The 44,324-nt window shown below is 72.8% G+C and carries 47 protein-coding genes; 25 read left to right on the forward strand and 22 right to left on the reverse strand.

All coding sequences use genetic code 11. From position 1 onward, the window contains the following. The 3 genes from TR49_RS13785 to TR49_RS46675 form a co-directional block, all read left to right on the forward strand. Window positions 1-657, forward strand: a 657-nt coding sequence (locus tag TR49_RS13785) for an AMP-binding enzyme (protein WP_042381402.1), incomplete at its 5' end; no start/stop codon positions are given. 232 nt (window positions 658-889) lie between these two features. Next, window positions 890-1,564, forward strand: a complete 675-nt coding sequence (locus TR49_RS13790) for a hypothetical protein (RefSeq protein ID WP_052434278.1) — start codon at window positions 890-892, stop codon at window positions 1,562-1,564. Window positions 1,565-1,703: 139 nt separating this feature from the next. After that, a complete protein-coding gene (locus TR49_RS46675) occupies window positions 1,704-2,243 on the forward strand; it encodes a DUF2087 domain-containing protein (RefSeq protein WP_063770087.1) in 540 nt (179 codons plus the stop codon). On the opposite strand, the gene TR49_RS13800 is transcribed toward TR49_RS46675, so the two are convergent. After that, complete coding sequence (locus TR49_RS13800) at window positions 2,244-3,248, reverse strand: ketopantoate reductase family protein (RefSeq protein WP_042381403.1); 1,005 nt, start codon at window positions 3,246-3,248, stop codon at window positions 2,244-2,246. A gap of 188 nt (window positions 3,249-3,436) precedes the next feature. Next, the gene (locus TR49_RS13805; RefSeq protein ID WP_042381405.1) at window positions 3,437-3,988 is read right to left on the reverse strand and encodes an NADPH-dependent FMN reductase; all 552 of its coding nucleotides are present in this window, start codon (window positions 3,986-3,988) and stop codon (window positions 3,437-3,439) included. A 172-nt stretch (window positions 3,989-4,160) separates the two neighbouring features. On the opposite strand from TR49_RS13805, the gene TR49_RS13810 reads away from it, so the two are divergent. Next, the gene (locus TR49_RS13810) at window positions 4,161-4,814 is read left to right on the forward strand and encodes a TetR/AcrR family transcriptional regulator (protein ID WP_042381407.1); all 654 of its coding nucleotides are present in this window, start codon (window positions 4,161-4,163) and stop codon (window positions 4,812-4,814) included. Window positions 4,815-4,968: 154 nt separating this feature from the next. Further along, a complete protein-coding gene (locus TR49_RS13815) occupies window positions 4,969-5,904 on the forward strand; it encodes an N-acetylmuramoyl-L-alanine amidase (RefSeq protein ID WP_063770088.1) in 936 nt (311 codons plus the stop codon). Here the strand turns inward: TR49_RS13815 and TR49_RS13820 are convergent. Both TR49_RS13820 and TR49_RS13825 read right to left on the reverse strand, forming a co-directional pair. Further along, window positions 5,887-6,483 (reverse strand): DUF2231 domain-containing protein, encoded by a 597-nt coding sequence (locus TR49_RS13820; RefSeq protein ID WP_052434279.1) that lies wholly within the window; start codon window positions 6,481-6,483, stop codon window positions 5,887-5,889. The genes TR49_RS13815 and TR49_RS13820 overlap by 18 nt on opposite strands. Before the next feature lie 9 nt (window positions 6,484-6,492). Next, complete coding sequence (locus tag TR49_RS13825) at window positions 6,493-7,755, reverse strand: YihY/virulence factor BrkB family protein (RefSeq protein WP_052434280.1); 1,263 nt, start codon at window positions 7,753-7,755, stop codon at window positions 6,493-6,495. Between the two features lie 125 nt (window positions 7,756-7,880). Between TR49_RS13825 and TR49_RS13830 the strand changes: the two genes are divergently transcribed. After that, window positions 7,881-8,141, forward strand: coding sequence for a hypothetical protein (locus TR49_RS13830; protein WP_084724882.1), 261 nt, complete (start codon window positions 7,881-7,883; stop codon window positions 8,139-8,141). A gap of 50 nt (window positions 8,142-8,191) precedes the next feature. On the opposite strand, the gene TR49_RS13835 is transcribed toward TR49_RS13830, so the two are convergent. Further along, on the reverse strand, window positions 8,192-9,700 hold the full coding sequence (locus TR49_RS13835; RefSeq protein ID WP_236653354.1) for a glycoside hydrolase family 47 protein: 1,509 nt from the start codon (window positions 9,698-9,700) through the stop codon (window positions 8,192-8,194). A 230-nt stretch (window positions 9,701-9,930) separates the two neighbouring features. On the opposite strand from TR49_RS13835, the gene TR49_RS13840 reads away from it, so the two are divergent. Both TR49_RS13840 and TR49_RS43815 read left to right on the forward strand, forming a co-directional pair. Then, window positions 9,931-10,281, forward strand: a complete 351-nt coding sequence (locus tag TR49_RS13840) for a hypothetical protein (protein ID WP_042381411.1) — start codon at window positions 9,931-9,933, stop codon at window positions 10,279-10,281. 95 nt (window positions 10,282-10,376) lie between these two features. After that, window positions 10,377-10,529, forward strand: a complete 153-nt coding sequence (locus TR49_RS43815; RefSeq protein WP_160311598.1) for a hypothetical protein — start codon at window positions 10,377-10,379, stop codon at window positions 10,527-10,529. Between the two features lie 398 nt (window positions 10,530-10,927). On the opposite strand, the gene TR49_RS13845 is transcribed toward TR49_RS43815, so the two are convergent. The 7 genes from TR49_RS13845 to TR49_RS13875 form a co-directional block, all read right to left on the reverse strand. Continuing rightward, a complete protein-coding gene (locus TR49_RS13845; protein WP_042381415.1) occupies window positions 10,928-12,502 on the reverse strand; it encodes an acyl-CoA synthetase in 1,575 nt (524 codons plus the stop codon). Next, the gene (locus tag TR49_RS13850; RefSeq protein WP_042381418.1) at window positions 12,499-13,641 is read right to left on the reverse strand and encodes an NAD(P)H-dependent flavin oxidoreductase; all 1,143 of its coding nucleotides are present in this window, start codon (window positions 13,639-13,641) and stop codon (window positions 12,499-12,501) included. Before TR49_RS13850 ends, TR49_RS13845 begins: the two co-directional genes overlap by 4 nt. 122 nt (window positions 13,642-13,763) lie before the next feature. Beyond that, on the reverse strand, window positions 13,764-14,324 hold the full coding sequence (locus TR49_RS13855) for a hypothetical protein (protein WP_042381421.1): 561 nt from the start codon (window positions 14,322-14,324) through the stop codon (window positions 13,764-13,766). 27 nt (window positions 14,325-14,351) lie between these two features. Continuing rightward, entirely contained in the window at window positions 14,352-15,317 is a 966-nt protein-coding gene (locus tag TR49_RS13860) for a serine/threonine-protein kinase (protein ID WP_052434281.1), read from the reverse strand. Window positions 15,318-15,398: 81 nt separating this feature from the next. Then, the gene (locus tag TR49_RS13865; RefSeq protein ID WP_042381422.1) at window positions 15,399-17,462 is read right to left on the reverse strand and encodes a glycosyl hydrolase family 8; all 2,064 of its coding nucleotides are present in this window, start codon (window positions 17,460-17,462) and stop codon (window positions 15,399-15,401) included. A gap of 128 nt (window positions 17,463-17,590) precedes the next feature. Beyond that, a complete protein-coding gene (locus TR49_RS13870) occupies window positions 17,591-18,421 on the reverse strand; it encodes an aldo/keto reductase (RefSeq protein ID WP_042381423.1) in 831 nt (276 codons plus the stop codon). A gap of 68 nt (window positions 18,422-18,489) precedes the next feature. Then, window positions 18,490-19,704 carry an MFS transporter gene (locus TR49_RS13875; RefSeq protein WP_042381424.1) on the reverse strand — a complete coding sequence of 405 codons (1,215 nt, stop codon included), beginning with the start codon at window positions 19,702-19,704 and terminating at the stop codon, window positions 18,490-18,492. 154 nt (window positions 19,705-19,858) lie between these two features. Here TR49_RS13875 and TR49_RS13880 point away from each other — a divergent pair, with 154 nt between their 5' ends. The 4 genes from TR49_RS13880 (at window position 19,859) to TR49_RS13895 (ending at window position 24,280) form a co-directional block, all read left to right on the forward strand. Then, entirely contained in the window at window positions 19,859-20,332 is a 474-nt protein-coding gene (locus TR49_RS13880; RefSeq protein WP_042381426.1) for a MarR family winged helix-turn-helix transcriptional regulator, read from the forward strand. Between the two features lie 298 nt (window positions 20,333-20,630). Further along, entirely contained in the window at window positions 20,631-22,418 is a 1,788-nt protein-coding gene (locus TR49_RS13885; protein WP_042381427.1) for an ABC transporter substrate-binding protein, read from the forward strand. Window positions 22,419-22,428: 10 nt separating this feature from the next. After that, window positions 22,429-23,382, forward strand: coding sequence for an ABC transporter permease (locus TR49_RS13890; RefSeq protein ID WP_042381428.1), 954 nt, complete (start codon window positions 22,429-22,431; stop codon window positions 23,380-23,382). Next, entirely contained in the window at window positions 23,369-24,280 is a 912-nt protein-coding gene (locus TR49_RS13895) for an ABC transporter permease (RefSeq protein WP_042381429.1), read from the forward strand. The genes TR49_RS13890 and TR49_RS13895 overlap by 14 nt, the downstream gene beginning before the upstream one ends. A 66-nt stretch (window positions 24,281-24,346) precedes the next feature. On the opposite strand, the gene TR49_RS13900 is transcribed toward TR49_RS13895, so the two are convergent. Next, on the reverse strand, window positions 24,347-25,525 hold the full coding sequence (locus TR49_RS13900; protein ID WP_042381430.1) for an acyl-CoA dehydrogenase family protein: 1,179 nt from the start codon (window positions 25,523-25,525) through the stop codon (window positions 24,347-24,349). Window positions 25,526-25,732: 207 nt separating this feature from the next. Here TR49_RS13900 and TR49_RS13905 point away from each other — a divergent pair, with 207 nt between their 5' ends. Further along, window positions 25,733-26,755, forward strand: a complete 1,023-nt coding sequence (locus TR49_RS13905; protein ID WP_042381431.1) for a 2-dehydropantoate 2-reductase — start codon at window positions 25,733-25,735, stop codon at window positions 26,753-26,755. A 71-nt stretch (window positions 26,756-26,826) separates the two neighbouring features. Here TR49_RS13905 and TR49_RS13910 read toward each other — a convergent pair whose 3' ends face one another. Then, on the reverse strand, window positions 26,827-27,309 hold the full coding sequence (locus tag TR49_RS13910) for a GNAT family N-acetyltransferase (RefSeq protein ID WP_042381433.1): 483 nt from the start codon (window positions 27,307-27,309) through the stop codon (window positions 26,827-26,829). A gap of 203 nt (window positions 27,310-27,512) precedes the next feature. On the opposite strand from TR49_RS13910, the gene TR49_RS13915 reads away from it, so the two are divergent. Beyond that, complete coding sequence (locus TR49_RS13915; RefSeq protein WP_369405311.1) at window positions 27,513-28,037, forward strand: PTS sugar transporter subunit IIA domain-containing protein; 525 nt, start codon at window positions 27,513-27,515, stop codon at window positions 28,035-28,037. Between the two features lie 22 nt (window positions 28,038-28,059). Here the strand turns inward: TR49_RS13915 and TR49_RS13920 are convergent, their stop codons facing one another. Next, entirely contained in the window at window positions 28,060-28,512 is a 453-nt protein-coding gene (locus TR49_RS13920) for a MarR family winged helix-turn-helix transcriptional regulator (RefSeq protein WP_042381437.1), read from the reverse strand. Between the two features lie 113 nt (window positions 28,513-28,625). Here TR49_RS13920 and TR49_RS13925 point away from each other — a divergent pair, with 113 nt between their 5' ends. Beyond that, entirely contained in the window at window positions 28,626-29,549 is a 924-nt protein-coding gene (locus TR49_RS13925; RefSeq protein WP_042381696.1) for a quinone oxidoreductase family protein, read from the forward strand. 90 nt (window positions 29,550-29,639) lie between these two features. On the opposite strand, the gene TR49_RS13930 is transcribed toward TR49_RS13925, so the two are convergent. Both TR49_RS13930 and TR49_RS13935 read right to left on the reverse strand, forming a co-directional pair. After that, window positions 29,640-30,044 (reverse strand): nuclear transport factor 2 family protein, encoded by a 405-nt coding sequence (locus TR49_RS13930; protein ID WP_042381439.1) that lies wholly within the window; start codon window positions 30,042-30,044, stop codon window positions 29,640-29,642. A gap of 52 nt (window positions 30,045-30,096) precedes the next feature. Continuing rightward, window positions 30,097-30,594, reverse strand: a complete 498-nt coding sequence (locus tag TR49_RS13935; RefSeq protein ID WP_042381697.1) for an NUDIX hydrolase — start codon at window positions 30,592-30,594, stop codon at window positions 30,097-30,099. A 182-nt stretch (window positions 30,595-30,776) separates the two neighbouring features. Here TR49_RS13935 and TR49_RS13940 point away from each other — a divergent pair, with 182 nt between their 5' ends. Then, window positions 30,777-31,736 (forward strand): O-antigen ligase family protein, encoded by a 960-nt coding sequence (locus tag TR49_RS13940; RefSeq protein WP_042381441.1) that lies wholly within the window; start codon window positions 30,777-30,779, stop codon window positions 31,734-31,736. A 38-nt stretch (window positions 31,737-31,774) separates the two neighbouring features. Here the strand turns inward: TR49_RS13940 and TR49_RS13945 are convergent, their stop codons facing one another. Then, a complete protein-coding gene (locus TR49_RS13945) occupies window positions 31,775-32,470 on the reverse strand; it encodes a TetR/AcrR family transcriptional regulator (RefSeq protein ID WP_042381443.1) in 696 nt (231 codons plus the stop codon). Window positions 32,471-32,649: 179 nt separating this feature from the next. Here TR49_RS13945 and TR49_RS13950 point away from each other — a divergent pair, with 179 nt between their 5' ends. Next, a complete protein-coding gene (locus TR49_RS13950) occupies window positions 32,650-33,141 on the forward strand; it encodes a nitroreductase family deazaflavin-dependent oxidoreductase (protein ID WP_084724884.1) in 492 nt (163 codons plus the stop codon). A gap of 13 nt (window positions 33,142-33,154) precedes the next feature. On the opposite strand, the gene TR49_RS13955 is transcribed toward TR49_RS13950, so the two are convergent. Beyond that, entirely contained in the window at window positions 33,155-33,727 is a 573-nt protein-coding gene (locus TR49_RS13955) for a nucleosidase (RefSeq protein ID WP_236653355.1), read from the reverse strand. Window positions 33,728-33,793: 66 nt separating this feature from the next. Between TR49_RS13955 and TR49_RS13960 the strand changes: the two genes are divergently transcribed. Beyond that, on the forward strand, window positions 33,794-34,465 hold the full coding sequence (locus TR49_RS13960; RefSeq protein ID WP_042381446.1) for an O-methyltransferase: 672 nt from the start codon (window positions 33,794-33,796) through the stop codon (window positions 34,463-34,465). Between the two features lie 373 nt (window positions 34,466-34,838). Here the strand turns inward: TR49_RS13960 and TR49_RS13965 are convergent, their stop codons facing one another. Further along, entirely contained in the window at window positions 34,839-35,723 is an 885-nt protein-coding gene (locus tag TR49_RS13965) for a spermidine synthase (RefSeq protein ID WP_042381702.1), read from the reverse strand. Window positions 35,724-35,959: 236 nt separating this feature from the next. Here TR49_RS13965 and TR49_RS13970 point away from each other — a divergent pair, with 236 nt between their 5' ends. Both TR49_RS13970 and TR49_RS13975 read left to right on the forward strand, forming a co-directional pair. Then, window positions 35,960-36,868 carry a polysaccharide deacetylase family protein gene (locus tag TR49_RS13970; RefSeq protein WP_052434282.1) on the forward strand — a complete coding sequence of 303 codons (909 nt, stop codon included), beginning with the start codon at window positions 35,960-35,962 and terminating at the stop codon, window positions 36,866-36,868. Between the two features lie 170 nt (window positions 36,869-37,038). Continuing rightward, the gene (locus TR49_RS13975; RefSeq protein WP_042381450.1) at window positions 37,039-37,971 is read left to right on the forward strand and encodes a DUF6891 domain-containing protein; all 933 of its coding nucleotides are present in this window, start codon (window positions 37,039-37,041) and stop codon (window positions 37,969-37,971) included. A gap of 37 nt (window positions 37,972-38,008) precedes the next feature. On the opposite strand, the gene TR49_RS13980 is transcribed toward TR49_RS13975, so the two are convergent. Continuing rightward, a complete protein-coding gene (locus tag TR49_RS13980; RefSeq protein WP_042381451.1) occupies window positions 38,009-39,463 on the reverse strand; it encodes a sensor histidine kinase in 1,455 nt (484 codons plus the stop codon). Next, a complete protein-coding gene (locus TR49_RS13985; protein WP_042381452.1) occupies window positions 39,460-40,182 on the reverse strand; it encodes a response regulator transcription factor in 723 nt (240 codons plus the stop codon). Before TR49_RS13985 ends, TR49_RS13980 begins: the two co-directional genes overlap by 4 nt. 83 nt (window positions 40,183-40,265) lie before the next feature. Between TR49_RS13985 and TR49_RS45515 the strand changes: the two genes are divergently transcribed. From TR49_RS45515 to TR49_RS39945, 5 genes are all read left to right on the forward strand, one after another. Further along, window positions 40,266-40,850, forward strand: coding sequence for a hypothetical protein (locus tag TR49_RS45515; RefSeq protein ID WP_236653356.1), 585 nt, complete (start codon window positions 40,266-40,268; stop codon window positions 40,848-40,850). 157 nt (window positions 40,851-41,007) lie between these two features. Next, window positions 41,008-41,856 (forward strand): CAP domain-containing protein, encoded by an 849-nt coding sequence (locus TR49_RS44815; protein ID WP_176572837.1) that lies wholly within the window; start codon window positions 41,008-41,010, stop codon window positions 41,854-41,856. 67 nt (window positions 41,857-41,923) lie between these two features. Continuing rightward, window positions 41,924-42,523: a TlpA family protein disulfide reductase gene (locus TR49_RS14000; RefSeq protein ID WP_042381454.1), complete on the forward strand. Its 600-nt coding sequence runs from the start codon at window positions 41,924-41,926 to the stop codon at window positions 42,521-42,523. After that, window positions 42,520-43,266 carry a cytochrome c biogenesis CcdA family protein gene (locus tag TR49_RS14005; protein ID WP_042381456.1) on the forward strand — a complete coding sequence of 249 codons (747 nt, stop codon included), beginning with the start codon at window positions 42,520-42,522 and terminating at the stop codon, window positions 43,264-43,266. Before TR49_RS14000 ends, TR49_RS14005 begins: the two co-directional genes overlap by 4 nt. Before the next feature lie 292 nt (window positions 43,267-43,558). Next, window positions 43,559-44,287, forward strand: coding sequence for a thioredoxin family protein (locus TR49_RS39945; protein WP_152627251.1), 729 nt, complete (start codon window positions 43,559-43,561; stop codon window positions 44,285-44,287). The last annotated feature ends 37 nt before the right edge of the window (window positions 44,288-44,324 follow it).

A 44,324-nucleotide genomic window follows, 5' to 3' on the forward strand; every position in this document is an offset into this window, starting at 1 on the left:
TTCCTGGAGCGCTTCCCGGCCCTCTATCTCAGCGACGCGGTCGGCTCCTCCGAGGGCGGGGCGGGCGGGGTCGCCCACTGGAGCGCCGACGAGAAGGCCGGGCAGGGGACGGTCACCACCCGCCCGATCAGCGACTCCGAGGTCGTCGACGACGACCTCAACCCCCTGCCGCCCGGCATCGTCGGCAGGCTCGCCCGCCGCGGCAACATCCCGCTGCACTACCTCGGGGACCCGGTCAAGAGCGCCGAGGTCTTCCGGACCGCGCCCGACGGCACCCGGTACGCGGTCCCCGGCGACTGGGCGCGCCGCGAGGAGGACGGCCGGATCACCCTGCTCGGCCGCGGCTCGTCCTGCATCAACACCGGCGGCGAGAAGGTCTTCCCCGAGGAGGTCGAATCCGCGATCAAGTCCCATCCGGCCGTCTACGACACGGTGGTCGTCGGCGCTCCCGACGAGCGCTGGGGCGAGACCGTGGTCGCCCTGGTCCACCAGCGCGACGGCTCGGCCGAGCTGACCCTGGACGCGCTCCAGGCGCACTGCCGGACCCACGTCGCCGGCTACAAGGTCCCGCGCCGCCTGCACCTCGTGCCGGGGATCGAGCGCACGCCGACCGGCAAGCCGGACATGCGCTGGGCGAAGCGCATCGCCATCGGCTGAGCCGACCCGCCCGGGGTACCTCACGGGGACGGCACGGACGGCAGGGACGACGCGGACAGCGGAGGTGGCGGGGACGGCAATCTCAGGGTTGATCTCAGGGTTCGCCCTCAAACGTCCCTGGAGCGATCCCCGATGTTGCCCGGTCTCGTCCCTGTGGACGAGCTCATCGTCGGATCCAGCGGCTACCGTGGAGTTCTCTGGTCCGGGCGGGGAGCGAGGAGGCTGACCGGCGATGGGTCCTCTGGTCATCGTGGTTCTGCTGGTCCTGTGCGTGCTGATCGGAATCGGTGCGCTCGTCGTGGTGGGCACGGTCAAGGCCGCTCGTGCCGTCGGCGCCAAAGCCGAGAACATGGCCCTCAAGGCGCGTGCCTACACCAACCCCGGCGCGCCGGGCCGGATCGCCTCGGTCCGGCTGCGCCTGCGCGGCGCCCTCGAGGGCACGCGTCAAGCGCTGGAGTCCGCCGCCTCCCAGGACGCGCAGGTGGGCGAGTCGCTCCAGCTGCTGAAGCGCCTGGAGGCGCACGGCGGCGAGCTGGACGCCCAGTTGCGGGTGCTGGAGCACGAGCCCGAGGTGGCCCGTGTCGACGCCAAGCTGCCCGAGCTGCGCGCCCGCGCCGAGCAGATCACGCACGCGGCGGAGGAGTTGCGGTGGGCGGTCCAGGACCGCCAGCACCACTTCTCGGAGGACGAGGTGGCTCGTCTGAGCGACGAGTGCACGCAGGAGGCGGACGCGCTCCGCCACTGGACCCACGCGGAGCCCACGGCCGACGGCGCGGAGGGCCGCCGCAACGAGCCCGGCCGCCTCACCTCCGGCCGCTGGCCCACCGCCGACGAGGTCCTGGGCTTCGTCGACCGCATACGCCGCCCCACTGGCGAGCCCACCAACCCGCGCTCGGCCGAGCGCTGAGAAGGCCGGCGCTGAGAAGCCGGCGCCGAGCGACGAACGCGGAGCCGACGGCCGCCCCGGCCGAGCGCTGATTGCCGAACGCCGAACGCCCCACGAAAACCGTTCGCATCCGTCCTCGGCGCCTCCCTAGCCTGGCGGCATGCCTGACATCGCGCTGCTCGCGCCTCTCGCCTCCGCACTCGCCGACCAGGAGCGGCTGCTGGCCTTCGCCCGCACCGTGATCGCCGGGGAGGCGGGGGTGGAAGCCACCGCGCTCGGGCGGCACGGGGCGCGCCTGGAGCGGGCGGGGCTCGTCGACGTACGGGACGGACGGGTCTACGCCCGCGCCGACGCCTTCGCCCAGGCGATGCGTGCGCCCGAGCGGACAGAGGCGTCCGAGGTGGCGCAGTTGTTCAAGGACGGCCGACTAACAGAGATGCCGACGCGACCGGCACGACGGCTCGCGTTGCTCGCCCACCTGACCGACCGGGCCTTCGAGCGGGGCGTCGCCTACTCGGAGCCCGAGGTCAACATCGCCCTCAAGCAGTACTGGGACGACTGCGCGGCCCTGCGCCGGTACCTCGTCGAGAACGGCTTCCTGACCCGTTCCGCGGACGGGACCTCCTACCGGGTCACGATCACGGCCGACAGCGCGGCCGACAGCGCGGCCGGCGCCGCGGCCGACGCCACGGGCGCGTAGTCACCGCGTGGCCCTCGCCAGCTCCGAGCGGAGCTCGGCCGGGGCGGCGCTGCCGGGCGGCAGGCCCTCGGCCGCGAGGCGGATCACCTCGCGGCGGACGAGGTCGTTGGCGGGCGTCGGCACGCCGTGCAGGCGGCCCAGCATGGAGATCTCGCCGTTGAGGAAGTCGACCTCGACCCCGCCACCGCGGGTCAGGCTCTGCCAGGTCGAGCCGCCGGCCCGGACCACGTCCGGGATCGGCACGACGCCCATCCGGCCGCCCTGCACGGCTTGGCGCTCCTCCTCCGACGAGTAGGCGATGCCGGCCGCGTCCAGCACGGCGACGCCCTCGGCGCGCACGGTCTGCCACAGGTCGGCGGAGTTGGGGATGCCGTCGCGACCGACCAGCGCCTCAAGGGCGTTGGCGAGGTTGTTGAGCAGCTTGCCGTACTTCCAGCGCATCACGTCGGGGACGATCGGCGCGTCGAAGGTGCTGTCCTTCAGATCGACCGCGATCCGCTCCGCACAACGGTCCGCCGCGCTCGTGAATCCTCCCAGCGTCAGGATTCCCGAGAGCGGTGCGCAGTGGGTGATGACGGTGCCGGGCTGCAGGTGGGTCGCGGGCAGCCAGACGCACATGCCGACCACGTCGGCGAAGTAGCGCAGCGCGGTGCCCTCGTTGGCCACGCCGTTCTGCGCGCAGACGACGGGCAGCGACTCACCGGCCGTCCCGCCGCCGGTGACGGCCGCGCGCGCCCAGTCGCGCAGCACGGCCTCCGTGTCCTGGGACTTGACGGCGAGCACCAGCACGTCGTCGGGGCGCAGCGGGCCCAGGTCCTCGTGGTGGGCGTAGGCGGGGATGCGCAGCCGCTCGGTGCCCTGCGGGGTGACCAGGCGCAGCCCGTCGGTACGCAGCGCGTCCAGGTGCGCGCCGCGCGCCACCAGTGCGACCTCGTGGCCGCCCTGAGCCAGCCGCCCGCCCATCGCGCCGCCCACGGCGCCCGCCCCGACGATCACATAGCGCATGCCCGAACACTAGCGCCGGTTCTGCGCCGAACCGTGCATTACGCGCGGGCTTACGCGCACAGCGCAGCACGGCCCCGACGACGACCGGCCCCGCCCCTCGCAGGAGGGACGGGGCCGGAGGCGCCGACGGCGGCGCAGCCATCGGGCCGCGGTCACCGGGCTGCGCGCGGCCGCGCGCAGCGGGACGATCAGGCCGCGGCGGCGACGGAGATCTGGCCGAGGACGGCGACGAGCTGGGCGGCGACCTCCTCGTCGTCGACCGGGTGGGTCTCGGCGAAGCGCACGACCGAACCGGGGACGGAGAGCTTGACGTCCTCCAGGACCTTCGCGCCGGCGATCCCGGCGGCCTTGCGGGCCTCGTCCTGGGCCCAGACACCGCCGAACTGGCCGTAGGCGGTGCCGATCACGGCGACCGGCTTGCCGGTCAGCGCGCCGCCGCCGTACGGGCGGGAGAGCCAGTCGATCGCGTTCTTGAGCACGGCCGGGATGGTGCCGTTGTACTCGGGCGAGAAGAGGATGACGGCATCGGCGGCGGCGACGGCCTCGCGCAGCGCGGTGGCGGCGGCCGGGACGGAGCCCTCGACGTCGATGTCCTCGTTGTAGAACGGGATGTCGGCCAGGCCGTCGAGGATGGACACCTCGGCGCCCTCCGGCGCCAGCTTGACGGCGGCCTCGGCCAGCTGCCGGTTGTGCGAGCCGGCACGGAGGCTGCCGACGAGGGCGACGATGCGGACGGACATGGCGATCTCCCGAAAGTGGATCGGTGCGAAGTCTGGTGGGTCTGCGCGGCACGCGGGCCGCGCACCGTGACCACGAACCGTCGGCCAGGACTAGCGGACCGCGGTCCGGTTCATGTCTAACATAAAAGCGGACTGCGGTCCATTTATTCCGTTCGCACGCTAGGCTGGGTCCATGACCCCGCCCTCCGAGCCCATCTCGCTCAGCCCCGAGGCGCGACCCGCCGACGGACGAGCCGTGCTCCCGCTCTACGACCAGGACCCGACCGAGCGCGCCGACGCCGCGCGCAACCGGGCCAAGCTGCTCCAGGCCGCCGCCACCCTCATCCAGGAGCAGGGCGCCGAGCATCTGACGATGGACGCCGTGGCCTCGGCGGCCTGCGTGGGCAAGGGCACCGTGTTCCGCCGGTTCGGCGATCGGGTCGGCCTGCTCTTCGCGGTGCTGGACCAGACCGAGAGCGCGTTCCAGAACGCCTTCATGTTCGGACCGCCCCCGCTGGGTCCCGACGCGGACCCCGTCACGCGCCTGGAGGCCTTCGGGGTGGCGTCACTGCGGCACATGTCCGAGCACATGAACCTCTACCTGGAGGCCGACCAGCAGGCGGCCGCCCGCTACGGCGCACCGCCGCGCAGGGTGCGCACCCGTCACCTGACGATGCTGCTGCAGCAGGCGGGCGTCCAAGGTGACGCGGAACTTCTCGCCGAGACCCTGCTCGGCACGCTGGATCCGTCCTTCGTGCACCACCTGCTGACCAACCGCGGCCGTACCGCACCGGAACTCGAAGCTGGTTGGTGCGACCTCGTCGCCCGCGTCACGCACCGCTGCTGAGCCCGACCGGCGCGGCTGTGCCGCCGTCAGGGTGGTCCGTTCGCGGCACGCCGACGAGCCGCGTCCCGCGGCAACGAGCGGTGTGCTGCCGTGAACGAACGGAGCGGAACCCCACGAGGCGACGCGGCACAGGAACGTGCGGGAGGTACGAGGCATGCGGGCAACCGGTCTGGCGGCGATCTCGGTGGTGTCGGCACTCGCGCTGCCGGCCTGCCTCGGCCCGGCGGACCTGGGCCGGGCCGTTGGCTCGGCCGCCCCGCGCGAGGCCGCACGCGGCCTGACGCCTTCCCCCCTGGCGGGGCGCACCGTGGTCCTCGACCCCGGACACAACCCCGGCAACTTCGACCACCTGGACGCGATCGCCCAGCTGGTCGACGTCGGCAACGGCCGCAAGGCCTGCAACACCACCGGCACCTCGACCGGCGCCGGCTACCGCGAGGCCGACTTCACCCTCGACCTGGCCCGGCGGGTGCGGGTGCTGCTGCTCGCCGAGGGGGCGCGGGTGGTCCTCACCCAGGACGGCGACCGGCCCTGGGGGCCGTGCGTGACCGAGCGCGCCGAGATCGGCAACGCCGCCGACGCGGACGCCGTGGTCGCCCTGCACGCCGACGGGGCGGCACCGGACGGCTACGGCTTCCACGTGATCCTGCCCGCCGAAGTCGTCGCAGGCGCGGCCGACACCCGCCCGATCGTCGGGCCCTCGCGCAGCCTCGGCGTGACCCTGCGCGACGCGTACGCGGACGTCACCGGAGAGCCGTTCGCCAGCTACCTGGGCGGGGGGACCGGCCTGATGGTCCGCTCCGACCTCGGCGGGCTCAACCTCTCGAAGGTGCCGGCGGTCTTCATCGAGTGCGGCAACATGCACAACACGGCCGACGCGGCCCGGCTCTCCGCGCCGACATGGCGTGAACTGGCCGCGCACGGGGTCGCCCTGGGCATCACGCGCTTCCTCACCGCTGCCCCGGCGACCACCGCGACCACCGCGACCACCTCCACACCAACCGGAACCGCCAACCCGGGGAGCAACACCGCTGCCGCCGAAACCGCCCCCACCACGAGGACGACACCCCCGTCAGGCCGCGTCGGCTGACCGTCCGTGCGCCAGGTGCCCGCCGATCATGCCGCCGACGGTGGCCACCGCGAGCCCCGTGAAGCCGAGCAGTCGGCCGCGTCCCGTGCGCCCGCGCAGACGCGCCGCCCAGGACAGGCCGTACAACGTCGTCGCGGTGGCGCTCGCGGCCGCGTGCACGAGGCCGGCCCGGCGCTCCTCGGCGGTGGGCAGCTCGGCCCACTCGACCCAGCCCGCCAGTTCCGCCGGCAGCGCCCCGAGGAACCCCAGGGCCACCATCAGCGTCGCCGCCCGGCGCTCGCCCGGCACGAGGTCCAGCACGGCGGCGGAGGTCCAGCAGCCGATCGGGATCTGCACCAGCGCCGGATGCGCCGAGTAGCCGAGCCACTCGCCACGCAGGCCCTCGCGGACCGCGCCGAGCGGCAGCGAACGCACGAACGGGCGTAGCCGCTCCGCCAGGGGATCGAGCCGGTCGAGCCGCTCGAGTCCGTCGATCCGGTCCAGGGCCTCGTCGAGGATCCACCGCGCCGGACGCGAGGCCGGGAGCGAGCTGCCGGCCCCCGCCGGACGCGAGGCGGCCCTCGCACCGCTGATGTCCATGCTCTGTGGCTAACCGCCCTGCGGACCGCCGAAACCGCGCATGCGCCCGGCCGGGCGCGCGGCCTCACCCGATGAGCCGTTCTCGGCCACCGCGCCGCCGGCCTCGCCCTCCCCGCTGAGATCATCCGGCCCGGTGCGCTCGCCCGGCCCCGTGCGCCCGCCCGATCCGGTGCGCCGATCCGATCCCGTGCGCCGGTCCGATCCAGTCGGCTCTTCCGGCCCGCCGCGCCGGGCTCCGTCCACGCGGTCGCCGAGGTGCCCGCCTTCCCCCGAGCCCGCAGGCTCCACGTCCGCGCCGTCGTCCGACGAGGGCTCCCCCTCGGTGAAACTGCTGCGCACGCTCTGCTCGGGGCGACGGCGGTTCTGTTCGGCGATGGCGTCGAGGACTCGCCGGTCCGCCGGGGTGAGCGGCGGCTGGAGGATGCTGCGCGGCCACAGCCGACGGGCCAGGACGACGTTGACCTCGGCGGCGTAGAGGGAGAGCTGGGCGCCCAGGTAGATCCACCACAGCAGGCCCAGCACGGTCCCGAACAGGCCGTAGATCTGGGTGGCGTGACGCAGCTGGTGCGCGACCAGCGCGCCGCCGAAGGCCTGCAGGGCCGTCCAGATCGGCCCGGCGATCAGGCAGCCGGGGAGCAGTCCGCGCCAGTGGATGTGCGCGGGGGTCAGCACGCGGAAGCAGGCCAGGTAGAGCACGGTGTTGAGGCACACCGACGCGAGCAGTCCGAAGGCGAAGACCATCGCGCCGGAGGAGACCGCGCCCAGGACGGCCGTGGCCGCCGAGGACATCAGCAGACCGAGGCCGAGGGCGAGGATGAGCAGCAGCGAGCGGGCCAGGCGCGGCCAGTATCCGGGGCGACGCACGCCCGGCACGTTCCAGATCTGCGCCATGGCGAACTGGAGCGACTGCGCGATGCCGAGGGAGCCGTACAGCAGGCCGAGACAGCCGATCGCCACCGCCAGCGTGCTGCCCTGCAGGGAGTGGACGCTTCCGCGCAGCTGGTCGCCGATGACGGGGAAGTCGGCGAGGGCCGAGTTCAGCACGTCCTTCTGGAGTCCCGGGTTGCCCCGCAGGGCGAAGCCCAGCGACGTGGTCAGGAGCAGCAGCAGCGGGAACAGGGCAGCGAAGCCGTAGTAGGTGATCAGCGCGGCCAGCGAGCCGCCGCGGTCGTCGCCGTACTTCTTGATCACCCCGAAGACGAAGCCGGGCACGCGTCGGCGCTGCTGCCCGCGATCGATCCGCCGCAGTCCACGTTCCAGGCGGTTGGCCATACCTGGCCTGTTCCCGTCTTCGCGCACGGCATGCCCGACGACGTCCGCCGCGCGGGTGACGTCGTCGGCCCGGCCTCGAGTCGTTTCGGGGCGTCCGGGTGCAGGATGGGTACGAGGTGATAGCCGTGATCTTCGAACTGAAGGCCGAGTACGGTTTCGCATCCGTGGACACAGAGATCCACCTGTGGCATCTGGTCCGCGAGGGCGGCACCGTCGCACTGTGCGACCGGACGATGACCGTCGACAGCAGGACCCGCTCGTCCGCGGACCTGCGCGACATCTTCCCCGAACGCCTCTGCCCGGCGTGCCGGCAGCGCTACTGCGAGCTGCTGCCGAACATGACCCACCCCGCCCCCGCTGCCCCCGCCGCCCACAGCGGCGCCTGAGGGACGCGCGGTCGGCCGGATGGCCGGTCGGTCGGTGAGACGGACGCGCCTCACACCCAGCGCTGCCGCAGGCCCACCAGGGCCTTGCCCTCCGTGGAGAGCAGGCCCACGCGGTAGTCGAAGCGCGGTGTCGCGGAGAACATCAGCCACAGGTACTTGAGGTTCTCCGCGAACCAGTAGCCGGGGGTCAGGTCGCCGTAGTTCTGCGGGCTGCCCGGCGGCGCGGTGACGTCGCGCAGCGTCGTGTAGCCCCCGGGGACGCGCTGCCGCTCCCGCATGGCGGTGAACCAGCGGTAGGCGGCCTGTCGGTAGCGGTCCAGGCCCGTCATCCGCCACAGGTCGAAGGCGGCGTTGGCGTACTCCGGTCGCAGCAGACCGCTGGGGTCCACGGGGCGCAGCGTGGCGCAGTCCACGGACTCCGGCAGCACCGGGTGGCGGTCCAGTACCGCCGTCCACGAGTCGAAGTAGGCCACGCCCTGTTGCGGCGCGCCGCCCTTGGCGAGCAAGCCGGCGTAGAACGAGCCGAGCTCCTGCTGGCGGGTGCGGGTCCCGACGGACCGGCCGGACCGGAAGTCGACCGCGCGGAACCAGAGCCGTCCGCCGATGCGGACGGCCTGGTGGCGCAGGATGGCGGCGGTCAGCGTGCGGTACCAGGAGCGAAGGGTGCGGTCGCGGAACTGGGCGCCTGCCGTGTAGAGGTACTCATAGAAGGAGTCGACCGGCGCGTTCGGCGCGACGGCCGCGGTGTCGGTCCAGCGGCCGGTCTCGACGTGGAGCGAGGTGCCGAGCAGGTCCAGCGCGCTGCGGCGGGAGACCGCGGCCCGGTAGGCGCGGACGCTCGCCTCGTAGTAGCGGGCGTCGCCGGTGAGCCGGCTGAGCAGCCCGAACTCCAGGGCGTTGCTGCCGATCTCGGCCAGGGTGGCGACGTCGCCGTGGACGGCGCCGGTGCGCAGGTTGACGTGGGTGTAGGGCAGACCGGTCGGTGAGGCGGTGAACGCGGGCAGCAGCCGGTCCGCGAGCTCGCGGGCGCGCCCGAGCAGCGCCCGGCGGCCGGTCGCCTGATACCCCGCCAGCACGCCGCCCACCAGGCGGATCACGGCCTCGAAGACCTGGACCGACGCGTCCTGGACGGGGTCCAGGTGCTGCTCGATCCAGTCGCAGCAGAGCGCCGCCTCCAGGTTCTCTCCCATCAGGAAGAGCGTGTCGAGCGCCTCGACGATGGTCAGGCCGAAGGTGCGGCCCGGGGCGAAGAAGTCGTGGTGGGTCCCGCTGAGCGGCCGGACCTCGTCGTAGCCCCAGGCCGCGGCCCGGTAGCCGCGCCAGCCGTGCAGGAACTCCGAGTGCACCTCGGCGGCGAGCCGCGCGTCCGCCGACGCGGGCTGACGGCCGCTCGCCGCCACGCCCAGCACCAGCGCCGAGGCGGCGACGCCCGCCCCGGTCAGCACCCTGCGCCGGGTGGAGCCCGATCCCGTCTCCTGCTCGGAGCCCCGGGCGCCGGGGCCGTGGGCCTCGGGAAGCGGCAGGGGGAGGGAGGGGCCGTCATGGATCAAGGAGGCCACAACCCCCGTTCATCGGATGATCTCCACGCCGAGGGCCTCGCCCGATCGGATTCGCGTCGTGCGGCCGATCGCCGCAGCGGCCCGACAGGACTCTCGGTCGCGGTCGGACCCGACGTCAGAAACGGCCGCGGGAAGGACGGTCGGCAGGATTCGACCGGGCGCCGGGCGGGCATCAAGATCGCGACGAGCAGGGCTCCGCCAGGGCCCTCGGGGGAAGGAACACGACAGTCATGCCTCAGCTCCTGATCGAGGAGAACTTCCAGCACCTGGACGGCGAGGACGTCGAGGAGCTGATCGAGGCCTTCGGCGCGCTCGGTCTCAGCGCCGAGCCGACGCAGCCCCGCACGCCGGGCCCGCACCGCGGCTGGGTGCTGGTGCTGCACTGGCTCCGCGACGACACCACGCCGCTGGACGCGACGCTGCGCGACGGCTCCCTCGCCCAGGCGGTGCGCGGCGCGCTTCGGCACCCGCACCCGGTGGGCGAGGACGGCACGGAGGTGCGCGAGCGCACCCTGCCGCGCCGGATCGAGATACGCGACCGCGAGGACCGTGTCCTGGCGCAGGTCGACCTGGCCGCGTGAGCCCGCGCCGGGCGACGCGCCCGCTGTTAGCCCAGGCCGGATCCGGGTAGGCGTCCCTACGTCGAGCACGAGTCGAGCACGACGGGAGGCCCGCGATGGCCACCGCTACTCCCCCGGCGGAGCCCGCGCCGGACGACGCCGACCGCGACGCCACATCGGAGCAGAACGAGCACGCCTACGACCACCCCAGGGCGGAGGGCGACCCGGACGTGGACGCCGACGCCGGAGAGCCGGACGAGGAGGGCTGAGCCCCACCCTCAGTCGCCCTGCCGCCGCTTACGGCTGGGCGCACCACGAGCCGCCACCCCCGCCGGGGAGACGAGCCCGAATCCGGGCTGGGGTCGACCGGCCCGTGTCCGGCACCGACGCGGGCCGGTACGGGCGTGGCGCGGTGAGACGCGGTGCGAGCCGGCCGCGCCGCGGCCTTGCCCGCACCGCGCAACGACCCCCCGGGCCTCCCTGGCAGGTCGCGGCCGACCCGCGCGAGGCGGGCGACGCCGGGCCCGGCAAAGGCCGTGCCCCGAAGAGCCGAGCCCACCGGTATCCCCTGGTGCCCGTCCCCTGACGCCGCAGGGCCTGAGGCACGGGCTGGGTGCAGTCGAGCCGGACCCGACCCGAGCGACTCCCCCGGGGCGGCTGTGGGGTGTCAGACCTGACGCGTGCGGCCCTCCCAGTACGGGTCGCGCAGGCGGCGCTTGTAGAGCTTGCCGTTGGGGTCGCGGGGCAGCTCGGGGACGAAGTCGACCGAGCGGGGGCGCTTGTAGCCTGCGAGGACGCGGTCGCAGTGGGCGAGGATGTCGGCGGCGAGCTCCGGGCCGGCCGTGTGGCCGGGGGCGGGTTCGACGACGGCCTTGACCTCCTCGCCCCAGTCGTCGTGCGGGATGCCGAAGGCCGCCGCGTCCGCGACCCCCGGGTGACCGAGCAGGGCGGACTCGATCTCGGCGGGGTAGATGTTGACGCCGCCCGAGATGATCATGTCGATCTTGCGGTCCCGCAGGAAGAGGTAGCCGTCCGCGTCGAGCAGGCCCAGATCCCCGACGGTGAAGAAGTCGCCGATCCGGTTGGCCCGGGTCTTCGCCTCGTCCTTGTGGTAAGAGAAGCCGCCGGTGTTCATCTTGATGTAGACCGTGCCGAGCTCTCCCGTCGGAACCGCCTCGCCGCCCTCGTCCAGCACCGCGATCTCGCTGATCGGCCAGGCCCTGCCGACCGTGCCGGGGCGCTCCAGCCACTCACGCGCCGTCGAGAAGGTGCCGCCGCCCTCGCTCGCGGCGTAGTACTCCTCCACGCACTCGCCCCACCAGTCGATCATGGCGCGCTTCACGTGGTCGGGGCAGGGCGCTGCGCCGTGGATCGCGTGGCGCATCGAGGAGACGTCGTACCGTGCGCGCGTCTCCGCCGGGAGGGCGAGGAGGCGGTGGAACTGGGTGGGGACCATGTGCGTGTGCGTGACTCCGTGGGCGTCGATCAGACGCAGCATCTCCTCCGGCGTCCAGCGGTCCATCAGCACGACCTGGTGCCCGAGGTGCAGCGACGCGGCCGCGAACTGGAGCACCGCCGTGTGGTACAGCGGGGAGCAGACCAGGTGCACGTCGTCGTGTCCGCCGCGGATGCCGAAGATGCCGAGGAACCCGCCGAGCGGGGTCTGCTCCGGGGGGCGGCCGATGAGCGGGCGGCGGATGCCGCGCGGGCGGCCGGTGGTGCCGGAGGTGTAGTTCATGACCCAGCCGGTCGTCCGGTCCTGTGGCGGGTCGGTCACTCGACCGTCGAGCAGGTCGGCATAGGGGCGGAAGCCGGGCAGCTCGCCGACCGCGTAGCGGCGTTCCTTGGGCAGCCCGGCCTCGTCCGCCGCGGCGGTGGCGGCGTCGGCGAAGCGCTCGTGCGCGATCAGCGCCCTGGCGCCGCTGTCGGAGACGATCCAGGCGATCTCGGGCCCGACGAGGTGATGGTTGACCGGGACCAGGTAGAAACCGGCCTGCGATGCGGCCAGGTACGCGGTGAACAGCTCGACGCCGTTCGGCAGCACGACGGCGAAGGAGTCGCCGACGCCGAGCCCGGCCTCCCGCAGGCCGTGCACCAGCTGGTTCGCCGCGGCGTGCAGCCGCCCGGCGGTCCAGGCGGCGCCGTCCGGCGCGTGCATCACTACGCGCTCCGGCTCGGCCAGGGCCTGGGCCCAGAAACCCACGGGCGGCGCGGACGCCGTCGGTGCGGACTGGTCGCTCATGCCTGCTCCTCTTCCTGTGCCCGCTCCTGTGCCCGCTCGTGTGCCTGCGCGATGCGGTCCAGCCGGGCGACGGCCTGTGCGAAGCCGCGGGTCAGCTCGTCCATCACGGCGGCGACGGGACGCTCGTCGTTCATCCGGCCCACGATCTGCCCTACGGGCGTGCCGATCAGCTCCGGCGTCTCGTAGGTCTGGATCCGGCTCAGCGCCTCGGCGACCAGCAGGCCCTGCAACGGCATCGGCAAGGTGCCGGGGCTGTCCTCTCCCTCCCACGCCTCCGTCCACTCCGTGCGCAGCTGCCGGGCGGGCTTGCCGGTGAGCGCACGCGACCGGACGGTGTCGCCGCTGCCGGCGGCGAGCAGCTTGCGCCGCAGGACGGGCGAGGTGAGGTCGGACTCGGAGACGGTCAGCCAGATCGAGCCCAGCCAGACGCCCTGCGCGCCCAGCGCGAGCCCGGCGGCGACCTGTGCACCGGTGCCGATGCCGCCCGCGGCGAGCACGGGGAGCGGGGCGACGGCCTCGACGACCTCGGGGACGAGCACCATCGTGCCGATCTCGCCCGTATGTCCGCCCGCCTCGTGGCCCTGCGCGACCACGATGTCGATCCCCGCCTCCGCGTGCCGCCGCGCGTGGCGCGCGCTGCCGGCCAGCGCGGCGACCAGCACGCCCGCGGCATGGGCGCGTTCGATCACGTCGGGCGGCGGCGAGCCGAGGGCGCTGGCGAGCAGCTTGATCGGGTGCTCCAGCGCGACGTCGACGTGCGAGCGCGCGACCTCCTCCATCCAGCCGGTGATCCGCCAGCCGCCGCGCTCGCCCTCGGGCAGCTCCGGGACCCCGTGCTTGGCCAGCTGGGCGCGCACGAAGGCCCGGTGGCCCTCGGGGATCATCGCCTCGACCTGCTCGACGGTGACGCCCTCCACCTTCTTCGCGGGCATCACCACATCGACCCCGTACGGCAGCCCACCGCACCGGTGGTCCATCCAGTCCAGGTCCTTGGCGAGCTCCTCCGCCTCGCCGTAGCGCACGGCGCCCAGCACGCCCAGGCCTCCGGCCCGGGAGATGGCGGCCGCCACCGCCGGGAACGGCGTGAAGCCGAACACCGCGTGCTCGATGCCGAGTCGGTCGCTGAGCGGGGTTCTCATCGCGGCTCCCATGGCTACGGTCCCAGGCTGCTGGGGGCAGCATGGCGCACGCCGCCGGAGAGCGGAAGAGATTTTCTGACAGAGCGTCAGATAAGGGTTGCGGCGTTGCTGCCCTGGAGGCCTCAGCAGCCCTGGACGGGGTGGGTGACGGGCGCCGTCGACGCCTGCAGGATCCAGCCGGCCCCTGACCCGTCGGCGTCGCCGGAGAGCTGCGCCTCGGCCTGATGCCCGCCCGGCAGTGTCCGGTGCCACTGCCCCTGCCACGGACCGGGATCAGCCCCCGCCCCGTCCGCCGTCCAGCCGAGGGCCCGCAGGGACGCTCCCACCTGGGCGACGACCTGCGTCACCGAGCCCGCGCCGGTGAACTGGACCTGGACGCTCGGCGGGTCCCAGCCGAAGGTCGCCGGATCGCCGTCGCAGGAGTCCCACTGCCGGTCGACGGTCCGGCGCAGGGTGACCGTCGCGCCCGACGGGACGGCGGTCAGCACCGGCTGCAGGGCCTTCGTCAGCCGGTCACCCGGGTCCGGGTCCCCGACCGGCGACGGAGTCCTGTCGCCGGCGCATCCGGACAGGACCGGAGTCAGCACCAGAAGCGCCGCGGCGACGGCGGCACGGGCGGCGACCCGCGCCGACCGGCGGGACGGGCCGCGACGGACCGGTCGGATGATCAGATGGCTGGGCACCAAAGGAGTCTGACACGAACCGACAGGTCAGCGCTGCCAGCGTCGGGTCAGGGCCGTCAGGGCGGGCGGCTCCGGGGTCATCCGGACCAGCGAGACCGGGACCGGGCCGATGCCCCGCGCCCAGGACGGCAGCGCGCCGCGCGGCGGGGGCGCCGCCTGGGCGGCGGCGTCGAGGCGGCGCAGGACCTCACGGGCGGAGGAGGGACGGCGGTCCGGGTCCTTGGCGAGCAGGTCCAGCACGAGGCGCTCCAGCGCCTCGGGGATCTCCGGGCGCTCGGCGCGCGGCGGAGGCGGCTCTGCGTCGCGGTGGTCCAGCAGGACCACCAGCGGGTCGCCCTTGAAGAACGGCGGGTGGCCGAGCAGCAGTTCGTACAGCACACAGCCGAAGGAGTAGAGGTCGGCGCGCTCGTCGAGGCCGGTGCCCTCGATCTGCTCGGGCGACATGTAGAACGGCGTGCCGACGGCGAAGGTGTTGCCGCCGAGTCGGGCGGTGACGTTCTCGTCGCTGCCCAGGCGCGCGATACCGAAGTCGCAGATCTTCACGGTTCCGTCGACGGTGCGGATCAGGTTCCCGGGCTTCAGGTCGCGGTGGATGACGCCGCGTTCGTGGGTGTACGCGAGCGCGTCCGCTATCTGGCGGCCGATGCCCATCGCCTCGCCGGGCCGCAGCCGCCGGCCGCGCGCCGCGTCGAGGAGGCGGCCGAGGTCCTCGCCGTGCAACAGCTCCATGACCAGGAAGAGCACACCGGACGACTCCCCGAAGTCGTGCACGACGGTGATTCCGGGGTGCTGCAGGCCCGCCGCGAGGCGCGCCTCGCGGCGGAAGCGCTCCCGGACCAGCTGACCGTCGTTCGGCCCGTCCGGCACCAGGCACTTCACGGCGACCTGACGGCCCAGGGCCTCGTCCTCAGCCTGCCAGACCTCCCCCGCGCCGCCGCGCCCGATCCGGCGTTGCAGCCGGTATCTCCCCTGGACCAGCGTGTTCTCCTCCACCCGAACAGTATGCGGGGCCCGCCACCAGGAGTGGTGGCGGGCCCGCGCCCGTTGTCGAAGGTTTACGTCAACGGGCGTCCGTCACTGCGTGCTCAGCCCGAGGTCGTCGATGACGAAGTCGGTCGTGCCGCCGCTGGTGTCGGTCTCCGCGCCGGTGAACTTGAGCGTGACCGTCTGCCCGGCCCAGCTGGACAGGCTGGCCGTCTTCTGGGCATAGCCGCTGGCCGCGTTCAGGTTCGAGTAGGAGCCGACGGTGCCGAGCACCGCGCCGCTCGGGTTCAGCACCTGGACGGTGAAGGTGTCGGGCTTGGCGGTGGTGGTGTTCTCGGTGGAGTCGACGTGGAGCCAGTAGCTCAGTGTCGCCGCGCACCCCGACGGGATGGTCACCGACTGGGCGACGGTGTCGGTGTCCTTGCTGGAGTTGCCGTTGAACCAGGCGACGTACGAGCCGCCGTGGGCCGGTTCGGCGCTGGTGGCCTTGGTGATCGGGTCGAAACCGAGCGTGGAGGTCTGGGTCCAGCCGGTGCCGCCGGATTCGAAGCCGGGGTTGCTGAGCAGCTGGGCCGGGGTGCAGCCGCCGCCGCTCGCCGTGGTCACCGTCAGCGTGAACGTGGCGGCGTGCGAGCCGGAGGCCGCAGTGCCGGTGACGGTGACCGGGTAGCTCCCGGCCGGGGTCGTGGACGAGGTGGTGACGGTCAGCGTGCTGCTGCCGCCGGCGGTGACCGACGCCGGGCTGAACGCGGCGGTGGCGCCGGTCGGCAGGCCGGACGCGGAGAGCGCCACGGACTGCGCCGAGCCGGAGGTGACCGCGGTCGAGACGGTGGTGGTCGCCGCGGCTCCGGCGACCACGGAGGCCAAGGTCGGGGAGTCGGACACGGAGAAGTCGCCTGCGGGTGCGGCGGATCCGGCGGGGCTCCAGTAGTCCCCGGCCATCACGATCATGACCAGGGTCTTGATGGTCTCGCCGTAGTAGCCATCGCCGTAGGGGTTGGTCTGGAGGTAGCTCCAGATCTTGTCGGTCCAGGCCTGGTCACCGGCGGCCATGGCGGCGGGGCCGATCGAGTCGCCCGCCTCCTCGGCCACGTCACTGGTGTTGTAGCCGGTGCAGTTGAGGTTCAGGTGCGGGTAGACGTTCGCCGGGTTGTCGCCGGAGACCTTCTTGGCGCAGGCCGACCACTTCTGCGCCTCGCTCAGCTCGAACGCGGAGGTGGTGGAGCCGTTCAGCAGCGCGTCGGTGCCCATGTGCCACGGGACGCGGATGGAGTTGTAGCCGACGATGTTGTCCGGCTGGTCCTCCTGGTAGTTGGCGGGTGCGGGCGACGGGCTGGAGCCGTTGGCCCCGACCACGAAGTCGGACAGCAGCCCGTTGGCCGACGAGTAGCCGGAGACGAGCGAGGAGTCGACGGCCTCGGTCCGCTGGACGACCTTGTTCCAGTCGTGCGAGGTGTCGTAGGCGGCGAAGGCCCGCAGGTGGTCGATCATGTGGTCGGACGGCCGGGTGTCCGTGTTGGGGCCGTCGTCCTCGCACTTGAGGTGGCCGTCGGGGGCCACGTCGTGGTTCCAGAAGTTGTTCAGCCAGTTGAGGGCGTCGGCGGTGTATCCGCCCCACTGCTGGTCGGCGAGGATCAGGCCGTAGCCGATGTCCAGGTCGCCGTCCGTGGCGCCGTCGGGGGTGCCAGAGCTGTAGTACTTGCAGCTCTTGCCGTCCAACTGCCACTGCATCAGGCCGTACTGGTCCTCGTGGTCCTTCACCAGCTGCCACAGGCCGTTGAACTCGGTCTGCGCGTTGGCGTCGTAACCGGCCATCAGCGGCACGATGTTCATGCCGTAGCCCTGACCCTCGGAGACCGGCCCGTTGTTGGTCGCGTCCCCGTCGCCCTTGCTGGAGACGTAGTACTCGTTGCTGGCGCACCCGTGGACCAGGTAGGCGGCCTTCCACGAGTCGTACTGCTTCTCGACGGCGGCGTCACGCGTCGCCTGCGAGGCGGACGGCATCACGCCGACCTGGTAGGTCTGATGGGACGGGAACGCGTGGGTGGGGGACGCGGCCAGGGCCGGTGCGGCGGCGGCCAGCGCCACCACTCCGGTGGTCAGGGTACTGACGGCGGCCCCGAGCCCGAGCACGCGCACGATGCGCTCTCTCACGGCGTTGCCTCTCCTTCTCTCGTAAGGAAAGTTTCCTAACTAACGCCCCAGCGCACCGTAGTGAGTGAGCATTCAAGCCGTCAAGACCCCTCGCAGAAACGGCGCTTGCCCGCCCCTCGACTGCGGGGTCAGTTGAACCGGTCCGGGTCCGGGCCGGTGCGCAGGCCGCGGTCGGTCGCGGCGATCGAGGCCATCTCCTCGTCGGTGAGCCGGACGTCGAAGACGTCGAGGTTCTCGCGGACCCGCGCCGGGGTGACCGATTTGGGAATGACGATGTTCCCGAGCTGCAGGTGCCAGCGCAGCACCACCTGGGCCGGGGACTTGCCGGTCCGGGCAGCGATCGCGGTGACCGCGGGATCGTCCAGGACCGCGCCCTGGGCCAGCGGGCTCCAGGCCTCGGTGGCGATGCCGTGCCCGGCGTGGAAGTCGCGCAACTCGGCCTGCTGCAGGCCCGGATGAAGCTCGACCTGGTTGACCGCCGGAACGAGGCCGCTCCCGTCGATCAGCCGCCGCAGGTGCGCGGGCTGGAAGTTGGACACGCCCGCGGCCCGGATCCGCCCCTCGGCGGCGAGACGCTCGACGGCCCGCCAGGACTCGACGTAGAGGTCCCGGGCCGGGGTGGGCCAGTGGATCAGATAGAGGTCGACGTGGTCGAGACCGAGCCTGGCGAGACTTGCGTCGAACGCCCGCAGGGTGGAGTCGTAGCCCTGGTCCGCGTTCCAGAGCTTGGTGGTGACGAACAGCTGCTCGCGCGGGAGCCCGGAGGCGGCCAGGGCCCGGCCGACGCCGGTCTCGTTCCCGTAGATCGCGGCGGTGTCGATGCTGCGGTAGCCGGCCTCCAGCGCGGCGGTGACCGCGGCGGAGGTCTCCTCGTCGGGGATCTGGAAGACGCCGAAGCCGAGCTGGGGGATCTCGACGCCGTTGTTGAGCTTCACGGTGGGGACGGCGGGGGTGGTCATGGGTGATCGGTCCTTGCCTGTCGGGTGCGGTGGCGATGGGGAGGTGCGGGCGCGGCCGCAGCGGCCGCTCAGTGGTGGACGGGGGTGGCCGCCGGGGTCGTGACGGCGGGGACGGCCGGCGTCGTCTCGGGTGCCGTGGCGTGGCGCCGCTCCAACGCGGCGGACCAGAGGGCGAGGACGAGCGCGGAGGCCGCGAGCAGCGCGCCGACCCAGTTCGGGGCGGTGTAGCCGAGGCCTGCGGCGATCACCGCGCCGCCGAGCCAGGCCGAGAGGGCGTTGCCGAGGTTGAACGCGCCGATGTTCACGGCGGAGGCGAGGGTGGGCGCGCCGTGCGCCTGGTCCAGGACACGCTTCTGCAGCGGCGGGACGGTGGCGAAGCCGAGCGCGCCCACCAGCAGGATGGTCACCGCGGCGAGGAGCCTGCTGTGTGCGGTGAGAGTGAACAGCGCGAGGACGACGGCGAGTCCGCCGAGCGAGGCGTAGAGCATCGGCATCAGCCTGCGGTCGGCGAACCGCCCGCCCAAGAGGTTGCCGAGGAACATGCCGACGCCGAACAGCACCAGCAGCCAGGTCACCGCGCCGTCCGAGTAGCCCGCGACGTGGGTCATCATCGGCGCGATGTAGGTGATCGCGGCGAAGACCCCGCCGAAGCCGAGCACGGTCATCGCCATCGCCAGGACCACCTGGACGTTGCGGAACGCGGCCAGCTCCCGGCGCAGCCGTGCGCCCTCCGGGCGGGGCAGGTCCGGGACCAGGGCCGCGATGCCGAGCAGGCCGACCACGCCGAGCGCGGCGACCCCGACGAAGGTGATCCGCCACCCGACGGCCTGGCCGACGAAGGTGCCCAGCGGCACGCCGACGATGTTGGCCACGGTCAGCCCGGTGAACATGGTCGCGATGGCGCCGGCCTTCCGGTGCGGGGCGACCATCTCGGCGGCGACGACCGACCCGATGCCGAAGAACGCACCGTGGGCGAGCGAGGCCACGATCCGCCCGGCGAGCATCACGCCGAAGCTCGGCGCCAGCGCGGAGAGCAGGTTGCCGACGGTGAACAGGCCCATGAGCAGCATCAGCATCGTCCTGCGGCTGATCCTGGTGCCGATCACCGTCATCAGCGGCGCGCCGACGACGACGCCGATCGCGTAGCCGGTGACCAGCAGTCCGGCGGTGGGGATGGACACGCCGTAGTCACCGGCGATCTCGGGCAGCAGGCCCATGACCACGAACTCGGTGGTGCCGATCCCGAAGGCCCCGATGGCCAGGGCGAGGAGTGCGAGAGGCATGAGGCTTCCCTCCGTGCGATTGCTGGTGCGCCTTACATGCGTCGACAATAGTTGCAGACGCGCGCTATATGCAAACGCAGGCTGCTGCCGGAAGCTGGTATTTCACGGCGAGGCGTATCCTGGAGGCCTGCCGCCCCAGGAAGGAGACCGGGCCATGACCGCCACGGACCCCGCACTGACCGCCCTCGCCAACGGCTGGGCCGCCCTCTCCCTTCTGCACGGCAGGATCGAGGCGCACGTCGAGCGGGCCCTCCAGGCCCGGCACGACCTCAGCGTGCGCGAGTACTCGCTGCTCGACGTGCTCAGCCGCCAGCACGACGGCGAGGGCGGGCATCTGCAGATGAAGCAGGTGGCCGACGCCGTCGTCCTCAGCCAGAGCGCCACCACCCGGCTGGTCACGCGCCTGGAGGACCGCGGCCTGCTGGCCCGCTATCTGTGCCCCACCGACCGCCGCGGCATCTACACGGACGTGAGCGAGACCGGCCTGCAGCTCCTGAAGGAGGCCCGGCCGACCAACGACGCCGCCCTGCGCGAGGCGCTCGACGACGCTGCCAGGAACCCCGAGCTGGCCACCCTGGTCAAGGCGGTGGAGTCGATGAACCCGGCCCAGACGCACGCCGGGCACTGAGTCGAGACCCTTCGAATACGATCCTTTCCTCGCGATGAGGAGCACCCCTCGCGGGGGAGTCTCTCGGCAGGTTTCGCAATCCTGCAATATCCACAGCATTGTGAGTGGCCGTTAGCCACTGCTATCAATGCAGGGCATGAACCGTGCACGCCAGGGGTAAGTCCGTGCCAGCGGATGTCATGGGCATGCAAAACGTCCGTTTTGGTGCGGAAGCAGCGGAATGCGAGCGGGGAGACAAGGGACGAACATGCGCGTTGTACAGGGGTTGAGAGTCGCGACGGCTGCGACCGTGCTGGCTATGGTCGCTGTCGGCTGCTCAGGTGGCGGCGGCAGCGGGGCGATCGGGAACGGCGAGAGCGCAACCGCCAAGAAGGGCCCGGTGAAGCAGGGCGGCACGGTCACCATCGCGGAGGTCGGCTCGCAGCCCGACTTCATCTTCCCGTTCGCCCCGGCGACCAATCAGAACGGCTACAACGTCAACCTCACCCAACCGATGTGGCCGTACCTGGTTTACGCCGGCGACGGCGGCCAGTCGGTGGTCAACAAGGACAAGAGCCTCTTCAGCTCACTTGTCTACTCCAATGGCGACAAGCGGATCACCATCACCCTCAAGAGCTGGAACTGGTCGGACGGGCAGCCGGTCACCAGTCGCGACTTCACATTCGTCTACAACCTTCTGAAGGCGAACGCCTCGAACTGGAATGCCCACCTCGTCGGGCTCTTCCCCGAGGACGTCGCGTCGGTGTCCACGCCGGACGCCCACACCGTGGTGCTGGACCTGACCCAGGCCTACAACCCGGACTTCTACACCGACGACGTGCTCAGCACCATCCCGCTGCTGCCCCAGCACGCCTGGGACAAGACCTCCGCGACCGGCGCCGTCGGCGACTACGACTCGACGGCCTCAGGCGCCAAGGCCGTCTACTCCTACCTGCAACAGCAGGGCGCGAAGACGACGGACTTCACCACCAACCCGCTGTGGCAGGTGGTGGACGGGCCGTGGAAGCTCTCGGAGTTCCGGAGCAACGGCTACTACAGCTACGTGCCCAACAAGGCGTACTCCGGCTCGCCCAAGGCGACCCTGGACAAGGTCGTCTTCTCGCCCTTCACCACGGACACCCCCGAGATCAACGCCCTGCGGTCGGGCAGCTCGCTCGACGTCGCGTCGCTGCCGCTGAACGACATCAAGCAGGCGCAGGCCCTCACCTCCAGCGGCTACTCGATCACGAGCGTGCCGATCCCGGGCGTGGCCGAGATCCAGCCCAACCTGTACAACGCCCAGGTCGGCGCCCTGCTCCGGCAGCTGTACATCCGGCAGGCGATGGAGTACCTGATCGACCGGACGCAGATCGTCGACAAGGTCTACAACGGCTACGCGGACCCGGGCAACGGCCCCGTGCCGGTCAAGGCCACCGGCGCCTGGGCCTCGCCGCTGGAGAAGTCCGGCGGACCGTACCCCTACGACCCGGCCAAGGCGAAGGCGCTGCTGCAGGCGCACGGCTGGAAGGTGACCCCGGGCGGGACCACGACCTGCGCCAGCCCGGGCAACGGGCCCACGCAGTGCGGTGACGGCATCGGAGCCGGCCAGGCGCTGACCTTCAACCTGGTCTACTCCTCGGGCCGGGCCACCACGGACGTGCAGAACGCCGCCATCAAGTCCTCCGAGGCCCAGGCGGGCATCACCGTCAACCTCAAGTCGGAGCCGTTCAACACCCTCATCAGCACCATCGGAACCTGCACCGCATCCTCCCACCCGGCCTCCGGCTGCGGCTGGCAGCTCGCGGAGTTCGGCTACGACCCGTACTCGCTCTACCCGAACGGCACGGGCTACTTCGACACCGGGGGCAACGGCAACTCCGGCGGCTACTCCGACCCGAAGATGGACCAGCTGATCAAGGCCACCGAGTACGGCTCCTCGACCCAGGCCTTCCAGCAGTACGAGGACTACGCCGCTCAGCAACTCCCCTGGCTATGGCTGCCGTTGCGCGAGGGCATCCTGGTCTACCGGACGAACCTGCAGGGCATCGTCCCGCTCAACCCGTTCTCCGGCGGGCAGGACTTCGAGGACTGGGCGTACACGTCGTGAGGTGCAAGCGATGACCGCCTATCTCATCCGCAGGATCGGCCAGGCGATCGTGGTCGTGCTGGGGGTCATGGTGCTGACCTTCATCATGATCCACCTCGTGCCCGGCAGCGCCGCGCGGGCCACCCTCGGCACGCGGGCCACTGCCGAGCGCATCGCGATGTTCAACGCCGCCAACGGCCTGAACCAGCCGCTGGCGGAGCAGTTCGTGACGTACGTGAAGCAGGCGGCCGAGGGCAACTTCGGCACGTCGTACTCGCTCCAGCAGCCGGTGTCCACGCTGATCGCGCAGCGGCTGCCGCGCGACGCGCTGCTGCTGGGGCTGTCCACGCTGCTGGCGCTCGCGGTCTCGCTGCCGATGGGGATCTTCCAGGCGGTACGTCGGGGCCGCGCCGCTGACCACGCCTTCACCGTCGTGTCCTTCGTGCTGTACTCGATGCCGGACTTCTTCTTCGCGCTGGTGCTGGTGGCGGTCTTCTCGGTGCAGCTGCACCTGCTGCCCTCCCAGGCCCCGCAGGCGGAGTCCGTCGCCGGGATCCTGGCCGACCCCCGCGCCCTGGTCCTGCCGGTGACCACGCTGACCCTGGTCAGCGTGGCCGGCTTCAGCCGGTACATGCGGACCTCGGCCATCACCACCCTGGCCCAGGACTACGTCATGGTGGCCCGGGCCAAAGGGCTGCCCGGACGGCTGGTGCTGAGCCGGCACGTGCTGCGCAACTCGCTGCTGCCGGTGATCACCATCCTGGGCCTGTCGGCTCCCGGCATCGTGGCCGGAGCGGTGATCGCCGAGTCGGTGTTCAACTACCCGGGGATGGGGCTGCTCTTCTACCAGGCGGCCACCAGCAAGGACTACCCGATCATGCTCGGGGCGACCCTGGTGGTCGGGGTGGCCACCGTCCTCGGCAGCCTGTTCGCCGACATCGCCTACAGCTTCCTCGACCCCAGGATCCGCCATGTCGACGCTTGAACCCCTGGACGCGCCCGAACTCCTGCTGGAGACCGGCCCGTCGACGTCGTCACGCGGCTCCGGACGGCTCGCGGTCCGGGCGTTCCTGCACAACCGGCGGGCTCTGTTCGGCCTGGGCCTGGTCGCGGTGGTCGCCGCGTTCTGCTTCGTCGGCCCTCTGCTCTACCGGACCGACCAGGTCACGGTGCAGCTGAACCTCGCCGACCTGCCCCCCGGCGGAGGGCACCCGCTGGGCACCGACGCCTCCGGATACGACGTGCTGGGGCGCCTGATGACGGGCGGTCAGTCCTCGCTCGAGCTCGGCTTCGCGGTGGCGATCACCACGACGGTCATCGGCACTCTGTACGGGGCGTTCGCCGGCTACGTCGGCGGCTTCGTCGACGCCGTCATGATGCGGATCATCGACACCTTCCTCGCCGTACCGGGCATCGTGCTGCTGCTGATGATGGTCAGCATGTTCACCCCCACGCTGTGGGGGATCATCCTGCTGCTGTCGCTGCTGTCCTGGCTCGGAGCCGCACGTCTGGTCCGCGGCGAGGTCCTCGCCCTGCGGACCCGCGACTTCGTCCAGGCGGCACGGATGATGGGCGGCTCGGGATCACGCATCGTGCTGCGCCACCTGGTGCCGAACGCCGCGGGCGTGATCCTCGTCAGCGGCACCTTCACCATCGCCGACTCGATCCTGACGCTCTCGGCGTTGAGCTTCCTCGGGCTCGGCCTGCCCCCGCCGCACTCCGACTGGGGCACCATGCTCTCCGCGGGCCTCAACTCCCTGTACGACGGCTACTGGTGGCAGGTGTACCCGCCCGCCGCGATCCTGATCGTCACCGTGGTGGCGTTCAACCTCATCGGCGACACGGTCAACGGCGCCCTGGACGCCCCGACCAAGCGTCGCTGAGCCCGCGTTCCGCCCTCCCCCGGCAGGGCGGAACGCAGCGGGCATCCCGGCGTCCGCGGCGCTCCCTCAGCGGCGGACGCGGGGCATGCCCAGACCGATCCAGCTGATGATCTCGCGCTGGATCTCGTTGTTCCCGCCGCCGAAGGTGAAGATGACCGCGCTGCGGTAGCCGCGTTCCAGGTTGCCGCGCAGGACCTCGCCGGCGGAGCCCTCCTTGAGGGGGCCGGCCGCGCCGACGACCTCCATCAGCCAGGCGTAGGCGTCGCGGCGGGCCTCGCTGCCGTAGACCTTGACGGCGGAGGCGTCCTGCGGGGTGAGCACGTTGCGCTGGACGGCGTCGACCATCTGCCAGTTGAGCAGCTTGACCGCGTCGAGGCGGCTGTGCGCGCGGGAGAGGCGCTGCCGCACCCAGGGGAGGTCGATGACCCGCTTGCCGTGGGCGAGTTCGGTCTCGCGGGCCCAGGCCTGCACCTCGGCGAGGGCGCGGTTGGCCATCGTGGCGTGCGCGGCGAGGGTGACCCGCTCGTGGTTGAGCTGGTTGGTGATCAGCCGCCAGCCGGCGTTCTCCTCCCCCACCCGCATGGAGACCGGGACGCGGATGTCCTGGTAGTAGCTGGCGGTGGTGTCGTGACCGGCCAGAGTGCGGATGACGGTGGTGGAGTAGCCGGGGTCGGTGGTGTCGACCATCAGCATGGTGATGCCCTTGTGCGGCGGGGCGTCCGGGTCGGTGCGGGTGGCCAGCCAGACCCAGTCGGCGGTGTCGCCGTTGGTGGTCCAGATCTTCTGGCCGTTGACGACGTAGTGGTCGCCTTCGCGGACCGCGCGGGTCTTCAGTGCGGCAAGGTCGGTCCCGGCGTCCGGCTCGGAGTAGCCGATGGCGATGTCGATCTCCCCGGCCAGGATCCTGGGAAGGAAGAACTCCTTCTGCTCGGGCGTGCCGTACTTCATGATGGACGGCCCGACGGTGTTCAGCGCCATGATCGGCAATGGCACGCCCGCCTGGGCGGCCTCGTCGAAGAAGATGAACTGCTCGAAGGCGCTCATGCCGCGGCCGCCGTACTCGACCGGCCAGCCGACGCCCAGCCAACCGTCGGCGCCGAGGCGGCGGTTGACGTCGCGGTAGAACTTCTTCTGCTCCCGCGGGTCGTTGAGTCGGCCGTGCGCCTCGGGCGGCATCAGCTCGGTGAAGTAGGCGCGCACTTCGGCGCGGAGCCGCTGCTGCTCCGGGGTGTAGTCCAGGTGCACGACGCCTCCAGGTGCGATCGCTGCTGTCGCTGGTGCCGTTCCGTCCGTCGCAGCGCAGACTAGAACGCGTTCCACAAATCTGGAAGAGCCGCGAGCCTGCCCCTGCCTCGCCCTTTGCCCGGGCACCCCCGTCGCGCGGCCGGTGACCCGCGAGTAGGGTGCAGCCACGCGGACAACCGCGGGTACCGCCCAGGGAGGATCACCGGCATGCGCATCGCGGTCATGGGCGCCGGCAGCATCGGCTGCCACCTGGGCGGACACCTCGCCCGGCAGGCCGACGTCGAGGTGACGCTGATCGGCCGCCCTGCGGCGATGGCCGTCGTCGCCGACAAGGGGCTCACGCTCACCAGCGGCCGCCGCGAACCGCTGCACGTCCCCCCGGACCGGCTCACCGTCGCGACCGAGGCGTCGGCCGCCGCCGACGCCGACGTCGTGCTCGTCACGGTCAAGTCGGACGGTTCCCGCGCCGCCGCACGCGAGCTCGCGCCGCACCTGGCGCCCGGCGCCGCCGTGGTCAGCTTCCAGAACGGCCTGCACAACGCCGAGGTGCTGCGCGAGGAACTGCCCGAGCGAGCCGTGCTGACCGGGATGGTCCCCTACAACGTGCTGCAGACCGAACCGGGCACGTTCCACCAGGGCACCGGCGGCGCGCTGATGCTGGACGACGCCGCGCCGGGCGCACCGCTCGTCGCCGCGCTCGCGGCCTGCGGCCTGCGCGTCGAGGCGCGCGGCGACATGCGCGCGGTCCAGTACGCCAAGCTGCTGATGAATCTCAACAACGCCATCAACGCGCTCTCCGGCGTCCCCCTGCGCGCCCAGCTCGGCGACCGCTCCTACCGCACCTGTCTGGCCCTGTGCCAGCGCGAGGCTCTCGCCGCCTTCCGTGCGGCCGGCGTCACGCCCGCCCAACTGGGCGCGGTCCGCCCGGCGCTGATGCCGCGCCTGCTGCGGCTGCCGGACGCGGTGTTCACCCGCCTGGCCAAGACCATGCTGGCGATCGACGCCACGGCCCGCTCCTCGATGTGGGAGGACCTGCAGCGCGGGCGCCTCACCGAGGTCGACTCCCTCCAGGGCGAGATCGTCGCGCTCGCCGAACGGCACGGGCTCGCGGCCCCGGCCAACGCACGGCTCGCCGCGCTCGTCCACGAGGCGGAGCAGGCCCCGCCGGGCGCCGCCCGCGCCTGGTCCGGCCCGGAGCTGCTGGCCGCACTGCGCGCCGCGGACGCGTGAGCGCGCGGAGGGCGAAGAGGGCGCGGAGAGCGCGGAGAGCGCGGAGGGTCTGAAGGCCTGGACGGCCCGGGCTAGTCGACCACCCAGTGGTTGGTCCGCAGCGTCCGCCCGACGAAGCTCACGTCACACTGCTCCAGCAGACGGAAGCCGAGCCTGCGGCAGACGCCGTTGGACGCCGCGTTCCCGACGCCGGGAAAGGCGTGCACCGGCCCCCAGCGCCCGTCCTCGCGGGCGAGGGCCAGCAGGGCGCCCGCCGCCCAGGTCGCGACGCCGCGCCCCTGGTGCTCGGGCAGCACCATCCAGCCCATCTCCGACATCAGCCGCCCGTCCTCCTCGTGGGACCAGAGCACCACCGAGCCGGCGACCTCGTCCCCGTCGGTGACGATCATCTTGATCCAGCCCTCGTTCGCCGCCACCGTCTCGACGTCCCTGGCGACCTTGTCGGGAATCGTCTCCGCCGGCAACGGCCCGCCGAGCTCGGCCATCATCAAGGGATCGCAGCGCATGCGCGTGTAGACCTCGACGTCACCCAGCTCCACATCACGCAGCCTCACGCCGACTCCTCCTCGGACGGGTTCACCCGCCCCATCCTCCACCCCCGGAAGGCAGCGACGCAGGAGAACCCGCCCGGCCGCCCCGGCCCCGCAGAGCACCGCGGGCTCTGCGGCTGTGCGGCTCTGCGTACGACGGACCGTCTCCGCGTGTTGCCGTGGGCGGCTCCGGGCGGGAATGCCTAGGCTGTGCACGGAGGTTACCGGTGAGTGTGGAGGACGGAAAGGCCGACGTCGTGCCGCTGCGCCCGCAGGCGGACGAGGACGGCGGGGCGCCGGCGCGGGCGCCGCTGCGGGTGATGACGCTGCCCGAGCGGGATCGGGTCGGGATCGTGCTCGTGTGCCGCAGCCGCGCACTGGCGCAGGCGACCCTCGACGAGTGCGTCCGCCTGCTGCCCGGCGCGGATCCCGCTCCGGTCGCGGCCGTCGGCACGAAGGCCGAGGGTGTCGTGGCGGCCGCGCGCCAGGTCGACCAGGGCGTCGGCGTCGCGGTGCTGTGCGATCTGCCGGAGACCGCCGCGACGGTGCTCGCGCTGCTGGACCAGGCCGAGGAGCTCGCGCTGCCTTTCCCCATCCGCTTCTGCGACGCGCCGCTGATCGAGGGCGCCGTACCGGCCGTCGCTACCGCGACCGCGGGAGGCGACCTGGCCGCCGTCGCGGAGGCCGCCGAGGACGCCTATCGGGTCCGCAAGACCCCGCCGCACCACCCGCCGCACCTGCTCGGCAGCTGAGGCGCGCCGCCGCCCGTCACGCTCACCCCTCGTGCACGCGGGCGAGCAGGGACATCAGGGTCCGGCGCTCCTCCGGGTCGAGGGGCGCCAGCAGACGTTCGTTGGCCTCGTCCGCGAGCCGGGCGCAGCGCTCCAGCTTGCCGCGGCCGGACGGGGTGACGGTCACCGCGTTCTTGCGCCGGTCGCGGGGGTCGGGCTCGCGCACGACGAGGCCCGCGCGCTCCAGGTGATTGACCATCAGCACGACGTCCTTGGCATCGAACCCGAGCCGGCGCACCAGGTCGGCCTGCGCCAGCGGCCCTCCGTCAGCGACGGCCGCCAGCACGGCGTGGTGGTGCAGCTTCAGCCCCTCCCCCGCGATGGCGTCGGCGACCAGACTGTGCCCCCGGGCGGCGACGCGTCCGGCCAGCCAGCTTGGCAGGGTCTGGAGGCGCGCGAGGGCGCCGGCCGCGGGCAGCGGATCGCTTTGTGCCATGGGGGAAGCCTAGACCGAAACCATTGGACATCCCAATGAATGCCCGGCTAGCCTGAAACTCATTGGGAGCCCCAATGAATTCTGCGAGTCGATCCCCTGCCCTGGAGGTGTCCGTGCGCCGCGTCCGCTACGAGAAGAACGGCGGCCCCGAGGTCCTGTTCGTCGAGGACGTCCCCGAGCCCCGACCGGGCAGGGGCGAACTGCTCGTCCGCTGCGAGGCGATCGGCGTCACCCTGCCCAGCGTCCGCAAGGTCCGCGAGGCGTCGGAGCCCGCGCCGTTCGGCGGCGAGGTGGCCGGGCGAGTGGTCGCCGTCGGGCCCCAGGTGACCGGCTTCGCCGTCGGCGACCTCGTGACCGGGCTCGTCTTCGCCCACGCCTACGCCGAACTGGCGGTGCTGCACCAGTCCATGGCCTCTCCGGTGCCGGCCGGCGCCACCGCCCTCGACGCCGTGGCACTCGTCCGCAGCGGACTCGTGGGGCGCGGGGCCTACGAGGCGGCGCACCCCGTACGTGGCGAGTCCGTCCTCGTCACGGCCGCCGCCAGCGCGGTCGGCGCGCTGGCGTTGCAGTACGCGCAGGCCGGCGGCGCGTCCCGCGTGGTCGCCGCCGTCAGCGATCCGGCCAAGGCGGACTTCGTCCGCGGCCTGGGCGCGGACGAGGTCGTACGGTACGCCGACGCCTCCTGGGGGGAGCCGGTCGACGTGGTCCTCGACGCCGTCGGCGGCGACCTGCTCGGCCCGGCCGTGCGCGCCCTCGCGACGGGCGGGCGACTGGTCGCGTTCAGCTCCGGCGGCGGCTCGGTCGACGCCTTCGAGCTGCTGGTGCGCAGCGCCTCCGTCATCGGTTTCCAGATGGCGGCCGTCGCGCGCAACAGGCCGGAGACGTACGCCCGCTGGCGCGACGAGCAGTGGGCGGCGTTCCGGTCCGGAGCGCTGCGCACCTCGGTCCACGCGACGATCCCGCTGGCCGAGGCCGCCCGCGCCCACGAGCTGATCGAGTCGCGGGCGAACCGGGGCAAGGTGGTGCTGGTGCCCTAGAGGCGCGCCCGGCCGAGGCAGGCGAGGCCGAGTCCGGGTGAGGCCGAGGCGGGCGAGGCCGAGGCGGGCGAGGCCGAGGCGGTCCGGGCGTCAGGCTCCGGCGACGGTCCGCCCAGGCATCGCCTCCGCGAGAGCGGCTCGCCAGGCCGGCGCGCCGAAGGGGTCCGCGAAGTACTGCGTCTCGTGCACCACGTGCTGGTCGGCGAACTCCATGATGCTCACCGAGTACGAGGGCACGCCGTCGTAGGTGATGAGGCACTCGCTCACCCACAGCTGCGCCCCGCCGGTGATCCGCTGGACCGTGAAGTGCCGGTCGGCCGGGTGGCCGCCGCGTTGCGCGGAGATCGCCGCCCGGCCCCGAAACCGCTCACCCGACTGCGGGTAGTCCAGGATCGCGTCCGCCGCGTAGACGGCGTGCTCGGCCTCGGTGTCCCCGCGTTCCGAAGCCCGCCAGTGCTCCTCGATCGCGGCCCTCGTCCTGGAGTCAGCATCCATCGCACCGCCCTTTCGTGGCGATGACAGCCTAGGCACCGCGGGGAGGGTGGAGTCAGGACACGCCGGGGGCGACCGCCGACAGGGCGAACCAGGTGGTCTCCTCGTCGCGCAGCGCCAGGCGCACCTTCTCCCGCTGGTGCGGCGTCACGTCGTCGGGGAGCTCCTCGACCGCGAACCAGCGCACCTCCAGCGACTCGTCGTCGTTGACCCTGACCTCGCCGTCGACGTAGCGGCAGCGGAACACCAGCGCCAGGTACGTCGCCTGGTCCCCGTTCGGGTACACCACCGGCGGGTCGACCATGACGGCGGCGAGCCGCTCAGGGACGACGCGCGCCCCCGTCTCCTCGAACGCCTCCCGCACCACCGCGTCACCGGGTTCCTCCCCCGGCTCCAGAATGCCGCCGAGCAGCGCCCAACGACCGTTGTCGGAACGGCGGGTGAGCAGCACCCGGTCGCGGTCGTCGAGGATCACCCCGGTGATGCCGCTCAGCCACAGCGGATCACGGCCGACATGGGCGCGCAGGTCACGCACGAACTCCGGTAGAGGCATGACGCCCACCCTACGGGTCGTGCCCGGTCGGGGCCGGGCACGGCGTGGTCGCGTCGCGGTGGTACGTCGCTGCGGCGCGTCGCGCATCGCCGATCAGGGCCGCCGGGCCGATGACATCCGGCCAACTCCGGGTCTACCGTTGATCGGCCGGTGCAGGACCGGGGCGATCAGGGGGAACGCCGATGCCGGACACCGCTGTGCCGCCCGGGGTCGACGCCCCCGCGCGGAGCGACACCGTCTGCGATGTCGTGGGCTTCGTGCTGCTCGCGGCCTGCGCCGCCTGGACGGACTACTGCGCGTCCGGACGGGAGGCGCACCCGGAGGGGGCGCTGCTCGGGCTGTTGGCCGTCTCCGCCGGGTACGCGACGGGGCGGATCACCGGGGCGCTTGCGCCGCTGGGCGGTCTGGTCGTCCCGGCCGCCGCCGCGGCCGTGTTCGCGCCGGCCGTCGGGGTGCGCGTACTCGGCGACGACGCCGTCGCCGCCCTGCTCTCGCTCGCGGTCGGCGCGGCCTGCTGCGCCGGGTACGCAGCCCGCGAACGCCGCCTGCGCTGGGCGGCGCGCGGCTGCGTGCTGCTCGCGCTGGTGCTGACGGCGGAGTCGCTGCTCACGAACGCGACGCTCGGCGCGCTCGCGTGCGGCGGCACGCTCGTGGTGGCCGGATCCGTCCACCGAACCCGGAACCGCCGTCGGGCGTTGCTCCTGCTCGGTGCCTGCGCGGCGCTGGCGGTCGGCGCCGTGCTGGTCTGCGCGCACGGCGGCGGGACCGACCCCTCGGCGGGCGGACCGACCGCCGAGGTTTCCGCGCAGCGGCTCGCCGTATGGCAGGACGCCTGGCAGGCGGTGGCCCAGCAGCCGTGGCGCGGCGTCGGCCCGGGCGACTTCGCCGACGGGAGCGCCTCCTCGGCCTCGCTGCAGCAGGCGGCGGAGCAGGGCTGGCCCGGTCTGGTCCTGCTCGGCGGCGCCTTCGCCTGGTGCCTGTGGTGGCTCGGCCGCTCGCCCCGGCCCACGTCGGCGGCGCTGAGCGCGGCGGGCGCGATGACGGCGCTCGGCGTGCAGGCGGCGGCGACCCCGGTGCTGAGCGTGCCGGCGGTCGTCGTGTGCGCCGGCCTGCTGCTCGGGCTCGGGGTGGCGCGGCCGTGAGGCCGCGGCGCCGTCGGGGCGACACGGCCCGGCAGGGCCTACGGCAGGCCGACGAAGTCGGCCATCTCCTCGACGGTGTGGGCGAAGAACGCGTCCGCCGGTTCGAAGGCGCCGACGAAGTGACCGAACAGTTCGAAGCTCACCATCCCGACCAGCTGCGACCAGGCCACCACCCCGCGGGTGAACACGCCCGCGCTCACCTCGGGGGCCATAGCGGCCACCAGCACGCTCGCCTGCTCGGCGAGAGCCCCGCGCAGCGGCCGCACCGGGGCCGACAGGTCCAGCCGCCCGGCCGCGCCGCGGATGACGCCGACCAGCGCGATCGGGACCCGGGCGGCAGGGGCGATCGTGTCCTGGGGTGCGGCGTAGCCGGGCACAGGCGTGCCGAAGAGCAGGGCGTACTCGTGCGGGTGCTCCTTGGCCCAGTCGCGGACGCCGTGGCACAGGGCGCGCCAGGCGGCGCGCGGGTCGTCGTCCGGGCACGCGGCCACCGCGGTCTCGACCCGGTCGCCGAGGGCGTTGTAGGCGTCGATGATCAGGGCCGTGAGCAGGTCGTCCCGGCTCGGGAAGTAGCGGTAGAGCGCGGACGAGGCCATGCCGAGCGCCCGGGCGACGGCTCTGAGGGAGAGCCGCTGGGCGCCCTCGTCGGCCAGCTGGCGACGGGCCTCCCGCTTGATCTCGAGGGTGAGCTCCTCACGGGCGCGCTCGCGGGCGGTTCGGATCACAGGTGCCATGTCGGACAGTTTGCCACAAGCGAGAGCAGTGCACCCATACGGATGCGCCGATCAAAAACGAGAGCACTGCTCTTGACAGCCCGCGACACAAGGCGGATAGTCGAAGCATGGAAACGAGAGCACCGCTCTCGAAACGGATCTCCGATCTCGACAGAGACCGGCCAGCCAAGGAGCTCACGATGAACGCCGACGCCTCGAACGCCGCCAAGTCCGAGACCCCGCGCCTGGTCAAGCCCGAGGGCGGGTTCATGGTCACCCTCGACCGGATCACCAACAAGATCATGACCTGGCTGACCTACCGCGGCATCAGCCTCCTCGGCTCCCGCATCCTGGCCGTCCGCGGCCGCAAGAGCGGCGAGTGGCGCACCACCCCGGTCAACCTGCTGATCATCGACGGCGAGCGCTACCTGGTCGCGCCGCGCGGCCACACCCAGTGGGTCCGCAACATGCGCGCCGTGGGCGGCGGCGAGCTGCGCCTGGGCAAGAAGGTCGAGCCGTTCCGCGCGACCGAGCTGGCCGACGCCGACAAGCCGGCCGTGCTGCGCGCCTACATGAAGAAGTGGGCCTGGGAGGTGGGCTACTTCTTCGGCGACGTCAACGCCGACTCCCCGGAGGAGGAGCTGCGGCGCATCGCCCCCGGATTCCCGGTCTTCCGCATCGCCGCCGCCTGAGCGGCCCGAACCGTCAGAGGTTCTCGGCCACCCAGCGCCCGAGCTCCTTCGCGCAGCCGTCCACCGAATCCCGCCAGCTCTGCGCCGCGCCCTCACCGGCGTCGTCGCTCACATGCTTCACCAGCCGCACCGGGAGCCCCGTCTGACGCACCGCCTGCGCGACGGCGTAGCCCTCCATGTCCACCAAGTCGGCCAGCTCGGCCAAGCGGGCCCGCGCCGCCTCGTCGGAGACGAAGGTGTCCCCGGTCGCGAGCACCGGCCCACGGCCCGTCAGCCCGATGGGCGCGCCGTAGGTCACCCCGGTCAGGGAGGCGAGCAGCTCGGTGTCGAGGTCGTGCTGGATCACCGAGCTCACCTCGTGCGTGACGCCGCCGAAGCCCGGCTTCAGCGCCCCCGCGGTCCCCAGGTTGACCACCCCGGTCGGCCGCGGCCCCCGCGCCAGCACCGTCGCCAGCGCGGTCGCGGCGTTGACCTTGCCCATGCCGGTGAGCAGCACCGGAAGGTCGGTGTCCAGATGCGCCGCCTCCTCGGCGACGGCCAGGACGAGCAGCGGGCGGGTCGGGTCGATGTCTCCGATGAGGTGCATGAAGCCCATGCTAACGAGGCCTGAAATGCCCGCGGAAAGGCCGCTGCAGCAGCTAGCGTGACCGCTATGAGCACCCATGAGACCTGGACCGCAGTCGACGCCTACCTCAGCAGCACACTCGGCCTGCAGGACCCGGCCCTTGAGAACGCGCTCAAGGCCAGCGAGGCGGCCGGCCTCCCCCGGATCGAGGTGTCCCCGCCCGCCGGACGCCTGCTGCGGCTCCTCGCCCAGATCCAGGGTGCGCGCCGCATCCTGGAGATCGGCACGCTCGGCGGCTACTCCACCATCAACCTCGCCCGCGGCCTGGCCGAGGGCGGCCGGGTGGTCACCCTTGAGTACGACCCGCGCCACGCGGAGGTCGCCGCCGCGAACATCGCCGCGGCAGGCCTGGCCGAGCAGGTCGAGATCCGCGTCGGCAAGGCGCTGGACACGCTGCCGCAGCTGGAGCTGGAGGGCCGGGAGCCCTTCGACCTCTCCTTCATCGACGCGGACAAGGCCAACAACCCCCACTACATCCGCTGGGCCCTGCGCCTGTCGCGCCCCGGGGCGCTCATCGTGGTCGACAACGTGATCCGCAACGGCGGCGTCCTCGACCCCGAGGGCGGCGCCGACATCCAGGGCACCCGCGCCGCCCTGGCCTTCATCGCGGACGAGCCGCGCCTCGACGGCACGGCGATCCAGACGGTCGGCTCGAAGGGCTGGGACGGCTTCGCCCTGGCCCGGGTCCTCTCCGAGTAGCGGGCGACACCGCGGAGTCGGCCGGGCCGACTCGCACGCGTCGCCGGCCCGTGGCCACGCGGCGCGGCCACAGGCCGGCGCAGGTCGGCTCCGTGCGCACGGGCTGGAGTGCGGGGACCGTCCGCCCTCCCAGCCCGATCGGTCGCCCGGACCCGGACCCGGGCATGGAGCCGCGGCAAGCCACACCCGGCGTGGCCCGGGCTCCGGGAACGAGGGAGTCACCGGCCCCGCCGCACGTCGGCAACACCGCCGCCCAGGGGCGGCCAGGTACGCAGCTGGGGCGGGGCCGTCCGCCGCGCGTGGCGTGAGCCTCGCTCGGACCCCGCACGAGCCGACGGGGGGGTGCGGGGCCGCAGCGCCGCGGACGGCCTGCTCAGACCGCGAAGGCGCCCGCCGGAGGTGGCGGGGAAGGGACCGCGTGGGCGTCGGTGACGGCGTGGGCGCCGGAGGCGAAAGCCGTGAGGCGCTCGCCCGAGACCACCCGGGCCGGGAACGGGTCGCCGGCCGTGCGGCGGGTCAGGTCGTCGATGGGGAGGGGACGATGCGAGGCGAGCAGGACGAGGTTGCCGTAGCGGCGGCCGCGGAGGACGGAGGCCTCGGCGACCAGGGCGAGCTCAGGGAAGACGGACGCCGCCGTCGCGACCTGGCCGCGGGCGAAGTCCAGGGGCGCGCCGTCGGCGATGTTGGCGACGTACACGCCGTCCTCCCGGAGCGTGCCCGCGGCGAGGCGCAGGAACTCGACGGACGTGAGCGCCGCGGGGACGGTGTGGCCGCCGGCGCCGCCGAAGACGTCCGTCACCACAAGGTCCGCGCTCGCGGGCGGCGCGGAGGCGATCCAGGCACGCGCGTCCGCCGCCTCGACGGCGAGGTCCGCGGCCGCGTCCCACGGCAGCGCGTCCCGCACGAGGGCGATCAGGCCCGCGTCGAGCTCGGCCACGCGCTGGCGGGACCCGGGGCGCGTCGCGGCGAGGTAACGCGGCAGTGTGAGCGCGCCGCCGCCGAGGTGGAACGCGGTCACGGGCGCGCCGGAATCCGCGCACAGGTCGGCGACGTGCGCGAGCCGCTGAACGTACTCGAACTCCAGGTGCCGCGGGTCGTCGAGATCGACGTAGGACTGCGGGGTGTCGTCCATGGTCAGCAGCCATGCGCGCGAGCGGTCCAGGTCGGGCATCAACCGCGCGGTGCCGAGGTCGACCCGGCGCACCACGGGCCTGTCATCGGGTACCTTCGGCACCGGTTCCTGTCGGACGGCTTCCATGGGGGCCTGGTCGTTCATACGCTCATTCTCCGTGCTGTGCGCGTGAGCCGGAAAACCGCCGGTAAACGAGTCGTTCGTTCACAGTGAAACGTCATGGACACGTCGAACACGCGTTGATCACTTATCGCACACCGACCTACGACGAAATCGGCACGAAAAGTCGTCTCACCGCGTACAACCTTCGTCGGCCGACGGATGTCTTCCATGTGTCCGACGCACTACCGGAAGGAATGCCAGTGCGACAGCCGACCCTCGCCTCACCGGTGCCGCTGCTCCGCGCGCGTACCAGCCGGCGGCTCGCCGTGCTGACCTTCCGGGAGGCGCATGACAGCGGCGTGTTCGCCGCACAGCTGGACCGGGTGCTGCGTTCGGCCACACCGGTGTCGGTGGGCCAGGTGCAGCGGGCCATGTCCGGCGGGGCCCCGCTGCCGCCGCACAGCGTGCTGATCACCTTCGAGCACGGCCACCGCGACGTCGTGACGCAGGCACTGCCGGTGCTGGCCGCGCGCGCCGTGCCGGCGCTGGTGTTCGCGGTTGCGGGGCTGGTGGACACCGACGACCCGTACTGGTGGGACGAGGCGGATTTCCTGGTCGCCGAGGGCGGCTGGGCGCGCAGCCTGTCCGGGCGCGCGGGCGGCTCGGTCGCGGCGGCGCTGGCGGCCATGCCCGACCCGGACCGCCGCCGCAGCCTCGCGGAGCTGCGGGTGACCGCGCAGCACCGGGCACCCTCCGCCCCGCAGCTCACCTCGGCGGACCTGCACCACCTGCTGGACGCGGGCATGAACATCGGCAGTCACGGGCTGGGCCACGCCCGCCTGGACCGCTGCGACGACTACGCGCTGCGCGAGGAGGTCGTCGGCGGCCACCAGCGCCTCACCAAGCTGACGGGCGCTCCGATCACGTCCTTCGCCTACCCCGACGACGTCCACGACCTGCGCGCGGTGTCGCTGCTGCGCGAGCTCGGCTACACCAGCGCCTTCCGCAACGACGGCCGGCTGGTCGACCCGTACAGCGGCCTGCCGGACTCCCTGTGCATCAGCCGTGTCCGCGTCGGCACCAAAACGGCGCGCTCGCGGCTGGACGCCGCGCTGTCCGCGTGGTCGCCCTCCGCCTCCCGCAGACTGCGCGGAGCCGAAGCCGTCTGAAGAGCTCGGCGCCGCGACGACTGAGCGCGCCGCGGCGTCAGACCGTCGCCGGGCCGGCACCATGGTCGGGCCCCGGCAGCGTTTTCGGGCCGCCCCCGCCGTCGGGCCGCTGTCCGTTCGCCGTCGCCGGACGGACACGGGTTGTCGGTGGTGCGTGCAAGAGTGGGCGCATGCTCGACATCACGACGCGTCAGGAGAACGGCGCCCGTCACGTCCGGCCGACCGCCGAGGCGCTCGCCGCGCTGGTCGCAGGCGTCGGCACGCCCGGGAACGCCTTCCTCGTGCTGCACCGCGTCCCCGACCGGCCGCACCACTTCCTGCAGATCTGGCGGGACGACGAGGCGGAGGCCTACACCGTGGAGTTGCGGGACGGCGGTCCGGACCGGCACTTCCGGTCGCTGCTGGCCGATCCCGCCCGGGTGGCGCAGCTGCTGACGGCCTGGGCGCGGAACGCGGACGACGCGGACGAGAGATGGCGGGCGGAGCTCAGCTGGGAGCCGCTGTCCTTCGAGGCGCCTGCGGCCGTGCCTCCGCTCGTTCTTGACGAGGAGTCGCGGAGGGAGCTGGAGGCGCATCTGCGCCTGCTGCTGGTCGGCGGCTACGTCGACCGGGAGGAGCTGGCCGAGGCCGCCGAGGACTACCTCGTGGACGGCGACACGCAGCCGGTCTCCTCCGCTCAGGCGCGCGAGCTGGCCGATCGGCTCTGGGCCGAGCGCCTGGCTGAGCAGGCCGAGTGGGAGGGCGAGACGGATCCCGAGCGGCTGAGCCGCGCGTTCGAGGCACTCGACGACGCCGGGATCACCGCCCGCGAGAACTTCACCTGCTGCCGCAACTGCGGCCACTCGGAGATAGCCGCCGAGGGAGCGCCGGACCGGCGGGGCTTCGTCTACTTCCACTCACAGGGCACGGACTCGGTGGCCCGGGGCGACGGCCTCCGGCTCCTCTACGGCGGCTTCGACGGCTCGGCGGAGACGACGACGGCGGTGGGCCGCGAGGTCCGCTCCGCGCTGGAGGAGGTCGGCCTCCCGGTGGACTGGAACGGCTCTCCTGAGCGGACCATCATCGTGACGCCCCTGGACTGGCGCAGACGCCTCGTCGGCTAAGGCCTCTTCGCCGGCTTGGACCGGTCCTGGGCGCGGGTCAGCGCGCGGCGCGGCGGGAGAGGCGGCCGGAGGCGAGAGCGCGAGCGCGTCCGCGTGGCGGCGTCGCGGAGGCGAGGCCGAGAGTGAGGGTGATGCGGGCGCCGCCCAGGTCCGCTCGGGTGATCCGCAGGTTGCCGCGGGTGGCGATGGCGGCTCGTAGGGCGATGTCGAGACCCAGGCCGGTGGAGCTGTCGCTGCTGCCGCGCGCCAGGGCGGACTCGGGGTCGGCGATGCCGGGCCCCGCGTCCTCGAGGGTCAGCTGGACGGCGAGTGCCGTGCGCGTGACGTCCACGGTGAACGCCGTCCCGGCCGGAGTGTGCCGGAACACGTTGCCGACCAGCGCGTCGACGACCGCGCCCAGGTCGTCGGCCGACAGGTTGACCGGGGTGGGTTCGGAGCTGACGCGCACCTCGCAGGGGCGGCCCTGGTGCTCGGCGAGCGTCGCCCAGAACCCCGCGCGCCGCTCGACGACGTCGGCCGCCTCACAGACGGGGGCTTCGTCGCGGTCGCGACCGGCTGATCCGAGGCGGCTCCCGCCGCCCTGCGCCTCCTTGGTCCGGCCGGAGGCCTCGCCCGGCCTTCCCTCCGACGCCTGCAGGGCGCGGCCCATCGGTCCCGTCGCGAGTGGCGTGCGGGCGGCGGCGATGATCGCCTGCAGCTCCGACTCCAGCTGGTCGATGGCGGCGGTGACGCGCTGCGCGTCCGGTGTCGGCCCCATCCGCTCGGCGGCGAGGTGCAGGGCGGTCAACGGGGTGCGCAACCGGTGCGACAGGTCGGCGACGAGCTCGCGTTCCACCGCAAGCAGCTCCACGACCCGGTCGGCCATCGCGTTGAACGCGGCGCCCACGCGCTGCAGTTCGGGCGGCCCCGAGGGGTCGACCCGGCTGTCCAGGTCGCCGGAGCCGATCTGGTGGGCCGCCCGGGAGAGCCGCCGGGAGGAGCGGACGACCTGCGCCCCCAGCCGGTCCGCGACGAACATCGAGCCGAGCACCAGACACACCGTGAGCAGCGTCATGACGCCCCAGGAGGTGGCGACACCGTCGGTGAGCTGCCCGGCCGGGAGGTACTCCTCGATGACGGCCACGCGGCCCTGCGGTAGGACGACGGGCTGGAGGTAGAGCCAGCCGCCGGGGATGTCCTCGGTGAGGGACTCGCGCTGGGCGGCGGCCCGTGCCAGCAGCTGCGCGGGCGAGTGATCGCTGCCGAGCTGCTGTCCGTCGGGCAGCCGGACGCCGAGCCCGTCATCCGGGTCGAGGCTCGAGATGGCCGCGGTCAGCTGGTCGGTGTCGGTGGTGAGCGCCAGCACCGGGGCCAGTGCGGCGGCGCGCTGTTCGGCGGCGGCGATGTGCTGGCCCCGCGCCTCGGTGCGGACCAGGACGCCGAGCGGCAGCAGGAACGAGAGCGCCACCATCAGCGTGACCGCGAGGGCCACTCCCGCCAGGGAGCGTCTCACGCCGGTGTCACCATCTTGATGCCCACCCCGCGCACCGTCCACAGGTATCGGGGCCGGGCGCCCTGCTCGCCCAACTTGCGGCGTAGCGCCGAGAGGTGGACGTCGATCGTCTGGTCGTCCACGTACGACTCCCGCCACACCTCGGCGAGGATGCGGCGCTTGGAGACCACCTGGTTGGCGTGACCGGCGAGGAAGGCCAGCAGGTCGAACTCCCTGCGGGTCAACTGCAGCTCCCGGCCGTCCAGGTGGACGGTGCGCGCTGACGGGTCGATGCGCAGCCCGCCCACGACGAGGGCGCCCGCGGTCGCCAGCGGTCCCTCGTGCAGCATCGGCCCATGGGCCTCCGGGGCGAGGCTGCCGCTGGCGCGCCGCAGGACGGCGGCCAGGCGGGCGGCCAACTGCCGTCCGGACAGCGGCTTGACCAGGTAGTCGTCGGCTCCGGCCTCGAGCAGACGGATGATCTCGGCCTCGTCGTCCCGTGCGGTCGCCACGATGACGGGGACGCGGGACAGGCCGCGGATCATCCGCAGGGCGTCGGCCCCGTCGAGGTCGGGCAGTCCGAGGTCGAGCACGACCGCGTCGACGTGGGCCTGCGTGATCTCGCGCAACGCCCCGAAACCGTCGCCCACGCTGCGCACGGCGTGGCCGTGCTCCGAGAGCACCTCGATGAGGGAGGCGCGTATCGCGGGGTCGTCTTCCACGACGAGGACGCTGGGCATGCGGCACACCGTAGTGGATGCGGACCCACCCGGCGGATGTGGGGCGGTACGAGCCGCCCCGCCGGATGAGGGAGGATGCGCGAGTGCACCGCCTCTTTCGCTACGGCCTGATCTGGCTGATATGTACGACTTGCACCGTGACGGTCGGCTTCTTCGCGGTCGGCTTCGTCATGGATTCCACCGGCGGAACCCCGCCGACCGTCCAGGCGGACGGCGCGGCCGGCGGGGACACCCGGGGCTCCGCCTCCGCCTCGCCGATCACGGCCTCGTCCCTCACGCCGTCCCCGTCCGCGAGCGCGGTCTCCGCCGCGCCCGCCGGTTCGCACGGGACGTCGGCCACCGGCCACCACGCGTCCACGACGCCGAGCGCGAAGGGCGCGGGCAGCGGCACGGGCGCGGGTTCGTGCCAGGGCGGCGTCGGTGCGCACACCGTGCACGCCCAAGGCGGGCAGGCGTCGGTGCTGTTCGGCAGCAACGCGGTCTGCCTGATCTCGGCCGTCCCGGCCCCCGGGTTCACCGCGCAGACGCAGCAGCTCGACCCGGGCACCCTGGTGATCACCTTCTGCGGCAGCACCCACCGTTCCCAGATCACCGCCCACATCTCGCCGGAGCCCGGCTCCGAGACCCGGGAGACCTCCTGGCAGATCCCGTCGACGTCGATGTGCTGACGCCGCCCCCGGCGGCCGGAGGTGGGCGAGCTGCGGGGCAGGTGAACGCTTCCTGAGGGCAGTCCTAAGAAGCCCGGTTCCGGCTGCCTGACCTGCTGGGACGTGCCTATCGTGGCGGCGCACGCCGACTCGACAGGCCCTTGGAGGTCCCGTTCCCATGAGCTCGCAGCGACACGACGACCTGGCTGCGCGATCCCGTCACCGCGCCCCCGCACGCTGGTTCGCGCCACGCAAGGTGGTGGCGCCCGCACTGGTGGTGTGCGCGGTCGCCGGGGTGGCCGTCGCGGTCTGCCTGCACCCATCGTCCCCGACGGCCGTCACCGGAGCGGCGGTACCGGGCGGCACGACGAGCGCGAGCGCGGCCGCCCTGGGACAGCCGGACGCCCTCGGGACCTCCGTGTCGGCGTCCGCCTCGGCCTCGGCGCATTCCTCGGCGAGTCCCGGCAGCGCAACGCCCGCAGCCGCCAAGTCGGCGGCCGCACGGTCCGTCGGCTCGCACGGCGCCGGATCGGGTTCGAGCGGATCGGGTTCGGGCGGATCGGGTTCGGGCGGATCGGGCTCGGGCGGCAGCAGTGCCGGTTCCGGCAGCGCCGTCCAGGCGGTGCTGAACGCGGTGAACAAGGCCCGCGCCGCCCAGGGACTGCCGGCCTACACCCTGACCACCGGGCTCGACGCCAGCGCGGCCGCGCACGACAGGACAATGGCCGGCGGATGCGGACTGTCCCACGTGTGTCCGGGCGAGGCCTCGGTCGGACAGCGGGAGTCGGCCCAGGGCGTGCAGTGGACCGCCTGCGGCGAGAACATCGGCGAGGGAGGCCCGGTCGCGGCGTCCGCGTCCGCCGAGGCCGCGATGGCGGTCAACCTCACCCAGCAGATGCTCGCCGAGCAGCCGCCCAACGACGGACACCGGCGCAACATCCTCAGTTCGAGCTTCACGCACATAGGCATCGCGGTGATCCGCGACAGCTCCGGGACGGTCTGGATGACGCAGGACTTCTCCAACTGATGCGGCTCAGCTGCGCTTAAGGTTCGGCGCAGCCCGCGCTCACCGGCCGACTGTGAGACTCGGCCGCATGATTCACCGTCACCACCTGCTCTCCGTCCTCACTGCGCTGCTGGCGCTCGGCCTCTCGGCCTGTTCGCCGGGGTCCCACCCCGCAGGGGCGTCCACCTCCTCCTCCGACGACACCGGCGCAACGGCGACGACCGCCACCAGCACGGTCTCCGTCGGAGACCGCGGGGCCCCGCTCGCGCTCGCGGGCCACGGGCTCGACGGCCGGCCGCTGAACCTGTCGTCGTACCGGGGCCACGTCGTCGTCCTGAACATCTGGGGCTCCTGGTGCGGGCCCTGCCGAGCGGAGGCCGGCGGGCTGGAGCAGGTCTTCGAGGCCTACCGGGCCAAGGGCGTCCAGTTCGTCGGCGTCGACACCCGCGATCTGGACCCGGCGCCCGCCCGCGCCTTCGCCCGGACGGCCGGGCTGCGCTACCCGAGTCTCTACGACCCCGACGGCTCCCTGCTGCTGAGCCTGCCGCCGGGCACGGTCAACCCGCAGGCGATCCCCTCCACCTTGGTCCTCGACCGGCGTGGGCGGGTCGCCGTGCGAGCCCTGCAACCTTTGACGTCGGCGCAGTTGACGTCTCTGTTGGCCCCGGTGCTCGGGGAGGCGGCGTGAACGGGACCGTCCAGAGCGGTGCGTTGATCCTCGCCGTCCCGGTGGCCCTGCTCGGCGGCCTGGTCTCCTTCTTCTCCCCCTGCGTACTGCCCTTGGTCCCGGGCTACCTCTCCTACGTCACCGGCTTCTCCGCGGTCGACCTGGCCGAGGCCCAGGGGCGCAGGCGCGGACGGCTGTTGGCCGGGGCCTCGCTCTTCGTGCTCGGCTTCACCGCGGTCTTCGCCTCGGAGGGCGCCCTGTTCGGCTACTTCGGCGAACGGCTGCTGGCGCACCAACGCGCCATCGACGTGGTGACGGGCGTGTTGACGGTGCTGCTCGGGCTGGCCTTCATGGGCCTGCTGCCCGGCTTCACCCAGCGCGAGCTGCGCAGCCACCGCAAGCCCGTCGTGGGTCTGCTGGGCGCACCGCTGCTCGGCGCCGTCTTCGGAGTGGGCTGGACCCCGTGCATCGGACCCACGCTGGCTTCGGTGAACTTCCTCGCCAGCCAGGAGGCGAGCGCGGGACGGGGCGCGTTGCTGACCGTCGTCTACTGCTTCGGCCTGGGACTGCCGTTCATCGCCGTCGCACTCGCCTTCCGCAGGGTGCTCGGCGCGTTCGCCTGGGTGAAGCGCCACTACACGCTGGTGACGCGTCTGGGCGGCGGCATGCTGGTGCTCGTGGGCGTGACGCTGGCCACCGGCCTTTGGGCGCAGCTGGTCTACCAGGTGCAGGTGTGGACGTCCGGTTTCAGCACCGGCGTCTGAGCGCCCGGTGTCTGAGCACCCGGCGTCTGAGCACTGCCATCTGGTGTGCGACGACGAACCGCAGCGCCGTGTGAGCGCTCCCTTAGCCGCGGCTAAAGTCCGCTCCGAACTGCCCTACGGCGCCTTCGAGCCACTCATGCTCGCTGACGCGCCCTCCGGGAACCCCCCAACTGCTTGGCCGTTTAAGCGGTTTCACAGTCGCGCGCACATGCTCCCGCTCCGGGAGCCGGGCATTCTCCGTTCCCAGCTTTTCCTTGATTCCTGTGAATTCCCTGATAATTGATGAGGCGTCATGTCTTTGCGCACCACTCTCTCCTCCACCACCGACCGGATTCCGACGGGCCGGCCGCGCCTGCTGTGGGCTGCCGTCGTGACGGCGGCCGCCACCGCCGCGCTGGCAGCCTGCGGCCCGACCTCCCCTGCCGCCGGCGCTGCCGCGACTCCCGCGACCGGGGAGGTCGCCGCAGCCGCCACGCCCGACTCTGTCGTCGTCTCCGCCACGCCCAGTGCGTCGGCGACGTCCGCGACTCCGCATGCGGCCGCGAGCGTGAAGCCCTCGAAGGCGAAGGCCGGCTCCGCCCACAGTTCCGGCCAGGGCACCGGCTCGGGTTCCGGGTCGGGGTCAGGAGCCGGGTCCGGAGCCGGGTCCGGAGCGACCGTCCCCGTCCCGGCCAACGCGCCGCAGGCGGTCCAGGCGGCGTTCCGGCAGGCGCGCGCCGACGGCAAGAACGTCCTGCTCGACTTCGGCTCCACCTCCTGCTTCGCCTGCCGCACCGTCCACGCGCTCTACTCCGACCCGTCCGTGAAGGCCGAGATCAGCGCGCACTACCACCTGGTCGAGATCGACATCGACAGCAACATGCCCCTGCTGCAGAAGTACGACAGCAGCGGCAGCTACGGCCTGCCCGTCCTGATCGTCGTCAGCCCGTCGGGGACGATACGGGTGGACACCAACAAGACCGGCCACCCGCAGCTGAACAAGACCGGCTTCCTGAACTGGCTGACCCAGTGGGCGGCATGACCGGGATGACCGGGAGCAGGCGTGCCGCACGACCGCC

Origin of the sequence: Streptacidiphilus melanogenes, from assembly GCF_000787835.1 — a bacterium.
Taxonomy (GTDB): domain Bacteria; phylum Actinomycetota; class Actinomycetes; order Streptomycetales; family Streptomycetaceae; genus Streptacidiphilus; species Streptacidiphilus melanogenes.

Excerpts from the sequence above, each read along its gene's own strand:
- TR49_RS43815 (WP_160311598.1), top strand. The coding sequence starts at position 10,377 with ATGGCCACCGCTACTCCCCCGGCGGAGCCCGCGCCGGACGACGCCGAC.
- TR49_RS13975 (WP_042381450.1), top strand. The coding sequence starts at position 37,039 with ATGCTCGACATCACGACGCGTCAGGAGAACGGCGCCCGTCACGTCCGG.
- TR49_RS13920 (WP_042381437.1), bottom strand. The coding sequence starts at position 28,512 with ATGGCACAAAGCGATCCGCTGCCCGCGGCCGGCGCCCTCGCGCGCCTC.
- TR49_RS13885 (WP_042381427.1), top strand. The coding sequence starts at position 20,631 with ATGGTCGCTGTCGGCTGCTCAGGTGGCGGCGGCAGCGGGGCGATCGGG.
- TR49_RS13820 (WP_052434279.1), bottom strand. The coding sequence starts at position 6,483 with ATGGACATCAGCGGTGCGAGGGCCGCCTCGCGTCCGGCGGGGGCCGGC.
- TR49_RS13905 (WP_042381431.1), top strand. The coding sequence starts at position 25,733 with ATGCGCATCGCGGTCATGGGCGCCGGCAGCATCGGCTGCCACCTGGGC.
- TR49_RS46675 (WP_063770087.1), top strand. The coding sequence starts at position 1,704 with ATGCCTGACATCGCGCTGCTCGCGCCTCTCGCCTCCGCACTCGCCGAC.
- TR49_RS13965 (WP_042381702.1), bottom strand. The coding sequence starts at position 35,723 with ATGGAAGCCGTCCGACAGGAACCGGTGCCGAAGGTACCCGATGACAGG.
- TR49_RS13875 (WP_042381424.1), bottom strand. The coding sequence starts at position 19,704 with ATGCCTCTCGCACTCCTCGCCCTGGCCATCGGGGCCTTCGGGATCGGC.
- TR49_RS44815 (WP_176572837.1), top strand. The coding sequence starts at position 41,008 with ATGAGCTCGCAGCGACACGACGACCTGGCTGCGCGATCCCGTCACCGC.
- TR49_RS13825 (WP_052434280.1), bottom strand. The coding sequence starts at position 7,755 with ATGGCCAACCGCCTGGAACGTGGACTGCGGCGGATCGATCGCGGGCAG.
- TR49_RS13805 (WP_042381405.1), bottom strand. The coding sequence starts at position 3,988 with ATGTCCGTCCGCATCGTCGCCCTCGTCGGCAGCCTCCGTGCCGGCTCG.
- TR49_RS13890 (WP_042381428.1), top strand. The coding sequence starts at position 22,429 with ATGACCGCCTATCTCATCCGCAGGATCGGCCAGGCGATCGTGGTCGTG.
- TR49_RS13985 (WP_042381452.1), bottom strand. The coding sequence starts at position 40,182 with ATGCCCAGCGTCCTCGTCGTGGAAGACGACCCCGCGATACGCGCCTCC.
- TR49_RS13880 (WP_042381426.1), top strand. The coding sequence starts at position 19,859 with ATGACCGCCACGGACCCCGCACTGACCGCCCTCGCCAACGGCTGGGCC.
- TR49_RS13840 (WP_042381411.1), top strand. The coding sequence starts at position 9,931 with ATGCCTCAGCTCCTGATCGAGGAGAACTTCCAGCACCTGGACGGCGAG.
- TR49_RS13870 (WP_042381423.1), bottom strand. The coding sequence starts at position 18,421 with ATGACCACCCCCGCCGTCCCCACCGTGAAGCTCAACAACGGCGTCGAG.
- TR49_RS13845 (WP_042381415.1), bottom strand. The coding sequence starts at position 12,502 with ATGAGCGACCAGTCCGCACCGACGGCGTCCGCGCCGCCCGTGGGTTTC.
- TR49_RS13950 (WP_084724884.1), top strand. The coding sequence starts at position 32,650 with ATGAACGCCGACGCCTCGAACGCCGCCAAGTCCGAGACCCCGCGCCTG.
- TR49_RS13800 (WP_042381403.1), bottom strand. The coding sequence starts at position 3,248 with ATGCGCTATGTGATCGTCGGGGCGGGCGCCGTGGGCGGCGCGATGGGC.
- TR49_RS13960 (WP_042381446.1), top strand. The coding sequence starts at position 33,794 with ATGAGCACCCATGAGACCTGGACCGCAGTCGACGCCTACCTCAGCAGC.
- TR49_RS13930 (WP_042381439.1), bottom strand. The coding sequence starts at position 30,044 with ATGGATGCTGACTCCAGGACGAGGGCCGCGATCGAGGAGCACTGGCGG.
- TR49_RS13895 (WP_042381429.1), top strand. The coding sequence starts at position 23,369 with ATGTCGACGCTTGAACCCCTGGACGCGCCCGAACTCCTGCTGGAGACC.
- TR49_RS13945 (WP_042381443.1), bottom strand. The coding sequence starts at position 32,470 with ATGGCACCTGTGATCCGAACCGCCCGCGAGCGCGCCCGTGAGGAGCTC.
- TR49_RS39945 (WP_152627251.1), top strand. The coding sequence starts at position 43,559 with ATGTCTTTGCGCACCACTCTCTCCTCCACCACCGACCGGATTCCGACG.
- TR49_RS13815 (WP_063770088.1), top strand. The coding sequence starts at position 4,969 with ATGCGGGCAACCGGTCTGGCGGCGATCTCGGTGGTGTCGGCACTCGCG.
- TR49_RS13790 (WP_052434278.1), top strand. The coding sequence starts at position 890 with ATGGGTCCTCTGGTCATCGTGGTTCTGCTGGTCCTGTGCGTGCTGATC.
- TR49_RS13850 (WP_042381418.1), bottom strand. The coding sequence starts at position 13,641 with ATGAGAACCCCGCTCAGCGACCGACTCGGCATCGAGCACGCGGTGTTC.
- TR49_RS13935 (WP_042381697.1), bottom strand. The coding sequence starts at position 30,594 with ATGCCTCTACCGGAGTTCGTGCGTGACCTGCGCGCCCATGTCGGCCGT.
- TR49_RS13955 (WP_236653355.1), bottom strand. The coding sequence starts at position 33,727 with ATGCACCTCATCGGAGACATCGACCCGACCCGCCCGCTGCTCGTCCTG.
- TR49_RS13810 (WP_042381407.1), top strand. The coding sequence starts at position 4,161 with ATGACCCCGCCCTCCGAGCCCATCTCGCTCAGCCCCGAGGCGCGACCC.
- TR49_RS14000 (WP_042381454.1), top strand. The coding sequence starts at position 41,924 with ATGATTCACCGTCACCACCTGCTCTCCGTCCTCACTGCGCTGCTGGCG.
- TR49_RS13940 (WP_042381441.1), top strand. The coding sequence starts at position 30,777 with ATGCCGGACACCGCTGTGCCGCCCGGGGTCGACGCCCCCGCGCGGAGC.